Raw genomic sequence first — 57,290 nt, 5'->3', positions numbered from 1 at the left:
GGCAAGCGCATCGACAAGGTGCTGGCCTCTCGCGTACCGGCGGAGGACGGCCCCGAGCCCGACACCACCGGCTGATCGGCAATACTGATCGGCGATACCTGACCCGATCCGATCATTTCGATAGATCGATCAAAACGGACACTTCGGTGTCCGTTTTCTTTTGATCCAAACCAAGTGTGTTAATCGCTCGCCACTGCCGTGTTCAAGATACGCGACAGCCGGGCAATCCCGATATTGCTCAAGATCAACTTTCGCTGCGACGATATGCCTGTGCCAGCATCGTCGAATTACGATCTCGCAGGTTCCTGCCGTATTATCTGACCAGCCGTGCATAGGTAGTGCGGCCGCGCACACCCAATAGACCCTGCCGCACCACCGGAGCGCGCCGGGCAAGAGAACATCAGGACGGAACGCAGTCGCGGTATCGCCGGCGGCTATTGCCTAACATGAACTTGCTGCCAGCAAACGTATTCGATGGACTCTGAAGCCAAAGACGCGCCTTGGGGGGACGACCACGACCGCGAGCCTGCGCTGTCCGAGTCCCAACCCGCCGCCTTTCTGGCAGCGCTTGCCGGGCATCGCGCCGAGATTGGAACCGCACACCCGCTGGCGATCGTGATCGTCCGCCTGGACCGTTTTCAGTTTGCCTGCGAAACGATCGGCAGCCGGCGCACCCGCCTGCTGCGGGCTGAGGTCAAATCCCGCATAGCCGGTGTCGGCGTCATGCCCGCCGTGATGCACTGGCTAAGTCCGGCCGACCTTGGCATCGCCTGCCTGCTGCCGGCAACCACTGAAGAGATGGCCGAACTGAGCCAAAGCATTGCGACGGCGCTGCGGCTCCCCTACTCGGTCGACGGATTCGAATTATTCCTCTCGTGCAGCATCGGCACTGCCATCGATAGCCCGGAAAGCGCCACCGAACGCAATCTGCAGCAGGCGTTCGATGCGATGCTACAGATCAACCGACGTGGCGGTGGTGGCATTGCCAATGCCAGTCAGCCCGTTACCCCGCGCATGGTGACTCTGCTGGCGGCCCTGCCCGAGGCCGTTTCACGCGGCGAGTTCAGCCTGCAGTTGCAGCCTCGTGCGCTATTCGACACAGCGGAGATTGCCGCCTATACAGTGCGTTTACGCTGGCATCACCCAGTGCTTGGGCGTATTTCGCCGCAGGACTTCCTGCCAGCCGTCGAAGCGCTCGGCATGATGCGCGAGGTCGGCCACTGGCTGGTGCAGCAACTGCTGCAATTGATCCAGGAATCCAAACATGTGGCAAAGGTCCAGTTCACGCTGCTGGCGTCCAGCCCGCAGCTCCTGGCCGACGATGCGATCACCATGCTGCAGCGCGCTGTGGAAACATCCGGTATCTCCCCGGACCGTCTCTGCGTGGAGGTGCCGGTCCAGTGCATCGGGGCAGTTGCCGATGCCACGCAGAAAGCCGCACGACTGCATGACTGCGGCATCCAGATTTCCCTCTCCGATTTCACGGATGACCAGGTCAGCCGGCACGCGCTGGCATTGGTCGCACCCGACATGGTGATGCTCGATGCACGGCATCTGGGTAGTTCGGCGCAGGCGCGCGATGCTGCCTCGTTGTTGCGCGCGGCATGTGTGTTCGCCAGGTCGCGGGGCGTGGCAGTCCATGCCCGGGGTGTGGAAACTCGCGCTCAACTCGAGGCCGTACGCGATTGGGGTTGCGATGGCGTGCAAGGCTATCTGTTGGCGCAGCCCTTTCCCGCGCAATGGCTGGTGCAGACCCACGCTGCCGTGGCTGAACGCGCTCGCCAACTCCTTCGTCCAACCAATTTGGTCTAACCGGCACGATGGTACGGCGCAACGCGCGGATCACATCATTTGCAGTATTGATGGACTTACACTTTGGCACATATCCTGCATCGACAAGTATCGGCGCGGCGATAAAATGTGCCCGTTGATTACTATCCCTGAAAGGAGCCCCTCGTGAAGAAAGGATGGATCTGGTGCGTACTGGTCGCCACATTGCTGGCAGGCTGCAATACCATGGCGGGACTTGGCCAGGACATTCAGAAGGGCGGTCAAAAGCTTGAGAATTCGGCCGAGCGCAAGTAAGACGGCTGAGCGCTCAGGTAGTCCAACTGATGCATGAAAAAGGGGCGCTCGTGCGCCCCTTTTCTTTTTCCTGTTGCGGCTTGCCAGTGCCGCATCCTATCGACGACTGCCCTCAGGCTCAGACCTTCCGCAACTGAGCCGCCTCTTCGGCCAGCTTGCGGATTCGCCCCCAATCCTTCGCCGCAATCGCATCCTTCGGCACCACCCACGAACCGCCTACGCACACAACGTTGGGCAAGGCCAGATAATTGGGCGCTTTCGCCAGATCGATACCTCCAGTCGGGCAGAACTTGAGCTGAGAGAACGGTCCGTGCAGCGATTTCAGCATCTGCACGCCCCCGGCTGCCTCCGCCGGGAAGAACTTCAGGAACGAAAAGCCCGCTTCGAGCGCGAACATCGCCTCGCTCGCCGTCGCCACGCCCGGCAGCAGCGAAATACCTGCACCTTGAGCGCCATCGGCCAGCTTCTGCGTCAGCCCGGGCGACACCGCGAACTGCGCGCCAGCATCACGCACGGCCTGGAGTTGGTCAGTCGTCAGGACAGTTCCAGCGCCAACGACTGCTTGCGGCAGGGCCTTGGCGACGGCTTCCATCGCTTGTAATGCCACAGGTGTGCGCAACGTGATCTCAAGCAGCGGCAGGCCTCCGGCCACCAAGGCCTCGCTGATATGCAGCGCATCGTCGACAGAGTGGTATTCGAGCACCGGAATCACCGGCACGTTGGTCAGGCGTTCGAGCAGAGGGGAAGCTTGGATGGGCATGACGGTCCTTCGATAAATTGGTGCGTTGGTGCGAGGGGCCGAATTGTCGTGAAACGGGACAAGGCTGTTGCCGAATGCGTCAGGCAATCACGGTGACGCCCTGCTCCAGCCGGGCCCGCACGGTTTCGGCATGGGGGATGGGCGCCACGGCCCCGTAGCCCGTGGTCGACAACGCAGCGGCGATGTTGGCATAGCGTGCCGCATCGAACGGATCAGCGTCCGCAGCCAGCCGCGCGATGAAGCTGCCGCCGAAGCAGTCGCCCGCGCCAGTGGCATCGACCGGACGCACGGGGAACGGCGCCACCAGCGCGCGAGATTCCTGCGTGGCAATGTAACTGCCTTCCTCTCCGAGCTTCAGCGCAACCAGTTCCACACCGCAATCCAGCAGATAGTCGACGATCGCATCGCGGTCATCGAGCCCGGTCAGGATCGTGATGTCGTCCCAGCTCGGCAGGCAGATGTCGGTCAGGGAAAATGCCTCGCGCATGATGCCTCGCGCACGGGCCAGCGACCAGAGCCGCAATCGCAGATTCGTGTCGAGCGATACTTTCGCCCCGGCCTTGCGCGCATGTTCCATCGCCGCCAGTCCTGCATCACAGGCGCTGGTGCTGATTGCCAGGCTGATACCGGAGAGATGCAGAAAGCGCGCCTGCGCGATGGTCGCCAGCGGCAACTGCTCATGGTGATAGCGGCTGGCCGCGGAACGCTCGCGCAGATAGTCGAAGCGATGGCCGTGGTTGTCGTGGGAGACGAAATAGACCCCGGTGGGCGCAGAGGCATTGACCACCACATGTCGGGTATCGACACGTTCCCGCGTCCACAACGCCAGCAACCGCTCGCCGAAGCTGTCGGCGCCTACGGCGGTGATGTAGCCCGTGGTCGCGCCCTGGCGCGCGGCGGCAATGCAGAAATTGGAGGTATCGCCGCCAAAGCCCTGCAGGTAACGCGACGGATCGTCGGGCTGCTGGTTGAACTCGATCAGCGGTTCGCCATAGGCAAGGATATCGATACTCATCTCGGCTTCATCTCCTCTTCATTCCATTCGGTCTGGGCACGGGGACTGACACCGGGGTCAGAAGAACGTCTGAACAATGTCGATGACCTGGAACTGGCTGTCCAGCACAGGAATATGGCGCCACTTGTCGAAGGTCAGGCAAGGATGCGAGATATCGAAGGCAATCATATCGCCGACGCGGATGTCATCGCCAGCCTCGATTTCCAGATAGGCGTGCTGATCCATCATGCCCGTCACTTTCCAGCGCGCGGGCGTGGCAACAGGGCCGGCCGCACCCGGACGAAACATCTGCGCCGGTATCGGCATGCCCGCATCGAACGCGGCATCCCGCTTGCCCATGCCGATGATGGCGCGGTTTGGCTCGGGAATCGACTGCACATAGGCCCAGAGCTGCAGCGCGGGCAGCAGGCCCTCCCGCATCTTCTGCGCCACCGGATTGCTCGCCAGGATGCGTTCCTGCGCCGCTCGATAGACGCCGACGTCGTGCGTCAGGTAGCACCCGGGACGCAGCACAATATCGATCGGCATCCCGATATCGGTGCGAGCGAACTCTTCGGCCACCACGTCGTACCATGCCGAGCCCGCGCCGGACATCACCACCGGGCTGCGTCCGAACCGCCCCGCCTTGGCCAGTTCGCGCGTTACGGCCACCGTGCGCTGCAGAAGCTTGCGGATATCGGCTTCCTGTTGCAACACGCCTTCATAGATCTCGACGCCGGCCAGCTTCAGGGCGTTCGGCCAGCGTGCCAGCGCATCGAGCACGTCCGACTGCTGCGCGGCATCACGCACACCGGTCCGGCCGCCCTCCACGCCCAGTTCCAGCAGCACCTGCAGCGTCTGACCACGCGCGTGGAAGAATGCGCCAAGCTGGTCGACGAGCGCGGCCGAATCGACCAGCGAGAAGAACTCGAATGACGGGTCGGCAGCCAGCAGATCGGCAACGATCTCCATATTGCGCCGCCCCACTAGCTGATTGGCCATCAGCACGCGCTTGACGCCGTGCGCGGCTGCCGCCGCGGTCTGGTGCGCAGTGGCCAACGTGATGCCCCACGCGCCCTCGGCAAGCTGACGCGCGAACAGTTTCGGCGCCATCGTCGTCTTGCCATGCGGTGCCAGTTGCACGCCGTACGCGCCCATGAAATTGCGCATCCACTGCAGGTTGTGCGTCAGACGGTCTTCATAGAGCACTGCGGCCGGGAGACTGAGCTCTTCAGCCAGCAGACGCCAGCCCGGCTGCCCCGCCTCGGACGGCGTGAGTGGCGCGTCCAGACGCCCCATCGCCTTGTTCAGCGGATCGATCATACCGGTCTGGTACTTTGTTTCACGCATGACTGACATCACCCCGTCAAAATTCAATTGACGTAATGATAGCCTTGAAACTACGATATTTCATCCTTGTTAGAAAGTAACATGCTTCGTCGGCAGAGGTAACCGACGGGGCCCGCCCACCCACCGTACGCCATGACTGCGCCCTTCGATATCCTGACCCGCATCGCCGAGCGTGGCCCGTCATTGCGACTGGCCGAGCAGAAAGTGGCGCAGGTGATTCTTGAGGATCTTGCCGGGGCCGCGGCGGCCAGCATCAACGAACTGGCGCGCAAGGCGGCGGTCAGCGAGGCAAGTGTCACGCGCTTTGCAAAAGCCATCGGTTGCCGTGACGTCCGCGACCTGAAGCTGCGCCTGGCACAAGCCACGGCAGTGGGATCGCGTTTCCTGCAACCGGCGCCGGGCCCGGTCGATACCGACGCGCCGGCCGCCCTGGCCGAGCGCATCCACGGCGACGTTCTCACCACGCTCGAAGTCAACCGAAAGTTGATCGATCCCGAGCGGATCGACATTGCCGCGCGCCTGTTACTCAACGCACGCATGGTCTACGCTTTTGGCATGGGTGGAGGCTCGACCTTCATGGCCGACGAGGCGCGGTATCGGCTGGCGCGATTGGGGCACCCGGTGGCCACGTATCACGACGCACTGCTGCAGAAGATGGTCGCCGCAACGCTGACGCGCGATGACGTGGTACTGGCGTTCTCGGCCAGCGGCAGCGTGCCGGAGATACTCGCCAGTTGCGACATCGCGCGCGAGTATGGCGCGCGGCTGATTGCCGTGACCGCGCTTGGCTCGCCGCTGGCCGCGCGCGCCGACGTGCTCCTGCCCGTGCGGACGCTGGAAACGGATTTCATCTTCAAGCCGTCGGCCTCGCGCTACGCGATGCTGATGGTGCTGGACGTACTGGCCACCCGCTTTGCGCTGCTGCAACAGGAGCAAAGCAAGGAAAAGCTGCGCCGGCTGAAATACGTGCTGGATGCCCACCGTGGCGTCAGCCAGGATAGTGACGGGCCAGACAGCCGCCAGCCGCTCGGAGACTGACGATGCCACACCTGTTCGATACCCTGATCCGCTGCGTGCTGCTGCTCGATGGCTCGGGCGCCGCGGCGCGCCTGGCCGACGTGGCGATCCGCGATGGCCGCATCGCCCGCATCGACGAGCCTGGCGCGATCGACCCCGATTCCGCGTCGAACGTCGTGGAAGGTCACGGTCTGGTGCTTTCCCCCGGGTTTATCGATGTCCATACGCACGACGACACCAATGTCGTGCGTGAGCCGGCGATGACACCGAAGATCTCGCAAGGCGTGACCACCGTGGTCGTCGGCAACTGCGGCATCAGCGCCGCGCCTGTCACGCTGGCCGGTGATCCACCCGACCCGATGAACCTGCTGGGCCGCGCCGACGCCTTTCGCTACCCCGACTTCAAAACGTACGTGGCTGCCGTCAACGCCGCGCAACCAGCCGTGAACGTGGCCGCACTGGTCGGCCATACCGCGCTGCGCAGCAATCATATGGATCGGCTGGACAGGCCCGCGACCGAGGCCGAGACCGCCGCAATGCGCGACCAGCTTCAGGAAGCCCTGGATCATGGCGCGCTTGGGCTTTCCACCGGCCTGGCATATGCCAACGCATTCCACGCTCCCACCGATGAAGTGCTGGCGCTGGCCGAACCGCTGGCCAAGGCGGGCGCGATCTACGCCACCCACTTGCGCAGCGAGTTCGCGGAGATTCTGGACGCGATGGACGAAGCCTTCCGCATCGGCCGCCACGCGCGCGTGCCGGTGGTGATCTCGCACCTGAAATGCGCGGGCGTGTCGAACTGGGGCCGTAGCGGCGAGGTGCTCGCCGCGCTCGAAGGCGCGGAACGTTGGCAACCGGTCGGCTGCGACTGCTACCCCTACACCGCCAGTTCGTCGACACTCGATCTCAAGCAAGTCACCAGCGACTTCGACATCCAGGTCACCTGGTCCGAGCCGCATCCCACGATGGGCGGCCGGCTGCTGGCCGATATCGCCGCCGAATGGAACGTCGACCTGCTTGAAGCGGCACGCCGCCTGCAGCCCGCCGGCGCTGTCTATCACTGCATGGAGGATGCGGACGTCGATCGCATCCTGAGCCATCCGGCCACCGTAGTTGGATCCGACGGACTACCCAACGATCCGCTGCCGCATCCGCGCCTGTGGGGCGCATTTCCACGCGTGCTGGGCCACTACGCGCGCGATCGCGAACTGTTCCCGCTCACGGTGGCCGTCAACAAGATGACGGGCATGTCGGCCGAGCGCTTCGGCCTGACTGGTCGCGGCTTCGTGCGCGAAGGCTACTGGGCCGATCTCGTTCTGTTCGACGCCGCCACGATCCGCGACGCGGCGAGCTTCACCGATCCACAGCAACCGGCCGAAGGCATTGCGGCCGTCTGGGTCAACGGCGAACTGACCTGGCGGCAACGCGCCGCCACCGGCGTACGCGCCGGCCGCTTCCTGCCACGCGGCCCCCAGCAACAACACTGAAAACAGGAGTTTCCATGGATATCAAACGATTCGGCGTCGAAGGTGGCACCGGCCAGGGCGGCTCGCACATGCCGTTCGCACGGGCCGTGCAAGCGGATGGCTGGCTCTACGTGTCAGGCCAGGTACCGATGGTCAACGGCGAAGTCATCGACGGCGGCATCGTCGCGCAGAGCCACCAGGCCATCCAGAACGTCATGGCCATCCTGGCGGAAGCCGGCTACGGCCCGGAGCATGTGGTTCGCTGCGGCGTCTGGCTGGACGATGCCCGCGACTTCACGTCGTTCAACAAGATCTTCAAGGAATACTTCGGCGCCAATCCGCCGGCCCGGGCCTGCGTGCAATCGAGCATGGTGGTCGACTGCAAGGTCGAAGTGGACTGCATCGCTTACAAGAAACCGGCGGCCTGAACCCGGCCGGCGTGGGCGTGGTCGGCGAGCCAGCCGAGCCAGGGCCACAGCTTCATAGCTCTTAGCTTCTAAGCTTTTCTGCTTTTTCAGCTTTCTCAACCCGCCGCTACGCGACACAAGGCATAGCGGCTTTTTCACACGCGGAAGCGGACCGTCCGGACCGACGGCACCCGCAAAAAGGAGACGACATGGGTGCCGTTACCGGAACCACGCTCTTGGTCTATGCGCTGATCGCCGTGATCGCGCTGGTGATCCTGATCGCCAAATTCAAACTGAACCCATTCATCACGCTCGTGGTGGTCTCGGTGGCGCTGGGCTTCGCCGTGGGGATGCCGATGGGCGACATCATCAAGTCGTTCGAAGCGGGTGTGGGCGGCACGCTCGGGCATATCGCGCTCGTGATCGGGCTCGGCACGATGCTTGGCAAGATGATGGCCGAATCGGGCGGCGCCGAGCGCATCGCGCTGACGCTGATCGACTTCTTCGGCGAGAAGAACGTGCACTGGGCGATGGTGGTCATCGCCTTCATCGTCGGCCTGCCAGTGTTCTTCGAGGTGGGCTTCGTGCTTCTCGTGCCGATCGCCTTCAACGTGGCCAAGCGCACCAATACCTCGATGGTGCTGGTTGGCATCCCGATGGTCGCCGGCCTCTCGGTGGTGCACGGGCTGATTCCGCCGCACCCTGCCGCGCTGCTGGCTGTGCAGGCCTACGGCGCTGACATGGGCAAGACGATCATGTACGCGCTGATCGTCGGTGTCCCGACAGCCGCCATCGCTGGCCCGCTGTTCGCCAAGCTGATCGACCGCCACGTGAAACTGCCCGAGGTCAACCCGCTGGCCGCGCAGTTCACCGAAGAAGCCGAGAACATCAAGGGCACGCGCCAATTGCCGGGCTTCGGCATCACCATCTTCACGATCCTGCTGCCGGTGATTCTGATGCTGATTGGTAGCTGGGCGGACCTGATTGCCACGCCAAAGACCTTCGCCAACGACTTCCTCAAGCTGATCGGCAACTCGGTCATGGCACTGCTGATCGCCGCGCTGGTCAGCTTCTATACCTTCGGCAAGGCCCGCGGCTTCGGTCGCGATGCCATCCTGAAGTTCACCAACGAGTGCGTGGCGCCGACCGCCATCATCATCCTCGTGGTGGGTGCCGGCGGTGGCTTCGGCCGCATCCTGCGCGACTCCGGCATCTCCACCGCCATCGTCGACGTGGCCACCCACGCAAACGTCTCGGTGCTGGTATTGGGCTGGCTGGTGGCCGTGATGATCCGCATCGCCACCGGCTCGGCCACCGTGGCCATGACCACCGCCGCCGGCATCGTCGCCCCGATCGCCGCCAGCGTGCCGGGCACGCGCCCCGAACTGCTGGTGCTGACGACCGGCGCCGGTTCGCTGATCCTGTCGCACGTCAACGACGGCGGCTTCTGGCTGGTCAAGGAGTACTTCAACATGACAGTGACCCAGACCTTCAAGACCTGGTCGGTCGCCGAAACGATCATTTCGGTCGTGGCGTTGCTACTGACGCTGGGACTGGCGACGGTGACCTGAGGCTTCGCGGCGGTGTTTTCTCCCCTGTTCCGCCCGGCGGGCGGGGGAGAAAACCCGGGGTAGCACAAAGCCCCCACCCCTCCTACACTCCCTCTTCGATGCAGCCGTCCGATGCTGCACTTCCGGGAGACTCTCATGACGTTCAGTCCAATGCGGCGTGCCATCACGGCGTGCAGCACCTTCGCCGTCCTCACGTATCCCCTCCTCACCCTTGCGGCCGACCCTGTGAAGATCGGCCTGATCGCCCCGTTTTCTGGCAGCTTTGCCGACTACGGCAAGCAGATGGAAGGCGGCATCAAGGCCTGGCAGAAGCTGAACGGCGACGTCGTGGCGGGCCGCAAGATCGAGGTGATCATGAAGGACACCACGGGTCCGGTTCCCGAGGTCGCCAAGCGGCTGGCGCAAGAGCTGGTGGTGCGCGACAAGGTCGATATCCTGGCAGGTTTCGGCCTGACGCCCGAGGCACTGGCCGTTGCGCCGGTCGCCGAGCAGGCGAAGAAGCCGATGGTGATTTTCAATGCGGCGTCGTCGGTCATCACTACCAAGTCGAACTACATCACCCGCGTGTCGATGACGCTGCCGCAGATCTCGGCGCCGATGGCGACGTGGGCCGTTCGCAATAACATCCGCAAGGTCGTGACGCTGGTCGCAGACTACGCCCCTGGCATCGACGCCGAAACGGCCTTCAAGACCAACTTCCTGGGCGGTGGCGGCCAGATTGTCGAATCGATCCGCGTGCCGCTACGGAATCCCGAGTTCGCCCCATTCATCCAGCGCATCAAGGATGCCAAACCCGAGGCCGTGTTCCTGTTCCTGCCCGCAGGCGAACAGGGCGTGGCGTTCATGAAGGGCTTCCGCGAACGTGGGCTGGCCGATGCCGGTATCCGCGTCATCGCCACGGGCGACCTGACTGACGACCACGTGCTACCGGCCATGGGCGATGCCACGCTGGGCGTGATCACGTCGTTCCACTACTCGGCGGCGCATGATTCGAAGGAGAACAAGGCGTTCCTGAAGGCCTTTGCCGATGCCAACCCAGGGGCCGGACGCCCGAATTTCATGGCCGTGGCCGCATACGACGGCATGGCCGCCATCTACGATGCGCTGAAGAAGACCAACGGCGCGACGGACGGCGACAAGCTCGTTGGCGCGCTGAAGGGCATGAAACTGCAGAGCCCGCGCGGCGCCATCACGATTGACCCCGCCACCCGCGACGTGGTCCAGACGGTCTATATCCGGAAGGTAGAGAAGGTGAACGGCGAACTCTACAACGTCGAATTCGACAAGTTCGATGGCGTGAAGGACTCGGGAAAGTAGCCCCAGGGCGCTCGGCGTGGTTCCCGCGCCCGGGCCATCACGGCGCGGGTGGGGCAATCACCTTGGACATCTCCGAAGTCTGATTCCAGCCGCTCCGTTGATAGAGCGGTCGACCTGCCTCGGTAGCGTGGAGAATGGCAAACTCCACGCCGCGTCCCGCGAACTCCGCCTCGGCCAGCGCCATCAACTGCTGCGCCAGACCCCGGCGCCGGCGCGTCGGCTCCACATAGACGTTGAGGACATAGCCCCGGCGATCCTGCGTCGGATGCGCGGGATGCGGTGGCCAGTCGACCAGCATCAGGCCGATACCCGCTACAGGCTGCCCCACATCTATCAGCAGAAAGCCGAAGTAGCTGCCATCCGCCAGGCGTGGCCGCAGCCAGGCGCGAAAGTGGTCTGTCATCGTGCGCAACGTGCCCGGGGCAAAGCCTGCCTCCTGAAACATCGCCTCCCGATGCTGGCAAATCAAGTCGAGGTCATCGACACCGATGGTACGAACATCCATGGATAGAAATCCTCTTACCAACTGCAATCCAAGATCGGATCGGATGCGCTGACGGGCAGTGGCGGAGCAGATACCACAGATCGTGAATCCGCTCCGGCGCCAATCAATACGGCGACAGCTCTTCGAGCGCCCTGGCTGCCTCCTGCCTCAACATGCGCAGGATCAGCGCAGCCCCTTCATTCGAAAACTCCGGCGCGGCGGCGTGCTCGACTGCAACCGTCACCACACCCATTGCCCCTTCGACGCGCTGCAACTGCCGGAACGCCATCACATCCGGCGATGGAAAGCCCGCATTGGGTTGCCCTGGTGGCCCGGCCTGCCGCTTGCCGGCGGGCTTGCGCGAAGCGGCTCCGGGTACCGGCTTATCCATGCCCCGGCCTCCCCAGGGGGAGGGAGACCGGAACGGCAAGTAAGATGCAGACATCGTGGCGATGCATGGCGTGACTCCTTTCTTTCGACAAAGCGTTCAGGCGGGCGTGTGGCCCGCGTCGCCACCCTTGCAGCGACCCATGCATTGTCAAAGCCGGGAGACCACGCGGATATAAGACGATTCCGAAAACGTTCGGAATCGTCCGAGCGCTACTGCGAACGCCCCGCCCCTCGGCTATCGGACCGAAACCAGCCGATCCAGCAACGCCTTGTCGGCCAGCAGTGTGGCGCTATCCGACCGGTGCACCACTCGGCCCCGGTCCAGAACAATCGCCTGCCGGGTCATGCCCAAGGCCAACCGCGCGTGTTGCTCCACCACGATCACAGCCATCCCCGCATCTGCGATCAGCCCCGCGATCACGCGCTGCAACTCCTGCACGATGACCGGGGCCAGCCCTTCCATCGGCTCGTCCAGCAGCAACAAGGCGGGGTTGACCATCAGTGCCCGGCCAATGGCCAGCATCTGCTGCTCCCCGCCAGACAACTGGTTGCCGAGATTACGCCGGCGCTCACCCAACCTCGGAAAGGTCCGATACACACGCTGGACATCCCATGGCCCGGGCCGGGCCACCGCGCCGAGATGCTCCTCCACGGTCAGCGAGGGAAAGACCCAGCGCTCCTGCGGCACCCAACCGATGCCGCTCTGGGCACGGCGATGCGGCGGCACCCTGGCCAGATCCCGCCCTTGCCAGAGCAGCTTGCCCCCACGCAATCGCGTGAAGCCCATCAGCGTGGACAGCAACGTCGTCTTGCCCACACCGTTACGGCCCAGCAGCGCGAGGCTGTCGCCGGCGCCCAGCGCCAGATCAATCTGCTCGAGCACCGTCGCCTCGCCATACCCGGCGCTGACGGCCTCCAGCCGTAGCAGATCACTCATGGGCGGCCTCCCCAAGATAGACCTCACGCACTCTTGGGTCGGTGGAGACTTCAGCCGGCGTCCCTTCCATCAACACGCGCCCGGCCACCAGCACCGTGATGCGTTCTGCGAAGCGGAACACCAGATCCATATCGTGCTCGATGAAAACGATGGTGATGTCGCGGGGCAGCGCTGCAATCACCGCGAATAACTCGGCACTCTCACCGGTCGGAATGCCGGCGGCGGGCTCGTCGAGCAGCAGGATCGAAGGCCGCGTGGCCAGCGCGAGCGCCATCTCCAGCAGGCGCTGTTTGCCATAGGGCAATTGCCGGGTCTCGACATCGGCGTCGGCCTCGAGCCTGAGCATGGCCAGCACTGCCATCGCCTCGTCGACGAGTGCCGCCTGCGACGCCACCGTGCGCCTCCAGACGCGCCCCGCCCCCGTGCGTTCGGCGACCGCCAGCACTACCGATTCGAGCACCGTCAGCCCGGGGAACAGCGTGTTGATCTGGAATGTGCGCGTCATGCCCAGCTTCACGCGCGCGTGCTGCGGCAGCGTGGTGATGTCACGCTCGCCGAGCCAGATGCGTCCTGCCGACGGGGCCAGCGCCCCGGTCAGCAGGTTGACGAAGGTGGTCTTGCCCGCCCCATTGGGTCCGATCAGCGCATGGCGGGCACCCGGTTCGAACGTCAGCGCGATGTCGCTGTTCGCCGCGAACGGGCCCCACGATTTGCTCAGCCCTTCCGTGCGCAGGATCGCGGTCATGCGTCGGCCTCCTTTCGCGCAGGTACGGACGGATGCCTGCGCCGGCCTAGCGCCGACAGCGCCCCCATCACGCCACCTCTCGCGAACAGCACGACCACTACCAGCAGCAACCCGACCCAGAATTGCCAGTACACGGGGTTGATACCAGCCAGGACGTCTTGCGCGATCATGAACAATGCCGCGCCAACCAACGCGCCGTAAAGCCGCCCAGTGCCACCAAGCACCAGCATCACCAGCAATTCGGCCGAGCGCGGAAAGCCGAGCACATCCATGCCGACAAACTGCGTGGTCTGGGCCAGCAAGCCCCCCGCCACGCCGGCAATCGCCGCCGCCACCGTGAAGACCGCCCGAAGCCGTGCGGGCACGTCGGTCCCCAGCGCTGGCATACGCCGCGCACCCTCGCGAATGCCGCGCAGCGACAGACCGAATGGCGACGCCACCAGCCTTCGCACCAGCAGGAAGATCACGAACAGCACTGCCAGGCTGTAGACATAGGCGGTCTTGCCGAACAGGTCGAACTCGAACATGCCAAGCAACTTGTTCATCGTCACGCCTGACAGCCCGTCAACGCCACCGGTCAGAAATGCCGCCTTGTTCGCCGCCTCGAACAGCATCAGGCCGATGCCGAGCGTCACCATCAGCCGGGTCAGATCGCCGCCCCGGATCACGAGGAAACTGCACAGCCATCCGGCCAGCGCCGCCACCGCTGCCGCGGCTAGCAAGCCCGTGAGCGGCTCACCCCAGCCATGCGCACCAAGCAGACCGGCCACGTACGCGCCCAGGCCGAAGAACGCCGCATGGCCCAGCGACACGATGCCCGCATAGCCCAGGATCAGATCGAGCGATAGCGCGAAGAGTCCGACGATCAGGATCTGGCTCCCGAGGATCAGGTAGTCGGGCAACAAGAAAAACGCCACGACCGGCACCAGCCAGAACACGATCTCCGCCGGATGCCAGCGGCCGTCGGGCAAACGATGCACACGGGTCTTCATGCGCGCCTCCCGTAGAGACCTGCCGGAAACGCTACCAGCAGCAGCACCATCATCGCGTAGATCACGAACGCGCCGATCTCGGGCACGTAGTACTTGCCTGCCACGTCCGCCACGCCCAACACGATCGCAGCGACCAGCGAGCCATGGATACTCCCGGCACCGCCCACGGCGACCACGAGCAGGAAATACACCATGTACTTGAGTGGGAAGGTCGGATCGAGGCCCAGCACGTCGATGCCCAGCCCACCGCCAAGTCCGGCCAGACCCGATCCCAGCGCGAAGGTCAGGCTGAACACGCGTTCGACGTCGATGCCAAGCCCGCGCGCCGCCTGCTGATGATCGACTGCCGCGCGCACCTGCGCGCCGAAGCGGGTACGCGCAACAAGCCACCCAAGCGCCAGCGTGATGACGATCACCACCGCGATCAGGAACAGGCGGTAGGCGCCGAGGTCGACCCCGCCCACGCGAATCTGCCCGATCAGGAAATCCGGCAATACCACGGGCTGCTGGCCCGGCCCGAATAGCCACGTCGCGCCCGCCATCGCCATGAACGTCAGGCCGATCGAGAACAGCACCTGGTCCAGGTGGCTGGCACGGTACAGCCTGCGATAGAGCGTCCGCTCAAGCACCCAGCCGGCTGTCGCCGCGCCCAGAAACGCCAGCGGCAATGCTGCCAGGAACGGCACCCCGGCCCGGTTCATCAGCACCACCGCCACGTAGCCGCCAAGCATCGCGAACGCGCCATGCGCCAGGTTCACGAAGTTCATCAGCCCCATCGTCACGGACAGCCCGATGCTGATGAGGAACAGCAGGCTGCCGTATGCCACGCCATCGAACAGCACGCCAGGCAAGCTCGATATCACAATCCGGTCCTTTTTATGGATGACCGCGGGTTCGGGAAGGTTGGCGCCGATTGTTCAGGCCTCGCCGCATTTTTGCAATCGGGCGCGACCCGCGAAGCACCCGGTGCCGGTTTACTTCGCTCCCCACAAGCGCTAAGGTCGTTGCACCTGACAGCCGGGGACATCGCCATGTCGATTGACCGCCGTACCTTTCTGGGAGTCTCCGCCTCGCTGGCCGCGCTGCCAGCCGGCTTCACGCTCGGCAGTACCGCCAAGGCCGCAACCGTCGACGCGCCGATGCGCCGCAAGATTCCGGGCTCGACCGTGCAATTGCCCGTCATTGGCATGGGCACGGCCCGTACTTTCAACACCGGCAAGAGCAGCGAAGAACGCGCGCCCCTGACCGAAGTCATGTCCGTGCTGCTGCAACGCCTGCCAAGCGCCGTCGTCGATACCGCGCCGAGCTATGGCAGCGCCGAAGCGGTGACCGGCGACCTGCTACAAGCCGCCGACGCGCGGCGCCGCGTCTTCCTGGCCACCAAGATCTCAGCCAACGCAGCCAGTGCGCCAGCGCAGTTCGCCAGTTCGCTATCTGATCTGCATACGGATGCAGTCGATTTGCTGCAGGTGCACAACCTGATCGACTGGCGCGACAACCTGAAGCTGCTTCGGCAGTGGAAGGAACAGCGCAAGACGCGGTATATCGGCATCACCCACTATCGCGAAGACGCGCAGGATGCCGTCGCGCAGATCGTGCGGGCCGAGAGGCTCGACTTCGTCCAGATCAACTATTCACTGGGCGAACGTGGTGCCGAGCGCGTTTTGCTGCCGCTATGCCAGGAGCGCGGCGTGGCTGTGCTGATCAACCGCCCATTCCAGGACGGGCGCCTGTTTGCGGCCGTCAAGGGCAAGCCCGTGCCAGACTGGGCCGCCGAGGTTGACTGCGAGTCCTGGGGGCAACTCTTCCTGAAGTTCATCGTCAGTCATCCTGCCGTCACCGCCGCCATCCCGGCCACTTCCAATCCGCGCAATATGCTCGACAACGCTGGCGCCGCGTTCGGGCGGATGCCCGATACGCCCGAACGCGCCCGCATCGCAGCGGCGCTGGCCTGACTGCTGACCTGACTGCTGGCCTGACCGTCGGCCCTCGCCATGGACACTCCGGACCTGTCTCCCAATCCCGCCGGCCCCAGCGGACTGCTTGGCATTGATCGGAGCGAAACCCCGGCCGTGGTGGCGGCCTTCCTGTTCTTCTTCTGCCTGTTCGCGAGCTACTTCATGCTTCGGCCCGTGCGGGAGACGATGGGCATCGCTGGCGGCGTGCAGAATCTGCAGTGGCTGTTTACCGCGACGTTCGTGGTGATGCTCGTGGCCATTCCGTTCTACGGCGCATGTTGCAAGTGGCTGCCGCGCCGGCGCTTCGTGCCGTGGGTCTACGCATTCTTCATCGCCAACCTCGTGGCGTTCGCGCTGGTCACCCGCGCCCTGCCCGACAGCGTCTGGCTGGCCCGCGTGTTCTATGTCTGGATCTCGGTCTTCAACCTGTTTGTGGTATCGGTGGCGTGGAGCCTGATGGCCGATGTATTCCGGCCCGAACAGGCCAAGCGACTGTTCGCAATCATCGCGGCGGGTGCCAGCGCAGGCGGGCTCACCGGACCCGTGCTCGGCGGCTGGCTCGTGGGACACATCGGGTTGACTGGCCTGATGTTGCTGTCGGCCGCGTTGCTGGCCGCGACGCTGCCCGGGGTCGGCTACCTGTTCGCCTGGCGACGCAGGTATGGCGCGGGCGAGCCCGGCAGCGAGACGGCCTCGACGCCGGACCCCGCGCAACCGGTAGGCGGCGGACTTTGGGCGGGCCTGTCTCTGGTCCTCCGTTCCCGGTACCTCATCGGTATCAGCCTGTTCGTGATCCTGCTGGCCACATCGAGCACGTTCCTCTACTTCGAACAGGCACGACTGGTGGCGGCCACCTTCCACTCGCGCGCGCAGCAGACACAGGTATTCAGCGCGCTCGACGCCACCGTGCAGGCGCTGACGATCCTCGTGCAGATCTTCTTTTCAGGACGCGTGGCGCGGCGCTACGGCGTGACCGCCCTGCTGACCGCCGTGCCGCTGGCCGTGACCGGCGGCTTCCTGCTACTGGCGATGTGGCCCACGTTCGGCGTGCTGGCGGCCGCCATGATCGTGCGGCGCGTCGGGGAGTACGCGATGCTGCGCCCCGGCCGGGAGATGCTCTTTACGGTGGTCGACCCGGAAACGAAGTACAAGGCCAAGAATGTCATCGATACCGCGATCTATCGTGCCGGCGATGCCGTCAGCGCCTGGGTGAAAACGGCGATCGACGCCTTGTCCGGGCACCCCGCAGCCGTGGCGCTGGCGGGCGCGGTACTTGCCATCGTGTGGGGCTGGCTGGGCTGGTGGCTTGGCCGCCAGCACGAAGGTCAACTGACGGAACTGACGGTCGAGAAATCCTCACCGGCAGTCCTCGCCCGGGGCCAGACCGGCAGCCGATAATCGCCCGCCGGTCTGGCTCGTGTGCGCGGTTCGGCTTATAGTCGTGGCCTTGGTATTGGCCTGTCACGCGGACACGTGCCGCCTCAATTCATTCGCTCGGGAGTTGCTTCATGAAAACCAAAGCCGCCATCGCCTGGAAAGCCGGTGCACCACTCACCATCGAAGAGGTGAACCTCGACGGTCCGCGCGCGGGCGAAGTCCTCGTGGAGATCAAGGCCACCGGCATCTGCCATACGGACTACTACACGCTGTCCGGCGCGGACCCCGAAGGCATTTTCCCCGCCATCCTGGGTCATGAAGGCGCGGGCATCGTCACCGACGTCGGTCCGGGCGTCACGTCGCTCAAGCCGGGCGATCACGTGATTCCGCTCTACACGCCGGAATGCCGTCAGTGCAAGTTCTGCCTGTCGCGCAAGACCAACCTGTGCCAGGCCATCCGCGCCACGCAGGGCAAGGGCCTGATGCCGGATGGCACCTCGCGCTTCTCGATCGATGGCAAGCCGATCTTCCACTACATGGGCACGTCGACGTTCGCGAACCATATCGTGGTGCCGGAGATCGCGCTTGCCAAGATCCGCCCCGACGCACCGTTCGACAAGGTCTGCTACATCGGATGCGGCGTGACCACGGGCGTGGGCGCGGTGATCTTCACGGCCAAGGTGGAAGCCGGCGCGAACGTGGTGGTGTTCGGCCTGGGCGGCATCGGCCTGAACGTGATCCAGGGCGCAAAGATGGTGGGCGCCGACAAGATCATCGGCGTGGACCTCAATCCCGCCCGCGAGGCAATGGCGCGCAAGTTTGGCATGACCCACTTCGTGAATCCGAAGGATGTCGACAACGTGGTGGACCACATCGTCCAGCTGACCGACGGCGGCGCCGACTACTCGTTCGAGTGCATTGGCAACACGCAGGTCATGCGTCAGGCGCTGGAGTGCTGCCACAAGGGCTGGGGCAAGTCGATCATCATCGGCGTGGCCGAAGCGGGCGCTGAAATCTCCACCCGTCCGTTCCAGCTCGTCACGGGCCGCGAATGGAAGGGCTCGGCCTTCGGCGGCGCGCGCGGGCGCACCGATGTGCCCAAGATCGTCGACTGGTACATGGACGGCAAGCTCAACATCGACGACCTGATCACGCATACGCTGCCGCTCGACCGCATCAACGAAGGCTTCGACCTGATGAAGCGCGGCGAGTCGATCCGCTCGGTGGTCCTGTACTGAGGTCGCGATCCATGGAACTGCTGTCAGAACACGGCTGCCACGGCGGCGTCCAGCGCTTCTACCAGCACCAGTCGGTGGCCATCGGGCTGCCGATGCGGTTCTCGGTCTATCTCCCGCCGCAGGCGCTGCAACCTGGCGCGAAACCGCTGCCAGCGCTGTTCTATCTGGCCGGCCTGACCTGCACCGAGGAAACCTTCGCGATCAAGGCCGACGCGCAGCGCTTTGCCGCCGAGCACGGCCTGATCCTGGTCGGCCCGGACACGAGTCCGCGCGGCGCGCGCGTGCCCGGCGAGGCCGATGCGTGGGACTTCGGCGTGGGCGCCGGCTTCTACGTGGATGCGGTCGAAACGCCATGGCGCATGCACTGGCGCATGGAGAGCTACGTTGCGGATGAGCTGTTCCATCTGGTGACCCGCGAGCTTCCCGCCGATGCGGCACGGGTAGGGATCTTTGGGCATTCCATGGGCGGACATGGCGCGCTGGTGCTGGCCCAGCGCTACCCGCAGCGGTTCCGTTCGGTATCGGCGTTTGCGCCAATCGCCGCGCCGTCGGACTGCCCGTGGGGCGTGAAGGCATTCACCGGCTACCTTGGCGAAGATCGCAGCCGCTGGGCCCAGCACGATGCCAGCGCCCTGATGCGCGCGCAGTCGTCGGCACCCTTCCCGGCCGGCATCCTGATCGACCAGGGGCTCGCCGACAAATTCCTGGCCGAGCAACTGCATCCAGAAGTGTTCGAGGCCGCCTGCGAAAAGGCCGGGCAGCCGCTGACACTACGTCGGCACGACGGGTACGACCACGGGTACTACTTCATCTCGACGTTCATTGCCGACCACGTGCGGCATCACGCAGAGCGGCTTTAAGCACTCACCTCCCGCCATGACTTCCTACCGCCCCCACCCCATCGTCATGCTGTCTGCCCGACAGCTTTCCGAGGCCATTCACAAGAAGGAGGTGTCGAGCCGGGAAGTCATGACGGCCTATCTGGCGCATATCGCCCGAGTCAACCCGGGCAGCAACGCCATCGTCGCCATGCAGGACGAGGAAGCGCTGATGCGCGAGGCATCGGCGGCCGACGAAGCACTGGCGGCGGGCAAGTCTTCCGGCTGGATGCATGGCTTCCCGCAGGCGCCGAAGGATCTGGCGATGACGCGCGGCATTCGCACAACGTACGGATCGCCGATCTTTCGCGACAATATCCCCGCCAGTGATTCGGTCATCGTGGAGCGTATGCGACGTGCCGGCTCGATCCTGATCGGCAAGACCAACACGCCTGAGTTCGGGCTGGGGTCGCACACGTTCAACCCCGTCTATGGCGCCACGCTGAATCCCTACGATCCCACGCGGTCGGCTGGCGGCTCCAGTGGTGGTGCAGCCGCCGCGCTGGCGCTGCGTATGCTACCGGTTGCCGACGGCAGCGACTTTGGCGGATCGCTGCGCAATCCCGCTGCGTTCTGCAATGTCTATGGGTTCCGGCCTTCAGCGGGACGCGTGCCTTACGGCCCGACGCCGGAGTTGTTTCTGCCCCAACTGGGCAGCGAAGGGCCGATGGCACGCAATGTCGAGGATCTCGCGCTGCTGCTGGCCACGCAATCCGGCCCCGACGCGCGCACGCCGCAGGCGCTGCCACACGATCCGATGCTGGCTTCGCTGACACCGGCAAACGTCGCGGACATACTGAAAACGGATCTCACCGGCAAGCGTGTTGCATGGCTGGGCGACTGGGGTGGTTACCTGCCGATGGAAGACGGCATCCTGTCGCTCTGCGAGCAGGCGCTGCGTTTCTTCCCGGATTTCGGCGTGGACGTCGAGGCCATCAAAGCACCCTACCCGCCCGAGAAAATCTGGCAAACCTGGCTCGTCTATCGCCACTTCCTGACCGGCAATTCGCGTCTGGGGCTGTACACCAATCCGTCCACGCGTGCGCAGCTCAAGTCCGAGGCGATCTGGGAAATCGAAGGCTCGCTGGACCTCAAGGCCAGCGATCTGTACGCCGCCAGCACCGATCGCAGTGCGTGGTACCAGGCGCTGCAACGGACGTTCACCCAGTTCGACTACATCGCCGTGCCCACCGCACAGGTGTTTCCGTTCGACGTCACGCAACACTGGCCGAAGCAAATCGCCGACAGGCAGATGGACACGTACCATCGCTGGATGGAAGTGGTGGTCGCATGGACGCTATCGGGATGCCCGGTGATCAGCGTGCCGGTGGGATTCAGCGCGGACGGATTGCCAATGGGGATGCAACTGATCGGCAGGCCGCGCGACGATCTGGGTGTGCTGCAACTGGCAGCGGCCTATGAGAAGGTGCGCGACTGGGTCAATGATCGCCTGCCGCCGGCTATCGAAGGCTGAGGGTCCTGCTCCCCTCTCACGTCGTGCAGGGAGGGGAGAAAGCAATACAGTACTTCAGGCCACCCGCCGCAACTGCCTCGCTGCATTGGCAAACAACGGCGCGGCACGTTCGACCGCGAGGGTGATCCTGTCGGCCAGCGACTTGCTGCCCACCTGATACCCATCGAAATCCGCCGTGGACGCGTACACACCGATTGGCAACGTCAGCGCCTGCAGGAAGCTGAACAGCGGACGCAGTTGGTGCTCGAGCACCAGTGCATGACGGTCACTGCCACCGGTGGCTGCCAGCAGTACCGGCTTGCCTGCCAGCGCATCCATGCCCACCAGGTCAAACAGATGCTTGAAGTGGCCGGGGAACGAGCCGCGATACACCGGCGCCGCGGCAATCACGAGATCAGCCGATTCGATCGCGGCCAGTTGTGCCTCGATGTCGGGCGGCAGTTCGTCGCGGGTCAGCGACGCGCCGAGCGGTCGGGCGATCTCGCTGAGGTCGACAATCTGCGTATCCAGCACGAGCCGTTGATCCAGTTCGGCCAGCAGTGCCTGCACCAGTACCAGGGTGCGGGACGGTTGATGAGCACTGCCATTGACGGCAACGACTTTGAGCGGGGTTGACACGGTAAGTCTCCGGGGCGGGAATCGGTCCCCTACCTTAGCGCCCCGTCCGTGCGGTGCGAACGAAGCAATTCGACTATGGATAGATGCAAAAACGGCGACCATTGGCCGCCGTTCCGCATCAAGCCAAGGTAATGGGACCTTGCTGCTTGGAAGCTGCTTCAAATGAAGCGAAGCGGTTCTGGCTAGGGTGAAGCAGGGGTTTCGGCTCGCATGCGAGCCGCCTGCGGAACGGCATGTGCCTGCAAGCACATGCGCGCCCTGCAAGGGCGGGGCCGCAGACAGTACAAGTAGTACGGCAAGGCCCCGCAACGACGCCAGAATCTTTTTGAAGCGGCTTCTTAGAAGGACGGCACCATGGCGCCCTTGTACTGGGCCTTCATGAACTGGCGTACTTCTTCCGACTGATAGGCGGCCACGAGCTTCTTCACCCACGGCTTGTCCTTGTCCTGCGTGCGCACGACGATGATGTTGGCGTAGGGGCTGTGGATGTCTTCCAGCGCGATCGCGTCCTTCGTCGGCTGCAGGCCGGCGGCCAGTGCGTAGTTGGTATTGATCACGGCGGCGGCCACGTCAGGCAGCGCGCGGGCAAGCTGGGCAGCGTCGAGTTCCACGATTTTCAGTTTCTTCGGGTTCTCGGCCACGTCGAGCGGCGTGGCGTTGACGCCATTCGTGCCCACACCCGGCTTGAGCTTGATCGCGCCCTGGGCGGCCAGCAGCAGCAATGCGCGGTTCTCGTTCGACGGGTCGTTCGGCACGGCCACCTTGGCGCCCTGCGGCAGATCCTTCGACGATTTCAGGTTCTTCGAATAGATGCCCAGCGGCGAGATATAGGTGTAGCCGACGCTGGTCATCTTGTAGCCACGCTGCTTGATCTGGCTGTCCAGATACGGCTGGTGCTGGAAGCTGTTGGCGTCGAGGTCGCCCGCGTCGAGCGCGGCGTTCGGCTGCACGTAGTCGTTGAATTCGACCACCTTCACGTTCAGGCCGTTCTTCTTGGCCACCTTCTGTACCACTTGCCAGACTTCGGCGTCGGGGCCACTGACGGTGCCCACGCGGATCGTCTGTTCCTGAGCCGCCGCGTTGCCTGCGGCTACGATACCCAGCGCCACGGTTGCGGCAGCCAGGGTCTTTGAAATCGAGAGCATTTTCATAGGTCTTGTTTTCCTGGGAATCGAGGAGCCGCCAAGAGCAGATGTCATGGCGGTCGGGCCTCGCCGGGTAAGCGGCGCTATCAAACTGAAGCGAAGCGGCTCTGGCTTGGCGCCTGGCCGCAGCCAGAGCAAATCGTGCGGCGAAGCCGCGCAACGACGCCGGAATCAGTTCGATAGTGCAGCCAAGGCGTGGCCGAGGCCGAAGCTTACCTTATTGTTCCTCAGCGCTCCTCAGTGCTCCTCGGTGTGTTCCGTGGCCTGTCCGGGCTCCTTGCCCACCGGATGGCTGGCAATGGCCGGCGCATTCTGCCATCCACCACCAAGCGCCAGGAACAGGTTGATCTGATCCATCGCAACCTGCGCATCGGATGCGGCCAGCGCGGCATCGGTATTGGCCAGCGTGCGGTCGGCATCCAGGCTCTGCAGATACGGCGATCGGCCTGCCTGCCACAGCAGCCGGTTCTGGCGAGCTGCCTCATTGGCCTTGTCGCGCGCCGAGCGCAGCGACGCGTTCCGGTCCAGTTCGTGTGTATAGGCCGACAGCGCCGTCTGCGTCTCGCGCAGCGCCTTCAGCACCACACCGTCGAAATGAGCCAGCGCCCCTTCGGCCCCGTACTCCATGTTGTGGATGCGCGCGCGCGTGCCGCTGGTCGGGATCGTCCACGAAATCGCGGGGCCCCAGCCCCAGTGCGCGGTCGGCGCCTGACCAAGGTGGTCGAGAATACCGGTGAAACCGGCCGATGCACCGATGCGAATCTGCGGGAACAGGTCCGCGGTAGCCACGCCGATCTTGGCCGTTGCCGATGCCAGCTCGCGCTCGGCCTGGCGAACGTCCGGTCGGCGCTTGAGCAACGCCATGCCATCGCCAACGGGCAGCGCCTGCTTCAACGCCGGTACGTGCTCGCACGCCACGCTGCTGACATCGAGCGCAGTCGGCGGCTTGCCCAGCATTACCGCCAGGCGGTATGCCGCGCCTTCCTGCTCCGCACGATACTTCGGCAGTGCCGAACGCAGGGTGTCGGCTTGCGCCTCGGCGCGCAGCAGATCGGTCGGCTGACCTCGGCCAGCATCGACCAGTTTCTGCGCCAGCTTCACGCCGCGTTCCTGCAGGTCGAGCTGATGCGCGGCCACATGTAGTTCGTGCGTGGCTGTGCATCCTTGCACATACGCACGCACGGTCTCCGCCACCACGCCCACGCGGGCTTGGTCCAGCGCCGCATGGCTGGCCTGCGCCGATGCCAAGGCGGCTTCGTCGGCACGCTTGAGCTTGCCCCAGAAGTCAATCAGGTACGAAACATTGAGACCAATGTCGCCGAAGTTCATCACCGGAATCTTCTCTTCGTGCAGCAGCGGTTCGCCAGCGATCTGGCCACGCTCCGCACTGGCTCGGAACTTCGTTTCCGGCAGATTCTCGGCTTCCACCTCGTGATACACGGCGATCGAGCGCTTCAGATTGGCGGCGGCTACGCGCAGGTCGGTGTTGGCCACCAGTGCCTGCTGCACCAGCTCGTCGATGCGAGGATCGTCGTACAGACGCCACCAGTCGTTCGGGACGTCGCCGATCGACACCGCATCGCTGTCGGTGCCGGCAAACGGTCCATTGGCGGCCGATGACTTCACGACCGCATCGTCGGGCACCTTGTGATCAGGGCCGACGGTCATGCAAGCGGCCAGCGCAAGCGGCAACATCGCCGCCAGCGAGGCACGGGCAAAGCGTTTCACTGCACTGCTCCGGTTGAGGGCGCGCGCTTGCCGGCCAGCGCAACCTTGTCCTGCGAGGCACTACGGCCGGCCGCCGGCGCGGTCGGCTTGTCTTCCGTTTCCCCGATGTTCTTCTCGTCATCGGCCTTCACCGACACGGTGGCCGTGCGGCCGGCCACCAGGCGCACATCCTCGGGCATCTGGTCGAACTGGATGCGCACCGGCACGCGCTGCGCCAGACGCACCCAGTTGAACGTCGGGTTCACGTTCGGCAGCAGGTTCGAACCATTGGTGCGATCACGGTCTTCGATACCGGCTGCGATGCTCTGCACATGGCCGTGCAGCACGCGCTTCTCGCCCATGACGCGGATATCGACGGGGCTGCCGATATGGATACCCTTCAGCTTGGTTTCCTCGAAGTAGCCTTCCACATGGAACGAGTTCGAATCGACCATCGACAGCACCGGCTTGCCGGTCACGACGTAATCCCCGAGACGCGGCAGGCGGTCGTTGACGTAGCCTTCCACCGGGCTCACCACGTGGGTGCGCTCCAGATTCAGCTTCGCCACGCCGATCGCGGCCTCGGCCTGTGCCAGCTGGGCCTCGCCCTGCTGCACCTTGGCCAGCCCCTCTTCGACGATTTCCTTCGAGACCACCTCGGAAAGCGTCTGGCTGCGCTTCGCCTCGCGGCGTGCCTGGGCCAGATTGGCGCGCACCGCCGCCGCCGTGGCTTCCGCCTGACGCAGCGCCAGCGCATAGCGTTCGTGGTCGATCTCGAACAGGACGTCGCCGGCCTTCACATGCTGGTTGTCCTTGACCGCGATCCGCGTGACCAGCCCGGAGACATCAGGCGCCACCTGCACCACCTCGGCGCGGATGTGGCCGTCGCGCGTCCACGGCGCCACGGTGTAGTAGTCCCACAGGTGTTTGACGACGACCGCGCCAACGGCGGTGACGGCCAGCGTCAGCACGACTGGCCCGAGCGAGGAGAGTCTCAGTTTCATGATTGCAGCGAGGGCACCAACGCAACCACCCCACCGAGGACGATCGCATACAGCGCCAGATTGAAGAGGGAACGGTGCCATACGAGCTTGTAAAAGCCGACACGCGTCAGCACCGCCCGCGCGGCGCTCGTAATGACGAAGGCGGCAAGCATCCACACCAGCAAGCTGGGGATGTACACGCCATAGATACTGATTTCACCGGGCATCATGCATTTCCGGAAACGGTTGCCGGCACCAGGACCGGCGGATACAGGGCAACCTGAAGGTCCACGAGAGCCGCCAGCGCGATACGCGAACGCACCTTCTGCTGAGCCTTGCCCAGCCGCGTCAGCAATGCCGGCGGCGGCGCATCGATGGCACCATTCAAACGTGACTGGTAATAGCCGGACACGCTGCGCAGCACGCGATTCACGGCATGTTGCTCATCGGCTTCCAGCCCGGCCATCTCGCGTTGCAGCGCCAGCGTGCAGAGTTCCACACGCACTTCGCTGAAGCCATCGGCAGACACTTCGCTTTCGCTGGCAGCCAGCCGGGGAACGAGTTGCGCCAGACGATCGAGCATCCGCGCGCGCAGCGTCGAATGAGACTCCGGACGCGTACTCACGGCGTTTTCGGCGATGTCGCTCCAGCCGGAGCGCACCAGCCGGCGTGTTGCGGCTCGCGTGCCGAAAGGCCGCACCGCGAGCGTCCAGACCAGGGCGAACGCAATCCCGGCGATACCTGCCAGGTTGCTGTTGAAGAAACTCTGGAAATTCGCGCTGTAGGCGCCCGAGATACCGATGTCGTTTGCCGTGACCACGGCCAGCGGCATGCCGATCATCGCCAGGCGCGGCTGCGCCACCAGCAGGCCAATGATCAGGTACGGCACCGCGAACATCAGCACCAGCATCTCGAAGTCGTGCGCGACCGGCAGGACCGCGAACAGCATCACCATCGAGATCAGCAGGCAGACCACGTTCCAGTTGAAGAACGACTGGATCATCGGCGCGGGCTCGTCGAGCGCGGCGAAGAAACAGCACGAGATTGCGCCAAGCGCCACAGCACCGGCGCCATCGGCCCAGCCTGTCTGAATCCAGATCATGCCCATCGCGAAGATGGCCAGCGCCACCGTCACGGTCGAGAACAGCAGCATGCCGTGGTCGTAGTGGCGGGCGCGGCCGACATCCCAGCGCAGGAATTCTGGCAGCCATTCGCCTTCGATGTGCTTTTCACCAAGGCGCCGACACAGCGAGACGCAGTCGTGCCACAAGGCCGCCATCTGTTGCAGACGGTCTTCGGCCGCTGCGACCAAGGCGGCGTCCCAGCCCGCCTGAACGGGCGTGGACGTCAGTTCGGGACGCTCCCCTTCCGCGGCGCCAGCCTGAATCCAGGCCTTCACCGCCCGCATCTGCGCGGCCAGGGGTTCCGGCACGCCGCCGGAAGACTGCAACGATTCGACGACGGTCGCCAGCGACGACATCACGGGCAGCAGCATCGTCATGCGGCCACGCAGTTCACGTGCGGCACGCACGCGCTGGGCGCTTTCGGCGTCGTAGCTCAGTTGGCTGATGAGTTGGTCCAGCGCCAGGATATCGGCGGCCAGACGATGGCGACTATGGTGGCGCGACACCTGCTTGCCGGGGCTTGCCGACAACATGTCGCTCGCCCACAGCGTGGCATCGGCCATCCATTGGCGAGACTTGTCGCGCAGCACATTGGCTACGCTAGCCGGAAACACGACCGCGCCAACCACGCTGGCGCACAGGATGCCCAGGCAGATTTCCTCGGACCGCGCGACGGCAAGATCGAAGATACCGGCAGGATTGTCGACCGAAGGCAGCGCGACGAGCGGCAGCGTATAGGCCGCCAACATGAAGACATAGCTGCGCGGCGTGCGATGCAGCAGCGCCACGTACAAGAGACAGGCGGTCCAGATCGCCACAGCGCCCATCAGCAGAGGCGGCGCGTTGACCAGTGGCGGGACCATCAGAATGCCAGCGGCGGCGCCCAGCAGCGTGCCCAGCACTCGATACAGCGCCTTGGAACGCGTGGCGCCGGTCAGCGGATGCGCCACGATATAGACAGAGCCCATCGCCCAGTAGGGGCGCGGCAGGCCGAGATACATCGCAATCCACAATGCCAGCATCGCTGCGACGAAGGCCTTGATGGAAAAGACCCAATCTCTCGCGGACGGCCAACTACCCATGTTGCTCAGGACTCCTGCTTGCCCGATGTAGATGCGGCCGCGCGCGCCAGAGCGTCGAACACGCGCAACGTGGCCGCCATGTCCGATTCGCTGATATCGGCGAACACCTCGGTCCGCAATTGTTTCAGCGCCACCTCGATCAACTCCGCCATGCGCTCGCCCTCTTCCGTCAGGGACAGCACATTGGCCCGGCGATCACTCGAATCCACCTCGCGACGCACCAGCCCAGCGGCGCTGAGCTGGTCGACCAGACGCACCAGCGTCGCGCCTTCCACGCCCACGTAGTCGGCCAGGGTCACCTGGCGCACACCACCGCCCAGGCGGCGAATGAACAGCAGCGGCGCGGCGGCCGCGGCGGAAATCCCGTGCGCGGTCACTGCGGCCTGGCTGATCTGCCGCCACTGGCGCCCGGCCAGCATCAACTGGCCGGTGAAGGCGAAAAGAAGGGCATCGATCTTTGGCATGGGCAGAATGATAGATGTGAATCTATTAGGATGCAAATGATTTCTTTGCGAACTAGTTCATGTGCTTTATGAGGAATCCCATGCCGCGCGGAAATGTAGAGATGGGACGCAATCGTCGCCTCGGCACCGCTGCAATCGCCTCAGGAATATCTGAAACCATCCACCAGCAGCAACCTTACGGGCACTTCCGCAGATCGGCGATATCCGCCTCAACTTCATGGAAATACAGTCCCTCAATCAGGCCGGCATGGCCTGCCCACGAGGACCGTCGATGACAATCACCATGGCGACCGCCCGGCGCCGAGCAAGGTTCACGCTGGCGACGCTGCTCGCAGCGCTGATCGGGATTGGGCTGATAGCACTGATGGCGCTGATGGCAACCCACCTCACCGCAGAGGCAGAACCCTCCCAGGAAGTGGCGCTGCGTTACAACCTGCAGGCAATGCGAGAGGCGATCGCCCGATTCCACATAGACCATGGCCACTATCCGCAGTCCCTCGACATCCTCGTGCAACGCGCCTATTTGCACAGGATTCCGCGGGACCCAATCACCCATACTGCGGACAACTGGGAAATCGTACCGCCACCAATCGACCCACAATCACCATCGATGCTGGAAGACCGCGCGATTGCGGGCGTGTTCGATGTCCGCAGCGGAGCGCTCGGCGTAACGCATGAAGGCACACCGTATCGCGAGCTTTAGGCTCTTCAAACTCCGCGAGGACCCGTCCCATCCAGAGATCGCAAGCAGCACCGGGCAACCGGGCTGGACTTTCCCCGGGCAATATGGCATAAGACCCATTGCCCCATAACGCCTGACGCCGGCTGACTACCAGTCGAGCGCCCCCGATTAGAAAGCCAATGCCCCGCTTCCAGCGCCTCGCCGCAGTTTCCCGCCGTGCTCCGCATGGCAGGACTGCGTGCGCCCGCGGAATGCAGGCTGGCATTGCCGCCACACACCTGACCGCCCCGGTCCCGCGCGCCGTGCTTTTCCTGGCCGTGCGGGCAACTCGGGACACCGGCATCCGGACCTGAGCTTTCCCGCACGGCACTTTGCATTTGGACGCCATCCCTGGCGCTGCAATTCATTGTGCATCCTGGAGAAAGCCATGACCCCCATCTACCAAAAGACCATCTGCGCCATCGTGGCCGTCGCCGCGCTCTACGTCCTGATCAATAGCTGACGGAAGAGGCGCCTCATGACACTCACGCTTGCAATGCCCTCCTGGGGGCAGGTACTGGCACGCATACTCGAGCTGCGCATCGACGTCAGTCTGTCGCCCGGCGAAGTGGAGCGCGAACTCGACACGCTGCACGACCGCATCCGCCAGCCCGGTGACAAGCTGCACGATATGCCTGTGGTGCCAACCGCTCTGCCGGGCTTGCGCCTGCGTTATCGCGAAGCCGATGGCGAGTATTACGTGTATGTCGAAGACACGCGATATGGACGCATCGCCGGCTATACGGTGTTCAATCGTCTGATCGAGGTCAGCCGACGCACGGACCGAGTGGTACGCGCGCCCCACACGAAGCTCGGTCCGGCCTATCAGCGCTGCGGCCTGGCCACGTCCATCTACGGCTGGGCGCTGGACGGCGGTCTTTGCCTGATCAGCGGCGCGCGGCAGTCTGCCGGCGCCAATGCCTTGTGGGGGACGCTGGCCAGGCGTCACACCCGCGGCTACGTGGATCTACGCGACAAGTCGATGACCTATCTCGGCGAGTCCGTCAGCGAGACCGTGCAAGCCGATCTGCACACTCGCATGATCCTGCTGGGTCAGGGCTGGACACTCTCATCGTTCGCCGACGCCACCGGTATGCATTGATCCCTGCGACGGCGGCTTCAGACCGCCGTCGCTACCGGAGCTACCGGAGCCGGCTCGACGGCGAGGCTCTTGCGCAGATTGTCGAGCATATCGTCGACCATCTCCTGCAGGCCGAACCGTGGCTGCCAGCCCCAGTCCGCACGCGCCGCGCTGTCGTCGATCGAATCAGGCCAGCCCTGTGCAATCGCCTGACGGTAGTCTGGCGCGTAGCGGACTTCAAATTCAGGCACGCGTAGCCGGATCGCCGCCGCAATCTCGGCCGGTGTGAAACTCACGGCGGCCAGGTTGTAGCTGCCACGTTCGCGCACCTGTTCGCGCGGGGCCTCCATCAGTTCCAGCGTGGCCCGGATGGCATCAGGCATGTACATCATCGGTAGCCGCTCGTCTTCCTCCAGGAAGCAGGTGTAGGGCTCGCCGCGCACCGCATGGTGGAAGATGTCGACGGCATAGTCGGTCGTGCCGCCGCCCGGCGGGGTCTTGTGCGAGATCAGCCCGGGATAGCGCACGCTGCGAACGTCGACGCCATGGTTCTCGAAGTACCAGCGACACCAGCCCTCGCCGGCCTGTTTCGAGATGCCGTACACGGTGGTCGGCTCCATGACCGTCTTTTGCGGCGTGTCGATGCTCGGCGTGGTGGGCCCAAACGCGGCAATCGAACTGGGCCAGAACACCCGCTCGATGCCATGATGCCGCGCGGCTTCCAGCACGTTCAGCAGACCTGTCATATTCAGGTTCCAGGCCCATTGGGGCGCCTTCTCCCCCGTCGCCGACAGCGCGGCCGCCAGCAGATAGATCTGCGTGATGCCGTGCCGCTCGATCACAGTCGTCAGTTCACCGCGATCCGTCACGTTAAGCATCTCGTGCGCGATATGGACGTGGCGGCCGGTCGGCACCACGTCCGACGTCACCACCTGCTCACGCCCATGACGTTCCGCCAATGCCAGAGCCAGCTCCGATCCAAGTTGCCCGTTTGCGCCGATGATCAGGATTTTCGGCACGGCTGTTGCGGTGGCTGCTGTCATGGAATCAGCCCCAATTCACGGCCCGCCTGGCCGAAGGCATCGAGAGCGGACTGCAGCGTCACCGCATCGTGCACGGCGCTCATTTGCACGCGGATACGCGCCTGCCCCTTCGGGACCACGGGATAGAAGAAACCAACGACGTACACACCGAGTTCCAGCAGTCTGTCAGCCAGCTTCTGCGCCTTTTCGGCGTCATAGACCATAATCGGCACGATCGGATGATCGCCGGGCTTGATGTCGAAGCCAAGCTTCGCGATGCCCTCGCGGAAGAACCGCGTGTTCTGCTCCAGCCGGTCCCGCAGCTCGGTACTGCCTTCCAGGATATCGAGCACGGCAATGCTGCCGCCAACAATGGCCGGCGCCACGGTGTTCGAAAAAAGATAAGGTCGGGAACGCTGGCGCAAGAGCTCGACGACTTCCTTGCGCCCGGAAGTAAAGCCGCCCGACGCGCCACCGAGCGCCTTGCCCAGCGTGCCCGTGATGATGTCGATCTTGCCGAACACCCCACGCGCCTCATGCGTGCCTCGCCCGCGTGCGCCCATGAAGCCCGTGGCGTGGCATTCGTCAATGCCGAGCAGCGCGCCATGCTCGTCGCAAATCTTCCGGATCTCGTCCAGCCGCGCAACGGTGCCGTCCATCGAGAACACGCCATCGCTAAAGACAAGCTTGAAGCGTGCGCCATCCGCATCGGCCTGCCGCAATTGGGCGCGCAGGTCGTCCAGATCGTTGTGCCGATAGCGAAGGCGCCGTGCCTTGGACAGGCGGATGCCGTCGATGATCGACGCGTGGTTCAGTTCATCGCTGATCACGGCGTCTTCGGGGCCGAGGATGGTCTCGAACAGCCCCCCGTTCGCATCGAAGGCCGAGCCATAGAGGATGGTGTCCTCGGTGCCCAGGAACCGGGCCAGACGCCCTTCCAGCTCCTTGTGCAGATCCTGCGTGCCGCAGATAAAGCGTACCGACGACAGTCCGTAGCCATGCGTGCGCAGCGCCTCGTGCGCGGCTTCGATAACCTTGGGGTGCGACGACAGCCCAAGGTAGTTGTTGGCGCACAGGTTGATCACCTCGCGACCGTCCGCTGTGCGGATCCTGGCGCCCTGCGGCGTGGCGATGACGCGCTCGCGCTTGTACAGGCCCGCGGCGCGGATCGAATCCAGCTCCGCGCGGATGGATGCATAAAAGGCCTCGGCACTCGACATAGCCAGACTCCCGGTGGTAGTGTCTCGGAACGCTCAATTCGATAAATCGAACGTGTTCTGTATAACGAACGTGTCGTGCACTATAACGAACAGATGACGATGTCGCAACCCTCCCCCGCCAAAACGCCGATGACGGCCGAGGGGCCGCCAGCCGTAGGCAGCGCGCTGCAGGCGCTTCGGCAGAGCCAGCAACTGTCCCTGGACGAGCTGTCGCGCCGCGCCGGTGTCTCCAAGTCTATGCTTTCGCAGATCGAACGAAACCTGGCGAACCCGACCGTGGCGGTGCTGTGGCGGCTGGCCAACGCACTCGGCGTCAGCCTGACGGACTTCCTGGCACAAGGGACTGCTGCGCCACAGGCGCCCGCCATCACAGTGGTGCCACCCCATGCCACACCGGCGCTCAAGAGCCCCGATACCCGCTGCGAACTGCGCATCCTCGGTCCGATCGACATGGCGGGGCGCTTCGAATGGTATGAGCTGTCGATCCAGCCGGGCGGCGTGCTGGCGTCGGAGCCACATGAAGCAGGCACGCAGGAGCATCTGTCGGTGCTGACCGGGTCGATGACCGTCCGGTCAGGTGGCGACGAGAAGAAGCTGAAGCACGGCGATACCGCACGCTACGGCGCGGATGTGGCGCATGCCATCGGCAATCCGGGTAAAAGCGTGGCAACGGCCTTGCTGGTCGTGGTCCACCCGGGGACCTGATCCGGACATCGCGCTCGCCGCGTATGTCCCTGCGCCGGCTGAGGTTTTTTGATCGGCCGTATGATCATCCGCATGCGACGGATACGCGCCTGATGGGCACTCAACAAGCGCGTATCACATGAGTACCCGCTGAAACGTTTTGACATGTATCTGTCGTGTATCGGCCGGAACCCGTAGCGGGCGGTCCCGTCCAACCCCTTGACTGTCGACCGGCCATCACGATGCGATGCAGCGTGAACGGTTCGTGAAGATGGCTCAACATCCCGCCGAGGGCGTGCACTACAGATGCGTCCCCGAGTCCCCAGCAACCGCTCCCCTCTCGCCAAGGAGATGACTGTGCTGAGTCCACATGAGTTGGCCACGCTGATGCTGATCGGCAATGGCCCCCACACCCGCGACGACACCGCCGCGACCCACGCACGGGAAATCGATCCCGTGGATCTTGACGCCCTGATCACCCAACGGCTCGTCGTGCTGGAGTCCATCCAGGACGATAGCGGGCAGATGGCCTGCCCGCAAATCACCGCGCACGGCATGTCGATGCTCAAAGCCGTAGGACGTCTGAACTAACGCTTCAACCGCAGCCCCCGGGTACCTGGGCCGGCATCATCGCACCGACGCTGCTGCCGGCACCTTGTATCCATCCGTCAACGTGTTCAGGAACGCGATCACGTCGCGCATTTCCCCTTCAGTCATCAAGGGCTTGTCGCCAGGCTTGCCGCCGAACGGGGCTTCCATGTTGACGTTGGCCTGATACGGCTCGGGCAGGTCATCGAACTTCCACACCTTGCCGTCCTTGCCGCGCGGGTACCACTTCTGCGGCTTCACATCGCGTTCGGCGTAGAAGTGCAGCACTTCGTCCAGAGAGTGGAAGACGCCATTGTGAAAAAACGCATGACGCAGTGCAACGTTCCGCAGTGACGGCGTCCGGAACAGGCCGCAGTAGTCGGCACGATCCTTGAGATCGGTGCGATCCGGGCCGCAGAGCCCCAAATCGTGGAATTCTGGATCGGCGTTGCCTGCAAGCTTGCGATTGCGTGGCGCACCCACGGCGATGAATCCGAAATCCGAGAAAGCCGGGAATGCGCCCTCGCGAATATCGCCCGGATGGCACGCGGCGCAGTTGCCCTTGTTCGGATCGTTGAAGACGCGCAGGCCGCGTGCCTCCTGGGGAGTCAGCTTTGCCTGCCCGCGCAGCACGGCGTCGTACTTGCTGGTATAGGGATAGAACTCCGACGGCGTCTCCTGGAATACCTCCAGGGCCATCAGCACTGCATTGAACGCGGTATCGTCGTCATCCAGCACATCCTGCCCCAGCACCTTGCGGAAGGTTTCCCCATGGGGCCCCTTCCGGATCTTCTCGACCACCACGCGCGGCTCGCCATTGGCCATCTCGTGCGGCGACAGCAACGGGATGCGCGCCTGCTCGTGTGCGGAATTCGCGCGACCATCCCAGTTGTGCCCACCGGTCGGACCCTGATCCTCGGCGTCGTTGCCGTCGTTCTCGTGATAGTGGTCGGTATAGGCCGGCACGTTCTGCACGTACCGCAGCGACGGCGCGGCACGCACGCCCGTGCGGCTCATATCGACGCCGCCGAGCTGCACGGACAGATCATTCGGCGGCCCGTAGGCGTGATCGGGGCTATGGCAACTCGCGCACGACTGCTTGCCTGACGCCGAGAGCGCCGGATCGAAGAAGAGCGTCTTGCCGAGGGCCGTCAGGGCCGGAATGTTGGGCCGACGCTCGGCCATCATCGCGTAGAACGGCTTCGGACTAGCGGGCTTCGGCGCGCGAGCCGCGCTGACAACTGCCACCGGTTGCGCTGCGGCGGCCGGCGTGCCCGCGGCCGCCTCCTGCTTGCCACAGCCCGAGGCCAGGCTGACCAGAAGCGCGATCAACAGACCGCCGGCGGCGCGCAGCCACGTGATCGGCGAGGGAAACGCGGCATTCCAAAGCAGCGGCGGCAGGGTCATGACGGAACGATGACGGCAAGGATGAGGATTGAATGGCGCAGCGAGGCTACGCCAAATCCGTGACACACACGTGTCAGGTCATCGAAATGACATCGCGCCACACCACTCACGTCGGCCGCCACCGTCCGTTTCCGCCTCATCATCAACTTGACACATGCCGCATACACACTCGCGGCGCACCCAGTAGTACCCCTCTGCTTTCCAAGCATTGAATACCCACACATAAGAAAGAGGAAAACCATGAGCCGTCTCACTCGTCTGTGGCCATTGGCCGCAATCGCCGCCGCATCGCTGACCGCCTGCGGTGGCAGCGATTCCGGCAACGCCGACAGCACCGCCAACACCCCCGCCGCCACCACCTCCGGCGTTGTGACTGGCAGCTACTTCGAGCACGCGAAAGTCTGTATCGACGCCAACGCCAATGCCCAGTGCGATAGCGGCGAAGCATCGACCTATACCGATGCCAAGGGCGCTTTCACGCTGACGGGCCAGGGCGCCGTGGTGGCCGAGATCGGCACGGATGCCTTCCGCAACGACGACACAGGCGCCCACAACGCCGTGACGCGCAAGCTCGTGTTCCGCGCCCCGGCCGGCGCCAATGCCGTGGTGAGCGCGATCTCGACCGAACTGGCCGCGCTGATGGACAGCAACGGCGGCAAGCTCGACGACGCACGCAATCAACTGGCCACCCGCCTGGGCGTCGCCGCCGACAAGCTGCTGGAAGACCACAACAAGGAAACCGACAGCAACATCAAGGCCACTCTGCAGGCCGAGATCGAGCAGGCGATCGACCTGATCGCCACGGCCGTGGCATCGGGCGGCGACATCGGCGCCGCGATCCGTGATGGCGTGACCAAGCGCATCGCGCTGCAGAACATCAAGAACGTCGTGGTGATCTACGCCGAGAACCGCGGCTTCGACAACCTCTACGGCCTGTTCCCGGGCGCCAACGGCATCCCGGGCGTGAACCCGACGGCCGTGGGTTCCGTGGAACCGCAGAAGGACTTTGACGGCTCGGCGCTGGCCTCGCTGCCCCCGACCTGGGGCGGCTTCACCGCCAGCGGCCAGACCGTCACGCTCCCGCAGGCCAGCACCGTGGGCTGGGCCAACAAGCCGTTCCGCATCGACGACCCGGCCGGCGTGAACGGCACGGGCGTGGTGGTAGGCCAGAACGTGATCACACGTGACCTGGTGCACCGCTTCTATAACAACCAGATGCAGATCAACGGCGGCAAGAACGACAAGTTCACGGCGTTCTCCGACGCCGGCGGCCTGGTCATGGGCTACTACGACGGCAGCGCCATGTCGATGTGGAAGCTCGCCCAGCAGTACACGCTGGCCGACAACTTCTTCATGGGCGCGTTCGGCGGCTCGTTCCTGAACCACCAGTACCTGGTCTGCGCCTGCGCACCGGTCTACCCGAACGCCGAAACGTCGGTCGCATCGGGTTCGATCTCGGTCGTCGACACGGACGCCAATGGCAACTTCAAGAGCCTGTCGCTCAAGCCGACGAGCCCCGCCAGCATCCAGACCGGCACCGCCCAGTACGTGAACGACAGCACGCTGACCGCCAAGGACGGCACCGGCGTCTACTACGCGGTCAACACGATGCAGCCGCCGTACCAGCCGAGCGGCAACGCACCTGCGTCGACGGACTCGACCAAGCTGCTGGCCGACCCGACCAAGGCCACCACGCTGCCTGCCCAGACCCAGGACACGATCGCCTCGCTGCTGGACCGCCGCGGCATCAGCTGGGCCTGGTACTCGGGCGCATGGAGCGCAGTGACCGCCAACAGCGCGCTGATCTACAACAACACCACGCCGAACTTTCAGCCGCACCACCAGCCGTTCAACTACTACTCGGCCTTCAGCCCGGTCGATCACGCCGACTACCGCACGGCTCACCTGAAGGACTTCGACTCGTCGTTCCTGGCTGATGCGGCAGCGGGCAAGCTGCCGGCCGTCTCGTTCTACAAGCCGCAAGGCAACCTGAACCAGCACGCCGGCTATGCCAACGTGACCGACGGCGATGCCCACATCGCCAACGTGATCGCCCAGCTCCAGAAGAGCCCGCAGTGGAACAACATGCTGATCGTGGTGACGTACGACGAGAACGGTGGCTTCTATGACCACGCACCGGTGCCGAAGGCCGACCGCTGGGGCCCGGGTACCCGTATCCCTGCCATCGTGATCTCGCCGTTCGCCAAGCGCGGCTTCGTCGATCACACGCAGTACGACACCGCTTCGGTGCTGCGCTTCATCACGCACCGCTTCGCGCTGCCGACGCTGCCTGGCCTGAAGCTGCGCGACGACTCGCTGATCGCCAACGGCAAGCCGGCGATGGGCGACCTGAGCAACGCGCTGACCTTCCCGGCGCAGTAAGCAGGGCCCGAAGGCATTGCCTTCGCGCTGACAAGGGGGCGGCTCCGCGAGGGGCCGCCCCCTTGTCTATTGGATGGTCGAAAGTCCGGTCGCGCCCCTTTTTCCGATCGCAGGAACCTGCCCGGCAGGAAGAGGATCCGCACGCAAGGCACTATAGTGTGCAAGACACCCCCGGAAAGGAGCCCTCCATCCCCGGCCGGCAATCCGACATTCCCGCACGCCTCGATCGCCTGCCATGGTCCGCCTGGCACTGGCGCGTCGCGATCGCCTTGGGCATCGCCTGGGTGCTGGACGGCCTGGAAGTCACGCTGGTCGGCTCGGTCGGCGCGGTGCTCGAGAGGCCGGACACACTTGCGCTCACTGCCACGCAGGTCGGCTGGTCCGGTTCGCTTTACGTGCTCGGCGCCGTGGTCGGCGCGCTTGCCTTCGGCCGCATGGCTGACAGGCTCGGCCGCAAGAAGCTGTTCCTGGCCACGCTGTTCGTCTACATGGCGGCGACGCTGGCAACCGCGTTCTCCCCCAACTTCGCGTTCTTCGCGGCCTGCCGCTTCCTGACCGGGCTTGGCATCGGCGGCGAGTACGCAGCCATTAATTCGGCGATCGACGAACTGATTCCTGCCCGCGTGCGCGGCAGGGTCAATCTGGCGATCAACGGCAGCTTCTGGCTGGGTGCGGCACTCGGTGCCGGCCTGAGTCTGCTTCTGCTGGATCCACGGGTGCTGGGCCCCGCATGGGGCTGGCGCGCATGCTTCGCGCTGGGCGCGCTGCTGGCAGTGGCGATCGTGTTGATCCGGCGCCATGTACCGGAAAGCCCGCGCTGGCTGGCCACGCACGGCCGCCATGCCGAAGCCGAGCAGGTGATCGCAGGTATCGAGGCAGCGATCACCCGACGGCACGGTCCGCTGCCCCCGGTCCATGACGCGGCGCTGGTCTACTACGGGGGCAAACCCGTGCCTCCCCTGCGCGACGTCGTGCGGTTGCTGGTCCGTCGCTACCGGACACGCAGCGCCGTCACCTTCGCCCTGATGGTGGCGCAGGCCTTCTTCTACAACGCGATCTTCTTTACCTACGCCCTGGTGCTGACACGCTTCCTGGGCGTGCCGGAGGAACGCGTCGCGCTCTATATTTTTCCGTTCGCGATCGGCAACGCCCTGGGGCCGCTGTTGCTCGGCCCGCTGTTCGACCGCATCGGCCGCCGCAAGATGATTGCGCTGACCTATGTGCTCTCCGGCATCGGGCTGGCCGCCACCGGATGGGCATTCATGTCCGGCTGGCTAGACGCCAGATCGCAAGCGCTGTGCTGGTCCGCAGTGTTCTTCCTGGCCTCGGCCGCAGCCAGTTCGGCCTACCTGACCGCCAGCGAAGTGTTCCCGCTCGAAATGCGGGCGCTGGCGATCTCCGTGTTCTACGCGGTGGGCACGGGCGTCGGCGGGTTCATCGCGCCCGTGCTGTTCGGAGCGTTGATCGAAACGGGTAGCCGGGGCGCCGTGGCGGTGGGCTATGCCATCGGCGCAACCCTGGTCATCGTGGCGGGGGCGATGGCCCTGAAGTACGGGGTGGATGCCGAGCGAAAGCCGCTGGAGGAAGTCGCACCGCCATTGGGGACCGATGACGAGTGAGCGCGGCGGCAGAGCATGGCGTGGGCGGGCATTTTGAGAACCGTCCCATATCGCGCAGGTTTCGCAGGCTCCAGACTGGAGAAGCCATGCAATTGGGCATGGGGATTACTGGAGCTACGCAATGAGATATTCCGGCCAGAACATACTTGAAACTGAAACCCCAGGACCGGTCATTGAGCGCGACGAAAGCTTGCTCGACAACGTCAAGGACATCTTTGACATGGCCGGTTGGTTTATCAATCCCACCAATGTTCCACTGACCATTGAGCGTATGAACGAGATCATCGCGGAAGCCGGAACATCTGCTCGATGATCGGACTCGACACGAATGTGCTGGTTCGATTCTTCGCTCAGGAAATTAGTGCTGAAGGACAGCTGGCACATGCGCTACTCCGTCAACTGACGCCAGAACACCCGGGCTTTGTTTCGCTGGTTGCGATTACGGAACTCGCCTGGGTACTGGCTCGCTCTTACCACGCCACGCGCCGGGAGATCCAGCGCGTGGTCGAATCCCTCCTCGGTTGGCCAGCTCTGCTGATAGAGGCACATGACATCGTGCAACGCGCGGCGCACCGGTTCGCGAAGGCTTCGTGCGATTTTGCCGACTGCCTGATTGAACGTGCGGGCAACGAATTCGGCTGCAGCGTCACTCTGACCTTTGACAAGGTGGCCGCCCGAGATCAAGGGTTCGTGTTGCTATCAGCAAGATAAAGGGAAGTCCGAACTGCTCTATCCTGATCGATCATTGAGAGCGATGCCTTTGGCTAAGAAGCAGTTTCAGAATGAAGCGAGGCGGTTATGGCTAGGCGGGGGCAGCAGACAGCACAAGTAGTAAGGCAAGGCCCCGCAGCGACGCCAGAATCTTTTTGAAACGGCTTCTAACTGCCCTATTCCCAGTGAAATCGTCCGAGACCCAGATCAACTCAACCCATCCAGCACCATATGCTGCCCATGAACCGCTTCTGCCGCGTCAGAGGCCAGGAACGCCACTGCCCGTGCCGCGGCGCCGGTCGATACCCAACGCGTATGGTCCGCCGAAGGCATGGCCTGACGATTGGCCGGGGTATCGAGGATACTCGGGGCCACGCTGTTGACGTTGATGCCTGCCCCCCTTACCTCATGCGACAGGCTTTCCACGAGCCGTTGCAGCGCGCTCTTCGATGCCGCATAGGCCGCCATCGTCGCCACCCCGGCCATGGCACCACGCGCCGACACCGCAACGACCTTGCCGTGCCTCTGGAACAGCATGGCCGGAATGAAGTGACTGGTGACCGCAACGAAGGACCACGCATTCAGGTCCATCATCCGCATCCACGATTCCCGGCTCATGGCGTGAGTGGCCTCGCCCATTTCAAAGCCGCCGGCCACGTGCACCAGGACGTCCACCGTGCCGAAGGCGTCGAGGATTGCCGCCGCAACCGGTGCCATGGCGGTGTCCGACGTGACATCGGCCGCGTGAAGCAGCGTGCCGCCATGATCGGGCTCAGGATGAGCGAATACGCTTTGCAGGTGCTGCAGGTCCCGGTCGATCAGCGCCAATCTGGCGCCCTCGGCGGCAAAGCGGCTGGCCACTGCACGGCCTAGCGCGCCGGCGGCCCCGGTGATGACGACATGACGACGGGCAGCGGTTGAGTCCATGAAAGGCTCCAAGGTAAGGGTTCTTCAACGATAGCCCTCCGCCGGCCGTCTCGCAAAAATGCTGCGCCGCAGAAAAAACTGTACAGCGCATCCAACCGTCATCTGTGTATGGCACCCGACGTAGCGCTCAGGCATGATGCCGCACCGCCCCAATTGGGGACTGATTCCCCGGACAAGAATTGCCTCTCTCGCGCATAAAACAAAGCGACAGCCTGCTGGCCGTGCTGGCCCTGATCGGCTCCATGGCGTCGCTCTGCATCGGCACATCATTTGCCAAAAGCCTGTTTGCGTCGATCGGCGCACAGGGCACCACCGCGCTGCGGGTGAGCTTTGCGGCGGTGATCCTGATCTGCGTCTGGCGCCCCTGGCGTTTTCCGCTCTCCGGCAAGAATGCCCGCGCCATCGCCCTTTATGGCGCCGCGCTGGGCGGGACCAACCTGCTGTTCTACATGTCGCTGCGGACGATCCCGCTCGGGTTGGCGATTGCCATCGAATTCACCGGTCCATTGGCGGTTGCCGTGCTTTCGTCACGCCGCGCGATCGACTTTCTGTGGATTGGCTGCGCGGTCACCGGACTGATACTGCTGCTGCCGCTTGGCGAAGCCGCCGCGCACCTCGATCCCGTAGGCATTGGCTTCGCGCTCGCCGCAGGGGTAGGCTGGGCGCTGTACATCGTGTTCGGACAGATGGCGGGCAACGCCCATGGCGGCCAGGCGACGTCCCTGGGAATGACCATGGCGGCATTGGTGGCCCTGCCATTCGGACTCGGCCACGCCGGCTTGGAGATGTTCAGTCCGGCTCTTCTGCTTTCCGGCCTGGCGGTCGGCATTCTTTCCAGCGCGATCCCGTATTCGCTGGAAATGGTAGCCCTCAAGCGGCTCCCCCGGCGCACATTCGGCATCTTGTTGAGTCTGGAGCCAGCCATGGGCGCCCTGGCGGGCCTGGCATTCCTGAACGAACAACTGACGCCGATTCAGTGGGTAGCGATTGCCGCAATCATCGTCGCGTCGATTGGTTGTACGGCTACGTCGAGAAGCAAACGTTAATGGGCGGCGAACCAGTCGCGCGGCATCCGGTGATCGCGCGCTGACGCCCTCGTCTCTGCAAGGGTCAGGCTGACCTCATGCAGAAAGTTGTCCTCAGGGTTGCGGCGCGCCGAGAATCCGCAGTCCCGCATGATCGCCAACATCCGGCGGTTCTCGCTGAGAACGTCACCCCGCATTCCACGCAGTTGCCCCGATCTCGCCAGCTGCTGGAGCCGCTGTATCAACCGGCGACCCAGTCCCTGGCCCTGCCACGCATCGGCAACCACAACGGCCAGTTCGGCAACATCCTCTTCGTTCACCACATATTCGGCATTGGCGACGATGGTTTCGGCGCCATCCGCTTCGCGATACGTCACCACGAGTGCCACGTCCTCGGCTTTCCGATGGCTCACGAAGCCTTGAACGATCTCGTCGGTCACGCGCCCACCAGTCAGGAAGCGGAAGTAGCGGCTTTCGCGTGACAAGCTGTCGACAAACATCCGCAGCCCGGCCTGATCCGCCCCGCGCGCGGGCCGAAGCGTCAACCGAGCGCCGCTGCGGCCGGTCCAGTTTTCTTCACTGATCGGTGTCGCCACCTGATTGGCGTCTTCGACACGGCCCATGGTCCGCTCCTGACTACGTTTTGTATAGTCAGGACTATAGTCGAAACCCTAACTTTTGCAAATGAAGTTAGGGTGCTATTCTCAAAGCATGACCACGCCACCGCCCGTCGACCTCACGAACTGCTCGATAGCCGCCACGCTCTCGTTGATTGGCGAGAAGTGGACGATTCTTATCTTGCGCGATGTGTTCTCCGGGGTACGCCGCTTCGATGACTTCCTCGAGCGCCTGCAATGCTCGCCGGCCGTACTGTCGGCGCGGCTCAAGACGTTGACCGAGGCGGGATTGCTGCGCAAGGTCAGCTACAAGGAGCCTGGCGAGCGGGAACGCTTTGCCTACCATCCGACGCGGGCTGCGGTCGATCTGCTTCCCGTCCTGGTCGGACTGATGCAATGGGGAGACGCCCATATGGCCGCCGACGGTGGCGGCCCGGCCGAAGTCCGCTCCAAGCTCTCCGGACTCAAGGTGCGTGCCGCGTTGATCGACGAGGCTGGGGAAGCTGTCTCACCTTCGGACATGCAACTGCTGGCCGTCCCCGCCTCCACCGACGCGGCCGCCTGAGCCAACGCACCGCTTGCACACATTGCACCGCACCATTCCCGTGCGAACGCCCAATACTGGCGCTGCACCATGTCGCGTCAATGTGCGCGCTCTTCCACCCGATGATCGGGCCACGCCCCGATAAACCTCCAAAGCGGCATTCGCGCACGCTGGCACGACGCTTGCGTTACTAAGCGCGGGCCGGTCAACGGCGATCCGCCCACCCCACACAGCCGCGGCTCCCTTTGAGAGCCGCAGGCAGGACAACGGCGTCCCCAGAACTGGCCCATCGGGTCGGACTCTCGGGACGCCTTTTGTTTTTGGAGCAAGAGGATGAACGGCAAAGCCACCCGGATCGATCTGCTGAGTTTCAGGACGCCGCAGATGCGCGCCTTCCACCTGACCTGGATGGCCTTCTTCGTCTGTTTCTTTGCGTGGTTTGCCTGCGCGCCGCTCATGCCGGTGCTCAAAGGCGAATTCGGCCTGACGCCAAATCAGATCGCCAATATCAATATCGCCGCCGTCGCCGTGACCATCCTGGTGCGACTGGTGATCGGCCCCCTGTGCGACCGCTTTGGCCCGCGCAAGACCTACACCGGCCTGCTGGCGATTGGCGCCCTGCCCGTGCTCGGCGTGGCCTTCGCCCAGAACTACGAGACCTTCCTGTTCTTTCGCCTGCTGATCGGCGCGGTCGGCGCCAGCTTCGTGATCACGCAGTACCACACGTCGGTGATGTTCGCGCCGAACGTGGTGGGCACCGCCAATGCGGCGTCCGCTGGCTGGGGCAACGCAGGTGGCGGCGCCGCCCAAGGCCTGATGCCACTGCTGCTGGCCGCGATCCTGTTTCTCGGCGTCGATCACACCATGGGCTGGCGCGTGGCGCTGCTGGTCCCTGGCATCCTGATGCTGGTCATGGCCGTCGTCTACTGGCGCTTCACGCAGGACTGCCCCGAAGGCAACTTCTCCGACCTGCGTGCCCGTGGCATCGCCATTAGCGGTGGCAAAGACGGTGGCAAGGGCGGTGGCGGCTGGGCCAGCTTCCGCGCCGCCAGCGCCAACTACCGCGTCTGGATGCTGTTCATCACCTACGGCGCCTGCTTCGGCGTGGAAATCTTCATTCACAACGTGGCCGCCACGTTCTACGTCGATCGCTTCGGCCTGTCGCTTTCGGCCGCCGGCATGGCCGCCGCGAGCTTCGGTCTGCTGGCCCTGTTTGCCCGCGCGCTGGGCGGCTACGTATCGGACAAGCTGGCCATGCGTCGCGGCCTCGACGCCCGCTCGCTGATCCTGTTTGTCTTCATCCTCGGCGAGGGTCTGGGCCTGCTCGGTTTCGCTCACGCCTCCACGGCCACCACTGCGGTCGCAGCGATGCTGGTTTTCGGGCTGTTCACGCACATGGCCTGCGGTGCGACGTACGCGCTGGTGCCGTTCATCGACCGCAAGGCACTTGGCGGCGTGGCCGGCATCATCGGCGCCGGCGGCAATGTGGGCGCAGTGGCGGCGGGCTTCCTGATGAAGGGCCTCGGCGACCTGCAGCAGACCCTGACGTGGCTCGGCGTGGCCGCCACACTGGCCGCCCTGTGCGCGATCGCGGTGCGCTTCAGCGCCGAGCACAAGGCCCAGGAGCAGGCGCTCTACGACAGCGCGCTCGCCAACTGAATTCCACAAGACATTCCCTTCGGACAAGGAAAGCATCATGAAGATCATCATCGTCGGGCATGGCATGGTCGGCCACAAGTTCCTGGAATGCCTCGCGGATGCCGGCGCGCAGGACCTCGAGGTGACGGTGCTTTGCGAGGAGCCCCGCCCCGCCTACGATCGCGTCCACCTGTCCGAGTTCTTCGCCGGCAAGTCCGCCGAGGATCTGTCGCTGGTGCCTGAAGGCTTCTTCGCCCAGCACAACAACATGCTGCTGCGCCTGAACGCGAAGGCCACGGCCATCGACACAGCCGCGAAGACCGTCACCACCTCCACCGGCGAGACGCTCGGCTACGACAAGCTCGTGCTCGCCACCGGCTCCTATCCGTTTGTGCCCCCGCTGCCCGGCAAGGATCGCAAGGACACTTTCGTCTACCGCACGATCGAGGACCTCGAGGCGATGCTCGAATGCGGCCAGCGCGCGACGTCGGGCGTGGTGATCGGCGGCGGCCTGCTTGGCCTGGAGTGCGCCAAGGCGCTGCGCGACATGGGTCTGCAGACCCACGTTGTGGAGTTCGCCCCGCGCCTGATGGCGGTGCAGGTCGATGATGGCGGTGGCCGGATGCTGCGCCAGAAGATCGAGGAACTGGGCGTGACGGCGCACACCGGCAAGAACACGCTGGAGATCGTCGATGGCACCGAAGGCACGCATCGCATGAACTTCGCCGATGGCACGCACCTGGACACTGACATGATCGTGTTCTCGGCCGGCATCCGCCCGCGCGACGAGCTGGCACGCGCCAGCGGCCTGACGATCGGCGCGCGCGGCGGCATCGTGATCGACAACAACTGCCTGACGTCGGATCCGCACGTCTACGCCATCGGCGAGTGCGCGCTGTGGGACGGCAAGATCTATGGCCTGGTGGCCCCGGGCTACGACATGGCCCGCGTAGCCGCCCGGCATCTGCGCGGCGAAGCCTCGGAGTTCGCTGGCGCCGACATGAGCACCAAGCTCAAGCTGATGGGCGTGGACGTGGCCAGCATCGGTGACCCGCACGGCAACGAACCGGGTAGCCGTTCCTACCAGTTCACCGACGAACGCAAGCAGATCTACAAGAAGCTGGTGGTATCCGAGTGCGGCAAGTTCCTGCTCGGCGGCGTGCTGGTTGGCGATGCCGCCGAGTACGGCACGCTGCTGCAGATGATGTTGAACCGGATCGAACTGCCGGAATCTCCGGAGTTCCTGATCCTTCCTGCCTCCGATGGAAAGGCCCGGCCTGCGCTCGGCGCCGACGCGCTGCCGGATACCGCCCAGATCTGCTCGTGCAACAACGTCAGCAAGGGCGAGATCTGCGGCGCCGTGTGCGATGGCGCCACCACCATCGGCGCGCTGAAATCGTGCACCAAGGCCGGCACCGCGTGCGGTGGCTGCGTGCCGCTGGTCACGCAGATCATGAAGGCGGAAATGAAGAAGCAAGGCATGGCCGTGAACAACCATGTCTGCGAGCACTTTCCGTACTCGCGTCAGGAGCTCTACCACCTGGTGCGCGTCGGCAAGTTCAAGTCCTTCGATGACCTGCTGGCCGCGCACGGCTCCGGGCTGGGCTGCGACATCTGCAAGCCGACCGTTGGCAGCATCCTGGCGTCGTGCTGGAACGAATTCGTGCTCAAGGAAGAGCACGCCAGCCTGCAGGATTCGAACGACTACTTCCTTGCCAACATCCAGAAGGACGGCACCTACTCAGTGGTCCCGCGCATGCCCGGCGGCGAAGTCACGCCCGATGGCCTGATCGCGGTTGGCCAGATCGCGAAGAAGTACGGCCTCTACACCAAGATCACCGGCGGCGCGCGGGTCGACATGTTCGGCGCGCGACTGGAGGAACTGCCGCTGATCTGGGAAGAACTGATCGCGGCCGGCTTCGAATCGGGCCATGCCTACGGCAAATCGTTGCGCACGGTGAAATCGTGCGTGGGCTCCACGTGGTGCCGCTATGGCGTGGACGACTCCGTCGGCCTGGCCATCGACATCGAGAACCGCTACAAGGGCCTGCGCGCGCCGCACAAGATCAAGTTCGGCGTCTCGGGCTGCACGCGCGAATGCGCCGAGGCGCAAGGCAAGGACGTCGGCATCATCGCCACGGAGCGCGGCTGGAACCTCTACGTGTGCGGCAACGGCGGCATGAAGCCTCGCCACGCGGAACTGCTGGCGGGCGATCTGGACCGCGAAACGCTGATCCGTTACGTCGACCGCTTCCTGATGTTCTACGTGCGCACGGCGGACCGCCTGCAACGCACCAGCACGTGGCGCGACAACCTCGAAGACGGCCTGGATTACCTGAAGTCCGTGATCATCGACGACAAGCTCGGCATCGGCGCCGAACTCGAAACCGAGATGCAGCACGTGGTGGATACGTACGAAGATGAATGGAAGCGCGCCGTCACCGACCCCGAGACGCGCAAGCGCTTCCGCCACTTCGTCAACAGCGACCTGCGCGACGACAACCTCATGTTCCTGGAGGAGCGCGGCCAGGTTCGCCCAGCCACGCAGGAGGAACGAAACTTGCAACGTTCCCGCCTGAGCCACATCCCCGTGGTTGCCGTGCCCGCAAAAGCAGCGTGAAGCCCCCGATTTCAAGGAGAACGTGATGAGCCAAGCCCACCACCCCGAGACCTGGACCGCGATTTGCACCTTGCGCGATATCGTGCCCAATACTGGTGTCTGCGCCCTGGTCGACAGAAAGCAGGTCGCCGTCTTCCGCATCGGCCGCGGCGAGGAGGTCTACGCGCTGGCCAACTTCGACCCGAACGCACAGGCGAACGTGCTGTCGCGGGGTCTGGTCGGCAACCTTGGCCCGCGCACCGTGGTGGCATCGCCGATCTACAAGCACCACTTCGATCTGCGCACCGGCGAATGCCTCGAAGCGCCCGAGCACTCGGTGGATGCTTACACCGCGCGGGTCTACGACGGCAAGGTCTGGGTGGCCACCGCGGCCATGGCCCGCGAGGTGGACGTAGAGGTAGAGGCGGAGGCCGAGGAAGAGCTGGCCGCCTGACCCTCGATCGACACCCCCTCGCCCACGCCAACAGCCAGAATCAGGAAGACGCTCATGACGCCCCCCGTCTCGTCCCACGCCAAGCCGCGACTGGTCGTCGTCGGCAATGGCATGGCCGGAATGCGCACGGTCGAGGAACTGCTGAAGCTGGCGCCGGACCTGTATGACATCACAGTGTTCGGCGCCGAGCCGCACGGCAACTACAACCGCATTCTGCTGTCCCCGGTGCTCGCCGGCGAGAAGACCGTCGACGACATCATGCTGAATACCCGCGCCTGGTATGGCCAGCATGGCATCGAGTTGCTGGCCGGCGATCCGGTCGTTGCAATCGACCGGCCGCGCCGGCTGGTGCGTTCCGCGTCCGGCAAGGAAGTCCGCTATGACCGCCTGCTGCTGGCCACCGGCTCCAAGCCGTTCATCATCCCCGTCCCCGGCCACACGCTCGACGGCGTGATCGCTTTCCGCGATATCCAGGACGTGGAAACAATGCTCCACGCCGCTCGCAATCATCGCCATGCGGTGGTGATCGGCGGCGGCCTGCTTGGCCTCGAAGCGGCCAACGGGCTGATGCGTCAGGGCATGGACGTCACCGTGGTGCACCTGGCCGACAGCCTGATGGAACGCCAGCTCGACAAACCTGCCGCCGAGCTGCTCAAGGCAGCGCTGGAACGCAAGGGTCTGCGCTTCCTGCTCAGCGCGCAGACCGCCGCCGTGCTCGGCAGCGAGCGGGTCACGGGCGTGCTGTTCAAGGACGGCACCCAGATCCCGGCGGACCTTGTAGTGATGACCGCCGGGGTGCGCCCCAACATCGAACTGGCCGCCAGTGCGGGGCTGCGCTGCGAGCGCGCGATCGTCGTCGACGACACGCTGCAGACCTTCGACCCCCGCATCTACGCCGTGGGCGAATGCGTGCAGCACCGACAGGCCACGTTCGGGCTGGTGGCGCCGATCTGGGATCAGGCACGGGTGTGCGCCGCCCACCTGGCAGGTGCCGGCCACCGCCGCTATGTCCAGCAAGCCACTGCTACCAAGCTCAAGGTCACGGGCGTGGACCTGTATTCTGCCGGTGACTTCATCGGCGGCGACAACAGCGAAGACCTCGTGCTGCGCGATCCGCGCCGAGGCATCTACAAGCGTCTGGTGCTGCAGGGTGGCCGGCTTGTCGGTGCCGTGCTCTATGGCGACGTCCAGGACGGCCCGTGGTATTTCGACCTGATCCAGACCGGTCAGCCGGTAGCCGCATTGCGTCAGCGCCTGCTGTTCGGCAAGGCGCAATGCGAGGCCCTTGCGGCATAGCTTTTCCGGGACATCGACGTGAACCTGTCAGATATCGCGGTGGTCGCCACCACCCCCACCAAGACAATCTCCACGACCTGCCCCTACTGCGGCGTAGGCTGCGGCGTGCGCGCCACCGTGCGTGCCGATGGCCTGGTCGACATTGCCGGCGATGCCGATCATGCTTCCAACGCCGGGCGGCTCTGCGTCAAGGGCTCCGCGCTGGGCGAAACGCTCGACCTGAACGGGCGGCTGCTGCATCCGCAAGTGCGCGATGCCGATGGCTCGCTGCGCCGCGTGGACTGGGACGAAGCCCTCGACAAGGTCGCCCGTGGCTTCACGGAGATCATCGCCAGGCACGGTCCCGACGCCGTCGCGCTCTACGTGTCGGGCCAGCTGCTGACCGAGGACTACTACGTCGCCAACAAGCTCATGAAGGGCTTCATCGGCACGGCGAACATCGACACCAACTCGCGCCTGTGCATGTCGTCGGCGGTAGCCGGCCACAAGCGCGCGTTTGGCGAGGACCTTGTTCCGTGCAGCTACGAGGACCTCGAACTGGCCGATCTCGTAATCCTGGTGGGCTCCAATACCGCGTGGTGCCACCCGATCCTGTTCCAGCGCCTGACCCGCGCCAAGGAAGCGCGGCCCGAGATGAAAATCGTCGCGATCGACCCGCGTCGAACCGCCACCTGCGAACTGGCCGACCTGCACCTGCCGCTGCGCGCCGGTACCGATGTGCGGCTGTTCAATGGGTTGTTGAGCTACCTCGCGCGTCACGGTCATGGCGATGACGTCTTCGTGGCGGACCATACCGCTGGCCTTGACGATGCGCTGGCCGTGGCCGACGCCGACGGTGCCGATATCGCCGCCGTGGCACGCGCGTGCAAACTCGCGCCGCAGGATGTGCAGGCGTTCTACGAACTGTTCGCCGCCACGACGAAGGTCGTCACCGCGTTCTCGATGGGCGTGAACCAGTCGTCAGCCGGCACGGACAAGGTCAACAGCATTATCAATTGCCACCTGCTGACCGGCCGGATCGGCCGTCCCGGCATGGGTCCTTTCTCGCTCACGGGCCAGCCCAACGCCATGGGCGGACGCGAAGTCGGCGGACTGGCGAATATGCTCGCGGCTCACATGGAACTGGGCGACCCGCGCCATCGCGACATCGTGCAGGACTTCTGGCACTCGCCTGCCATGGCGGACAAGCCCGGCCTGAAGGCGGTGGACCTGTTCCAGGCCATCGAACAAGGCAAGGTCAAGGCCGTGTGGGTGATCGCCACCAATCCGGTGGTCAGCCTGCCGGACGCCGATCAGGCCCGGCGCGCGCTGGCCCGCTGCGAACTCGTGGTGACGTCGGACATCGTCACGCGCACGGACACCAACGACACCGCGCATATCCTGCTGCCCGCGCTGGGCTGGGGCGAGAAAGACGGCACGGTCACCAACTCCGAGCGGCGCATCTCGCGCCAGCGTGCGTTCCTGCCCGCTCCCGGCGAAGCCCGCGCGGACTGGGACATCCTCTGCGACGTGGCGCGCCGCATGGGATTCGCCGGCTTCGACTACGCCGGCCAGCATGAGATCTTCGACGAGCACGCGCGTCTCAGCGCCTGGCGCAATGGCAGCGGTGGCGGCGATGAAGCGGCGCACGCACCGCGCATGTTCGATATCGGCGGCCTCGCCGGCATGGACCAGTTCGCATACGACACCATGCTGCCCGTGCAATGGCCGCTGCCCGCCATGGCTTCGTCAGGCAAGCAACGCCTGTTCGAGAATGCCCGCTTTGCCTTCGCCGATGGCCGGGCACGCTTCGTCGCCACAGCGGCGCGCGCGCCCGTCCATGCCACCGACGATGAGTTTCCGCTGATCCTGAACACCGGCCGCGTGCGCGATCAATGGCACACGATGACCCGGACGGGCAAAGCCGCCCGCCTGTCGGACCACCTGCCCGAGCCATTCGTCGACATGCATCCGCAGGACGCGCTGCTCTGCGGTGTGGGCGAAGGCAAGCTCGCACGCGTAACCAGCCGTTGGGGCGTGATGATCGGCCGAGTCCGTTTTGGCGGTGGCATTCCGCGCGGCAGCGTCTTCGTGCCAATCCACTGGAACGACCAGTTCAGTTCCGACGCGCGCGTTGGCGCGGTGGTCAATCCGGCCGTCGATCCGGTGTCGGGCGAGCCCGAGTTCAAGCACACGCCCGTACGGGTGGAGGAATTCCGCGTGTCGTGGCACGGCTTCGTGCTGAGCCGCAAGGTGCTTCCCGCTGACGCGCTGACCTGGTGGACACGCATCCAGGGCAAGCATTTCCATCGCTACGAGTTCGCAGGCCGCGATGTCATCACGGATCGCGCCGCGTGGGCACGTGAGCGACTGGGAGCGCAGGCGCCCGACGCGGACTGGCTCGAATTCGAGGATCGCGCCGCGGGCGTCTATCACGCTGGCTACGTCGTCGATGACCGGCTTGAGGCTTGCGTCTATCTCTCGACCCGCCCCGACCTGCCGTCGCGGGCGTGGCTGTCTCAGCTTTTCGGTCAGGCACGCCTGGAAGACAGCGATCGCATCGGCCTGCTACTGGGCCAGCCACTCGAAAAGACAGCCGATGCGGGCCCCACGGTCTGCTCGTGCTTCGGCGTGGGCCGCAACACGATCTGCGACGCGGTACGCCAGCACGACCTCAAGACACCGGCAGAAATCACGGCTTGCGTGAAGGCCGGCGGCAATTGCGGGTCCTGCGTGCCGGAGTTGCGCAAGCTGCTGGTGGAAATCCGGGTGGTGGAAGCGGCTTAACCGATACGCCGACGACAAAGGCGCGGCGGGCCATGTGCCCTCCGCGCCTTTCTTTCGTCCACTTCTTGACATTTATTCCATCTCTATACAAACTGTCCAGAATCATGGCTTCACACACCGAGACCGCCTGACATGGTCAAACGCACCGCCGAGCAGCGTGTCCTGCTCGACCAGATCAAGCAGATTGCCGATGGCCTCGGCCAGACGCTCGCGCCGTTTTGCGAGGTCGTGGTTCATGACCTGCTGGAGCCCGAGCAGTCGATCCTGGCCATCCACAACAACCTGTCCGGCCGCGCCGTTGGCGATCCGACCACCGAGCTTGGTCAGGCACGCATCACCGATCCCGACTACCCGCAGGTTCTGGCCAATTACGCGAACCAGTTCGCGGACGGTCGTCAGGCAAAAAGCACGTCGATCGGCATCAAGGACGCCAGCGGCAACTACATCGCCGCGCTGTGCATGAATGTCGACCTGACGCTGTTCCGCAGCCTGCAGATGGCCATGGGCCAGTTCGTCCAGACCGCCACGGACGGTCCGAAGGAAACACTCGATCCTGCGGGCACCGGTGCGCTGCGCGACCGCATCGACGCCTTCGCCGCGCGGCTGGCCACCACGCCGCGCGCCTTGAAAACCGAGGAACGGCGTGCGCTGCTGGGTGAACTGAAGGCATCGGGGCTGCTCGATGTCCGACGCGCCATGGAAACCGTCGCAGCCCATCTGGGTGTATCGCGCGCAGCCGCCTACAGCTATGTCCGCTAATCAACGATCCGCAGAACTGCTTCTGCTCGACAAGCACGCCGTCGAAGCGGCGCTGCTACCCAACGACGTGCTGGCCGCCGTGCGCGAGGCATTCGTGCTGCACAGCCAGCGTGAGGGACGCGTCTTCCCCGTGGTGCGGGAAAAGCTGGCGACAGGCGGGGTGTTCGGCATCAAGGCCGGCGACGTGGGCAGCCAGAACCTGCTTGGCTTCAAGGCTGCCGGGTTCTGGCCCGGCAACCGCCAGTTGGGCGGAGACACCCACCAGGCCACGATCGTCCTGATCGACCCCGGCACGGGGCGGCCCCTTTGCATCGTCGACGGCAACGCCATTACCACGGCACGCACCGGCGCCGCCGGCGGCATCGGCCTGCAACAACTGGCCCGGCCCGACAGCACGCGCCTCTGCGTCTTTGGCACCGGCGTCCAGGCCCGCGTTCAGCTCGACTTTGCCTTGCGCCTGATGCCCACCTTGCAAACGGTGCGCTATGTTTCGAGCAGTGGCCAGCGCCACGCGGAGCTTGAGGCGGCCTTCCAGGACCGGTGTGAAATCCGGCTGGCGACGGACCGCGATGACGCCGTGGCCAACAGCGACGTGGTAATCACCGCCACCCCGGGCGGCGGCGCCTTGTTCGATGCCCAGGCCGTGCGGCCGGGCACGCACCTGACCTGCGTCGGCGCCGATACCACCGGCAAGCGCGAACTGCCTGCGGGCGTGCTGGAACGCGCGCGCATCGTCGTGGATGACAGCGAACAGGCGCGCCGCATCGGCGAATGCCAATGGGCACCCGATCTCCCATGCATCGAGATTGGCGACCTGCTGACCGGCAAGGCCACGATCACGCGCGAGCCCGCCGATATCACCGTATTCGACATGACCGGACTGGCCCTGCAGGACCTGACGGTCGCCCGCTTCCTGGACCAACGCGCCCGGGCCGATGGCACCGGCACGCGCCTGGCCTGGCCCTGGTAACAACTCTCCTCTCCCTGCCCATCATGACGACCCTGCAACTGCCCACCTACGCCGACGTCGAAGCCGCCGCCAAACGGATCGAAGGCTTTGCCAACCGCACGCCGGTCAACACGTCGCGCACGCTCAACGAAATGCTCGGCGCGGAAGTCTTCTTCAAGTGCGAGAACTTCCAGCGCATGGGCGCGTTCAAGTTCCGTGGCGCGTTCAACGCGCTGGCGAAATTCACCGCCGAACAACGCCGTGGCGGCGTGGTCGCCTTCTCGTCCGGCAATCACGCGCAGGGCATCGCGCTTTCCGCGAAGCTGCTGAACATGCCCGCCACGATCGTGATGCCCCACGACGCTCCGGCCTTGAAGGTAGCGGCGACGCGGGGGTATGGCGCGACCGTGGTGAGCTACGACCGCTACAAGGAAGACCGTGAAGCCATCGGCCGCGACCTGGCCGAAAAGCACGGCATGACGCTGATCCCGCCGTATGACCATCCGGATGTGCTGACGGGCCAGGGCACCGCCGCCAAGGAACTGTTCGAGGAAGTGGGCGCGCTCGACGCCATCTTCACCCCGCTGGGCGGCGGCGGACTGCTCTCCGGCACCGCATTGACCACGCGCGCGCTGGCGCCACAGTGCCAGATCTACGGCGTGGAGCCGGAGGCAGGCAACGACGGCCAGCAATCGTTCCGCAGCGGCTCGATCGTCCATATCGACACCCCGCAGACCATCGCCGACGGCGCCCAGACGCAGCACCTGGGGCACTACACGTTCAGCATCATCAAGCGTGACGTGACTGACATCCTGACCGCGACTGACGCGCAACTGGTCGAGGCCATGCGCTTCTATGCCGAACGGATGAAGATGATCGTCGAACCGACCGGCTGCCTGGGCCTGGCAGCGGTCATGCAGATGAAGGACGCGCTCAAGGGCAAGCGCGTGGGCGTGGTGATCAGCGGCGGCAACGTCGATCTGGAGCGTTTCTGCTCGCTGCTGTCGGCCTGATCCTTCCGCGCATCAAACCAAACCTCAGGCCGGGAATCGCATCCCCGGCCTGCTTCAAACCTCCCCACCCTGCTTCACGTCTTCCCTGGCCTTGTGCCGCTCCGCCTTCTCGGGCGAAAGCTGCATGAAGATCCACGCCGATGCCGACGTAATCAGCCCGACGCAGACGAACGTCGCGTGAAACGCCGGCAGGACGTCGAGGTGATGCTCGCCGATACCCTCCTAGAACGTCGCCAGCAATGCGCCGGCGGATGTCACCGCCAGACTCATCGACAACATCTGCACCATCGACAACATGCTGTTGCCGCTGCTCGCCCGGGTACCACTCAGATCCTTGAGCGTCACGGTGTTCATCGCGGTGAACTGGATCGAATTGACCGCGCCAAAAATCGCCAGTAGCACCACGATGAGCGCCAATGGGCGCGTCGGCGTGATCAGCGCGAACGACGCCATGACAAGTCCCACCACGAATGTGTTCGTCACCAGCACGCGGCGATAGCCATGCCGTTCGATCAGCCACGTGGCCAGACGCTTCGACGCCATGCCGGCGGCCGTGACAGGCAGCATCATCAGGCCGGCATCGAACGGGGAATAGCCGAGGCTGACCTGCAGGGTCAGTGGAATCAGGAACGGCATGGCGCCATTGCCGATACGCGCGAACAGGTTGCCGAGCAGGCCCACGCTGAACGAATGAATCCGGAACAACCTCAGCGGAAACAGCGGCTGCTTGCGCTTGTTGGCGTGGAGCACGTACGCGCTGAGCGCGGCCATGCTGGCGATCAGCAGCATCAGCACCGTGGCGTGCTGGAAGCCCATCTCCGCGAGTCCATCGAGCGAGAACGACAGCGTCACCATGGCAATTGCCAGGAACGCATAGCCAACCGCATCGAACGTGCCGATGCCGGGCAGGCGCGAGTTCGGCATATAGCGGATGGTGGCCAGCACGCCCAGCAGGCCGACCGGCACATTGATCAGGAAGATCCAGTGCCAGGAGAACGTCTGGGTAATCCATCCACCCAGCGTCGGGCCGATCAGCGGACCGATCATGCCCGGGATGGCCACGAAACTCAGCGCCTGCAGATACTGTTCGCGCGGAAACGTACGCAGTACGGAGAGTCGCCCCACGGGCAGCAGCATCGCGCCGCCCGCCCCCTGCACCACGCGGGCGGCGGTCAGGAACGGCAGCGAAGGCGCCGCGGCGCAAAGCAGCGATCCGGCCACGAACAACACGATCGCGATCTGGAAGATGGTTCTTGTGCCGAATTTGTCCGCCAGCCAGCCCGAAGCGGGAATGATGACCGCCATGGTCAGCGAGTAGGCGATGATCACCGACTGCATCCGCAGCGGGCTCTCGCCAAGGCTGTGCGCCATCGAAGGTAAGGCGGTGTTGACGATCGTCGAGTCGAGCGTCTGCATGAAGAAGCCCACCGCCACCACCCACAGCATGAAGCGCAGGCGGCGGTCGATGGGCATCGTGGACGGGTGGTCGGCAGGCGTGGCTGTGGACATGGGCTGGAGGCGGTGCGTGCGCCCTACTGCGCACGGGACGAACCGCAACCATAGGCTCGCACGGCCGCGCTGGCAAGTCCACAAGCCGTGCGGGCGGCGCCGCCATCCTGAAAACCGGGGGCCGGGAGCCATCTTCGATGGCCTGCCGCGCCCCGTCCGGGGTGACGCTCAGTTGTCGGCGTCGACCAGCGTGCGTGCCTCGACCACCTTGTCGCGATACGCCTCGAAGATCCGGCGCAGCGCCTGCTCCATCGACACCTCCGGCTTCCAGCCCAGTTCCGCGATTGTGTTGTCGATCTTCGGCACGCGGTGCTGCACGTCCTGGTAGCCCTTGCCGTAGAAGTCGCCCGACGACGTCTCAACGATCTTCGTCTTGCGCGCTTCCTCGGCGTACTCCGGATACTCGGCCGCCATCTTCAGCATCATCTCGGCCAGCTCGCGCACCGAGTGGATGTTGCCCGGGTTGCCGATGTTGAAGATCTTGCCGTTGGCCACCCCGTCCTTGTTCTCGATGATGCGCATCAGCGCCGAGATGCCGTCCGAAATATCGGCGAACGCACGCTGCTGCGCGCCACCGTCCACCAGCTTGATCGGCTCGCCACGCACGATATGGCCCAGGAACTGCGTGACCACCCGCGACGAACCTTCCTTCGATTCGAAAATCGAGTCCAGCCCTGCGCCGATCCAGTTGAACGGACGGAACAGCGTGTAGTTCAGCCCTTCCTGCATCCCGTAGGCGTGGATCACGCGGTCCATCAGCTGCTTGGAGCAGGCGTAGATCCAGCGCGGCTTGTTGATCGGGCCGTAGATCAGCGGCGAGGCTTCCGGGTCGAACTCTTCGTCGGCGCACATGCCGTACACCTCCGAGGTCGACGGGAACACCAGGTGCTTGCCGTACTTCACCGCGGCGCGCACGATCGGCAGGTTGGCCTCGAAGTCCAGTTCGAACACGCGCAGCGGCTCGCGCACGTACGTGGCCGGCGTGGCGATGGCCACCAGCGGCAGCACCACATCGCACTTGCGGATGTTGTACTCAATCCACTCCTTGTTGATGGTGATGTCACCCTCGAAGAAGTGCATGCGCGGGTGGTTCACCAGATCGCCCAGGCGGTCCGACGACATATCCATGCCGTAGACCTCCCATTGCGTCGTTTCCAGGATGCGGCGCGTCAAATGGTGGCCGATGAAGCCGTTGA

General features: G+C 64.6%; 53 protein-coding genes and 1 pseudogene (1 of these 54 running past the window's edge). 31 read left to right on the top strand and 23 right to left on the bottom strand.

From position 1 onward, the window contains the following. The 3 genes from D769_RS26355 to D769_RS26345 form a co-directional block, all read left to right on the top strand. Positions 1-75 carry the 3' end of a hemolysin family protein gene (locus D769_RS26355; protein WP_008651237.1) on the top strand. 1,239 nt of this gene lie to the left of the window's left edge, so the window shows 75 of its 1,314 coding nt (coding positions 1,240-1,314); its start codon lies beyond the left edge, outside the window; it ends in the stop codon at positions 73-75. A gap of 399 nt (positions 76-474) precedes the next feature. Then, the gene (locus D769_RS26350) at positions 475-1,812 is read left to right on the top strand and encodes an EAL domain-containing protein (protein ID WP_008651236.1); all 1,338 of its coding nucleotides are present in this window, start codon (positions 475-477) and stop codon (positions 1,810-1,812) included. Between the two features lie 159 nt (positions 1,813-1,971). Continuing rightward, positions 1,972-2,085 (top strand): entericidin A/B family lipoprotein, encoded by a 114-nt coding sequence (locus tag D769_RS26345; protein WP_223277463.1) that lies wholly within the window; start codon positions 1,972-1,974, stop codon positions 2,083-2,085. A gap of 118 nt (positions 2,086-2,203) precedes the next feature. Here D769_RS26345 and D769_RS26340 read toward each other — a convergent pair whose 3' ends face one another. The 3 genes from D769_RS26340 to D769_RS26330 all read right to left on the bottom strand — a co-directional run bounded on the left by D769_RS26340 (position 2,204) and on the right by D769_RS26330 (position 5,189). Further along, a complete protein-coding gene (locus D769_RS26340) occupies positions 2,204-2,845 on the bottom strand; it encodes a bifunctional 4-hydroxy-2-oxoglutarate aldolase/2-dehydro-3-deoxy-phosphogluconate aldolase (RefSeq protein WP_008651234.1) in 642 nt (213 codons plus the stop codon). A 79-nt stretch (positions 2,846-2,924) separates the two neighbouring features. After that, a complete protein-coding gene (locus D769_RS26335) occupies positions 2,925-3,860 on the bottom strand; it encodes a sugar kinase (protein WP_008651232.1) in 936 nt (311 codons plus the stop codon). A gap of 57 nt (positions 3,861-3,917) precedes the next feature. Beyond that, positions 3,918-5,189 (bottom strand): amino acid deaminase, encoded by a 1,272-nt coding sequence (locus D769_RS26330; RefSeq protein ID WP_008651231.1) that lies wholly within the window; start codon positions 5,187-5,189, stop codon positions 3,918-3,920. Positions 5,190-5,321: 132 nt separating this feature from the next. Between D769_RS26330 and D769_RS26325 the strand changes: the two genes are divergently transcribed. The 5 genes from D769_RS26325 to D769_RS26305 all read left to right on the top strand — a co-directional run bounded on the left by D769_RS26325 (position 5,322) and on the right by D769_RS26305 (position 10,967). Continuing rightward, a complete protein-coding gene (locus tag D769_RS26325) occupies positions 5,322-6,227 on the top strand; it encodes a MurR/RpiR family transcriptional regulator (protein WP_008651229.1) in 906 nt (301 codons plus the stop codon). Between the two features lie 2 nt (positions 6,228-6,229). Beyond that, entirely contained in the window at positions 6,230-7,693 is a 1,464-nt protein-coding gene (locus D769_RS26320; RefSeq protein WP_008651228.1) for a D-aminoacylase, read from the top strand. Positions 7,694-7,707: 14 nt separating this feature from the next. Continuing rightward, positions 7,708-8,100, top strand: coding sequence for a RidA family protein (locus D769_RS26315; protein ID WP_008651227.1), 393 nt, complete (start codon positions 7,708-7,710; stop codon positions 8,098-8,100). 188 nt (positions 8,101-8,288) lie between these two features. Beyond that, on the top strand, positions 8,289-9,650 hold the full coding sequence (locus D769_RS26310; RefSeq protein WP_008651225.1) for a GntP family permease: 1,362 nt from the start codon (positions 8,289-8,291) through the stop codon (positions 9,648-9,650). 135 nt (positions 9,651-9,785) lie between these two features. Then, positions 9,786-10,967 (top strand): ABC transporter substrate-binding protein, encoded by a 1,182-nt coding sequence (locus D769_RS26305; RefSeq protein ID WP_008651224.1) that lies wholly within the window; start codon positions 9,786-9,788, stop codon positions 10,965-10,967. A 37-nt stretch (positions 10,968-11,004) separates the two neighbouring features. Here the strand turns inward: D769_RS26305 and D769_RS26300 are convergent, their stop codons facing one another. From D769_RS26300 to D769_RS26275, 6 genes are all read right to left on the bottom strand, one after another. Next, positions 11,005-11,472 carry a GNAT family N-acetyltransferase gene (locus tag D769_RS26300; RefSeq protein WP_008651223.1) on the bottom strand — a complete coding sequence of 156 codons (468 nt, stop codon included), beginning with the start codon at positions 11,470-11,472 and terminating at the stop codon, positions 11,005-11,007. Positions 11,473-11,575: 103 nt separating this feature from the next. Further along, entirely contained in the window at positions 11,576-11,842 is a 267-nt protein-coding gene (locus tag D769_RS26295; protein ID WP_008651222.1) for a hypothetical protein, read from the bottom strand. A 234-nt stretch (positions 11,843-12,076) separates the two neighbouring features. Then, complete coding sequence (locus tag D769_RS26290) at positions 12,077-12,778, bottom strand: ABC transporter ATP-binding protein (protein ID WP_008651221.1); 702 nt, start codon at positions 12,776-12,778, stop codon at positions 12,077-12,079. Continuing rightward, positions 12,771-13,523: an ABC transporter ATP-binding protein gene (locus D769_RS26285; protein ID WP_008651213.1), complete on the bottom strand. Its 753-nt coding sequence runs from the start codon at positions 13,521-13,523 to the stop codon at positions 12,771-12,773. Before D769_RS26285 ends, D769_RS26290 begins: the two co-directional genes overlap by 8 nt. Next, positions 13,520-14,515 carry a branched-chain amino acid ABC transporter permease gene (locus tag D769_RS26280; protein WP_008651211.1) on the bottom strand — a complete coding sequence of 332 codons (996 nt, stop codon included), beginning with the start codon at positions 14,513-14,515 and terminating at the stop codon, positions 13,520-13,522. The genes D769_RS26285 and D769_RS26280 overlap by 4 nt, the downstream gene beginning before the upstream one ends. Next, positions 14,512-15,378, bottom strand: a complete 867-nt coding sequence (locus tag D769_RS26275; protein ID WP_035883689.1) for a branched-chain amino acid ABC transporter permease — start codon at positions 15,376-15,378, stop codon at positions 14,512-14,514. Before D769_RS26275 ends, D769_RS26280 begins: the two co-directional genes overlap by 4 nt. Before the next feature lie 168 nt (positions 15,379-15,546). Between D769_RS26275 and D769_RS26270 the strand changes: the two genes are divergently transcribed. From D769_RS26270 to D769_RS26250, 5 genes are all read left to right on the top strand, one after another. Further along, complete coding sequence (locus tag D769_RS26270; protein WP_008651208.1) at positions 15,547-16,470, top strand: aldo/keto reductase; 924 nt, start codon at positions 15,547-15,549, stop codon at positions 16,468-16,470. A 39-nt stretch (positions 16,471-16,509) separates the two neighbouring features. Next, on the top strand, positions 16,510-17,871 hold the full coding sequence (locus tag D769_RS26265) for an MFS transporter (RefSeq protein ID WP_008651207.1): 1,362 nt from the start codon (positions 16,510-16,512) through the stop codon (positions 17,869-17,871). 110 nt (positions 17,872-17,981) lie between these two features. Further along, positions 17,982-19,088 (top strand): S-(hydroxymethyl)glutathione dehydrogenase/class III alcohol dehydrogenase, encoded by a 1,107-nt coding sequence (locus tag D769_RS26260; protein WP_008651206.1) that lies wholly within the window; start codon positions 17,982-17,984, stop codon positions 19,086-19,088. An 11-nt stretch (positions 19,089-19,099) separates the two neighbouring features. Beyond that, entirely contained in the window at positions 19,100-19,948 is an 849-nt protein-coding gene (gene fghA / locus D769_RS26255) for an S-formylglutathione hydrolase (RefSeq protein ID WP_008651205.1), read from the top strand. A 16-nt stretch (positions 19,949-19,964) separates the two neighbouring features. After that, positions 19,965-21,440: an amidase gene (locus D769_RS26250; RefSeq protein ID WP_040011272.1), complete on the top strand. Its 1,476-nt coding sequence runs from the start codon at positions 19,965-19,967 to the stop codon at positions 21,438-21,440. Between the two features lie 54 nt (positions 21,441-21,494). On the opposite strand, the gene msuE is transcribed toward D769_RS26250, so the two are convergent. The 7 genes from msuE to D769_RS26215 form a co-directional block, all read right to left on the bottom strand. Continuing rightward, on the bottom strand, positions 21,495-22,058 hold the full coding sequence (msuE, locus tag D769_RS26245) for an FMN reductase (RefSeq protein WP_008651203.1): 564 nt from the start codon (positions 22,056-22,058) through the stop codon (positions 21,495-21,497). Positions 22,059-22,396: 338 nt separating this feature from the next. Beyond that, on the bottom strand, positions 22,397-23,209 hold the full coding sequence (locus D769_RS26240; protein WP_008651202.1) for a MetQ/NlpA family ABC transporter substrate-binding protein: 813 nt from the start codon (positions 23,207-23,209) through the stop codon (positions 22,397-22,399). 231 nt (positions 23,210-23,440) lie between these two features. Then, a complete protein-coding gene (locus D769_RS26235) occupies positions 23,441-24,931 on the bottom strand; it encodes a TolC family protein (RefSeq protein ID WP_008651201.1) in 1,491 nt (496 codons plus the stop codon). Beyond that, positions 24,928-25,914, bottom strand: coding sequence for an HlyD family secretion protein (locus D769_RS26230; RefSeq protein WP_024569413.1), 987 nt, complete (start codon positions 25,912-25,914; stop codon positions 24,928-24,930). Before D769_RS26230 ends, D769_RS26235 begins: the two co-directional genes overlap by 4 nt. Beyond that, positions 25,911-26,120 (bottom strand): DUF1656 domain-containing protein, encoded by a 210-nt coding sequence (locus D769_RS26225; protein WP_008651199.1) that lies wholly within the window; start codon positions 26,118-26,120, stop codon positions 25,911-25,913. The genes D769_RS26230 and D769_RS26225 overlap by 4 nt, the downstream gene beginning before the upstream one ends. Then, entirely contained in the window at positions 26,120-28,099 is a 1,980-nt protein-coding gene (locus D769_RS26220) for an FUSC family protein (RefSeq protein ID WP_008651198.1), read from the bottom strand. Before D769_RS26220 ends, D769_RS26225 begins: the two co-directional genes overlap by 1 nt. Before the next feature lie 5 nt (positions 28,100-28,104). Then, the gene (locus tag D769_RS26215; protein WP_008651197.1) at positions 28,105-28,563 is read right to left on the bottom strand and encodes a MarR family transcriptional regulator; all 459 of its coding nucleotides are present in this window, start codon (positions 28,561-28,563) and stop codon (positions 28,105-28,107) included. A gap of 271 nt (positions 28,564-28,834) precedes the next feature. Between D769_RS26215 and D769_RS26210 the strand changes: the two genes are divergently transcribed. Both D769_RS26210 and D769_RS26205 read left to right on the top strand, forming a co-directional pair. After that, complete coding sequence (locus D769_RS26210; protein ID WP_008651189.1) at positions 28,835-29,266, top strand: general (type II) secretion pathway protein; 432 nt, start codon at positions 28,835-28,837, stop codon at positions 29,264-29,266. A gap of 496 nt (positions 29,267-29,762) precedes the next feature. After that, a complete protein-coding gene (locus D769_RS26205) occupies positions 29,763-30,386 on the top strand; it encodes a hypothetical protein (RefSeq protein WP_008651187.1) in 624 nt (207 codons plus the stop codon). Positions 30,387-30,403: 17 nt separating this feature from the next. Here D769_RS26205 and D769_RS26200 read toward each other — a convergent pair whose 3' ends face one another. Both D769_RS26200 and kbl read right to left on the bottom strand, forming a co-directional pair. Then, positions 30,404-31,408 carry an NAD-dependent epimerase/dehydratase family protein gene (locus tag D769_RS26200; protein ID WP_008651186.1) on the bottom strand — a complete coding sequence of 335 codons (1,005 nt, stop codon included), beginning with the start codon at positions 31,406-31,408 and terminating at the stop codon, positions 30,404-30,406. Further along, positions 31,405-32,607, bottom strand: a complete 1,203-nt coding sequence (gene kbl, locus D769_RS26195) for a glycine C-acetyltransferase (RefSeq protein WP_008651185.1) — start codon at positions 32,605-32,607, stop codon at positions 31,405-31,407. The genes D769_RS26200 and kbl overlap by 4 nt, the downstream gene beginning before the upstream one ends. 99 nt (positions 32,608-32,706) lie before the next feature. Between kbl and D769_RS26190 the strand changes: the two genes are divergently transcribed. Further along, a complete protein-coding gene (locus tag D769_RS26190; protein WP_029306362.1) occupies positions 32,707-33,312 on the top strand; it encodes an XRE family transcriptional regulator in 606 nt (201 codons plus the stop codon). 330 nt (positions 33,313-33,642) lie between these two features. Beyond that, positions 33,643-33,882, top strand: a complete 240-nt coding sequence (locus D769_RS26185) for a hypothetical protein (RefSeq protein ID WP_241227907.1) — start codon at positions 33,643-33,645, stop codon at positions 33,880-33,882. A gap of 36 nt (positions 33,883-33,918) precedes the next feature. Here D769_RS26185 and D769_RS26180 read toward each other — a convergent pair whose 3' ends face one another. Beyond that, positions 33,919-35,286, bottom strand: coding sequence for a cytochrome-c peroxidase (locus D769_RS26180; protein ID WP_008651182.1), 1,368 nt, complete (start codon positions 35,284-35,286; stop codon positions 33,919-33,921). Positions 35,287-35,526: 240 nt separating this feature from the next. Between D769_RS26180 and acpA the strand changes: the two genes are divergently transcribed. From acpA to D769_RS26160, 4 genes are all read left to right on the top strand, one after another. After that, a complete protein-coding gene (acpA, locus tag D769_RS26175) occupies positions 35,527-37,668 on the top strand; it encodes an acid phosphatase (protein ID WP_008651181.1) in 2,142 nt (713 codons plus the stop codon). A 188-nt stretch (positions 37,669-37,856) separates the two neighbouring features. After that, entirely contained in the window at positions 37,857-39,287 is a 1,431-nt protein-coding gene (locus tag D769_RS26170; RefSeq protein WP_040011276.1) for an MFS transporter, read from the top strand. Between the two features lie 121 nt (positions 39,288-39,408). Then, positions 39,409-39,600 (top strand): hypothetical protein, encoded by a 192-nt coding sequence (locus D769_RS26165; protein WP_008651177.1) that lies wholly within the window; start codon positions 39,409-39,411, stop codon positions 39,598-39,600. Beyond that, a complete protein-coding gene (locus D769_RS26160) occupies positions 39,597-39,998 on the top strand; it encodes a type II toxin-antitoxin system VapC family toxin (RefSeq protein ID WP_008651176.1) in 402 nt (133 codons plus the stop codon). Before D769_RS26165 ends, D769_RS26160 begins: the two co-directional genes overlap by 4 nt. 207 nt (positions 39,999-40,205) lie before the next feature. On the opposite strand, the gene D769_RS26155 is transcribed toward D769_RS26160, so the two are convergent. Then, positions 40,206-40,925 carry an SDR family NAD(P)-dependent oxidoreductase gene (locus D769_RS26155; protein WP_008651175.1) on the bottom strand — a complete coding sequence of 240 codons (720 nt, stop codon included), beginning with the start codon at positions 40,923-40,925 and terminating at the stop codon, positions 40,206-40,208. Positions 40,926-41,167: 242 nt separating this feature from the next. Between D769_RS26155 and D769_RS26150 the strand changes: the two genes are divergently transcribed. Beyond that, positions 41,168-41,971, top strand: a complete 804-nt coding sequence (locus D769_RS26150) for a DMT family transporter (protein WP_241227908.1) — start codon at positions 41,168-41,170, stop codon at positions 41,969-41,971. Here D769_RS26150 and D769_RS26145 read toward each other — a convergent pair. Beyond that, a complete protein-coding gene (locus D769_RS26145; RefSeq protein WP_008651173.1) occupies positions 41,968-42,573 on the bottom strand; it encodes a GNAT family N-acetyltransferase in 606 nt (201 codons plus the stop codon). The genes D769_RS26150 and D769_RS26145 overlap by 4 nt on opposite strands. 88 nt (positions 42,574-42,661) lie before the next feature. On the opposite strand from D769_RS26145, the gene D769_RS26140 reads away from it, so the two are divergent. The 9 genes from D769_RS26140 (at position 42,662) to D769_RS26100 (ending at position 54,585) form a co-directional block, all read left to right on the top strand. After that, entirely contained in the window at positions 42,662-43,132 is a 471-nt protein-coding gene (locus D769_RS26140) for a helix-turn-helix domain-containing protein (protein ID WP_008651171.1), read from the top strand. Positions 43,133-43,444: 312 nt separating this feature from the next. Next, positions 43,445-44,770 (top strand): MFS transporter, encoded by a 1,326-nt coding sequence (locus D769_RS26135; RefSeq protein ID WP_008651168.1) that lies wholly within the window; start codon positions 43,445-43,447, stop codon positions 44,768-44,770. A 37-nt stretch (positions 44,771-44,807) separates the two neighbouring features. Further along, complete coding sequence (gene nirB, locus D769_RS26130; protein WP_008651166.1) at positions 44,808-47,369, top strand: nitrite reductase large subunit NirB; 2,562 nt, start codon at positions 44,808-44,810, stop codon at positions 47,367-47,369. Positions 47,370-47,394: 25 nt separating this feature from the next. Further along, positions 47,395-47,802, top strand: coding sequence for a nitrite reductase small subunit NirD (gene nirD, locus D769_RS26125; RefSeq protein ID WP_008651162.1), 408 nt, complete (start codon positions 47,395-47,397; stop codon positions 47,800-47,802). Between the two features lie 54 nt (positions 47,803-47,856). After that, positions 47,857-49,098, top strand: coding sequence for an FAD-dependent oxidoreductase (locus tag D769_RS26120; protein WP_008651159.1), 1,242 nt, complete (start codon positions 47,857-47,859; stop codon positions 49,096-49,098). 18 nt (positions 49,099-49,116) lie between these two features. Then, positions 49,117-51,864, top strand: a complete 2,748-nt coding sequence (locus D769_RS26115) for a nitrate reductase (protein WP_008651155.1) — start codon at positions 49,117-49,119, stop codon at positions 51,862-51,864. A 132-nt stretch (positions 51,865-51,996) separates the two neighbouring features. After that, entirely contained in the window at positions 51,997-52,623 is a 627-nt protein-coding gene (locus D769_RS26110; protein ID WP_008651153.1) for a PAS domain-containing protein, read from the top strand. After that, the gene (locus D769_RS26105; RefSeq protein ID WP_008651151.1) at positions 52,613-53,593 is read left to right on the top strand and encodes an ornithine cyclodeaminase family protein; all 981 of its coding nucleotides are present in this window, start codon (positions 52,613-52,615) and stop codon (positions 53,591-53,593) included. The genes D769_RS26110 and D769_RS26105 overlap by 11 nt, the downstream gene beginning before the upstream one ends. A 23-nt stretch (positions 53,594-53,616) precedes the next feature. Beyond that, the gene (locus D769_RS26100) at positions 53,617-54,585 is read left to right on the top strand and encodes a threo-3-hydroxy-L-aspartate ammonia-lyase (protein WP_008651148.1); all 969 of its coding nucleotides are present in this window, start codon (positions 53,617-53,619) and stop codon (positions 54,583-54,585) included. A gap of 54 nt (positions 54,586-54,639) precedes the next feature. Here the strand turns inward: D769_RS26100 and mdtD are convergent. Further along, a pseudogene (mdtD, locus tag D769_RS26095) lies at positions 54,640-56,058 on the bottom strand (multidrug transporter subunit MdtD). Between the two features lie 204 nt (positions 56,059-56,262). Beyond that, a partial coding sequence (locus D769_RS26090) for a bifunctional UDP-4-keto-pentose/UDP-xylose synthase (RefSeq protein ID WP_008651145.1) occupies positions 56,263-57,290 on the bottom strand: 1,028 nt, incomplete at its 5' end.

This window comes from Cupriavidus sp. HMR-1 (assembly GCF_000319775.1).
Taxonomy (GTDB): domain Bacteria; phylum Pseudomonadota; class Gammaproteobacteria; order Burkholderiales; family Burkholderiaceae; genus Cupriavidus; species Cupriavidus metallidurans.
This window is presented reverse-complemented; position numbering and strand designations above follow the sequence as displayed.

Excerpts from the sequence above, each read along its gene's own strand:
- D769_RS26185 (WP_241227907.1), top strand. The coding sequence starts at position 33,643 with ATGACTGTGCTGAGTCCACATGAGTTGGCCACGCTGATGCTGATCGGC.
- D769_RS26325 (WP_008651229.1), top strand. The coding sequence starts at position 5,322 with ATGACTGCGCCCTTCGATATCCTGACCCGCATCGCCGAGCGTGGCCCG.
- D769_RS26215 (WP_008651197.1), bottom strand. The coding sequence starts at position 28,563 with ATGCCAAAGATCGATGCCCTTCTTTTCGCCTTCACCGGCCAGTTGATG.
- D769_RS26340 (WP_008651234.1), bottom strand. The coding sequence starts at position 2,845 with ATGCCCATCCAAGCTTCCCCTCTGCTCGAACGCCTGACCAACGTGCCG.
- kbl (WP_008651185.1), bottom strand. The coding sequence starts at position 32,607 with ATGTCGAGTGCCGAGGCCTTTTATGCATCCATCCGCGCGGAGCTGGAT.
- D769_RS26155 (WP_008651175.1), bottom strand. The coding sequence starts at position 40,925 with ATGGACTCAACCGCTGCCCGTCGTCATGTCGTCATCACCGGGGCCGCC.
- D769_RS26350 (WP_008651236.1), top strand. The coding sequence starts at position 475 with ATGGACTCTGAAGCCAAAGACGCGCCTTGGGGGGACGACCACGACCGC.
- nirB (WP_008651166.1), top strand. The coding sequence starts at position 44,808 with ATGAAGATCATCATCGTCGGGCATGGCATGGTCGGCCACAAGTTCCTG.
- D769_RS26210 (WP_008651189.1), top strand. The coding sequence starts at position 28,835 with ATGACAATCACCATGGCGACCGCCCGGCGCCGAGCAAGGTTCACGCTG.
- D769_RS26230 (WP_024569413.1), bottom strand. The coding sequence starts at position 25,914 with ATGAAACTGAGACTCTCCTCGCTCGGGCCAGTCGTGCTGACGCTGGCC.
- D769_RS26180 (WP_008651182.1), bottom strand. The coding sequence starts at position 35,286 with ATGACCCTGCCGCCGCTGCTTTGGAATGCCGCGTTTCCCTCGCCGATC.
- D769_RS26190 (WP_029306362.1), top strand. The coding sequence starts at position 32,707 with ATGTCGCAACCCTCCCCCGCCAAAACGCCGATGACGGCCGAGGGGCCG.
- D769_RS26330 (WP_008651231.1), bottom strand. The coding sequence starts at position 5,189 with ATGCGTGAAACAAAGTACCAGACCGGTATGATCGATCCGCTGAACAAG.
- D769_RS26315 (WP_008651227.1), top strand. The coding sequence starts at position 7,708 with ATGGATATCAAACGATTCGGCGTCGAAGGTGGCACCGGCCAGGGCGGC.
- nirD (WP_008651162.1), top strand. The coding sequence starts at position 47,395 with ATGAGCCAAGCCCACCACCCCGAGACCTGGACCGCGATTTGCACCTTG.
- D769_RS26270 (WP_008651208.1), top strand. The coding sequence starts at position 15,547 with ATGTCGATTGACCGCCGTACCTTTCTGGGAGTCTCCGCCTCGCTGGCC.
- D769_RS26110 (WP_008651153.1), top strand. The coding sequence starts at position 51,997 with ATGGTCAAACGCACCGCCGAGCAGCGTGTCCTGCTCGACCAGATCAAG.
- D769_RS26120 (WP_008651159.1), top strand. The coding sequence starts at position 47,857 with ATGACGCCCCCCGTCTCGTCCCACGCCAAGCCGCGACTGGTCGTCGTC.
- D769_RS26310 (WP_008651225.1), top strand. The coding sequence starts at position 8,289 with ATGGGTGCCGTTACCGGAACCACGCTCTTGGTCTATGCGCTGATCGCC.
- D769_RS26160 (WP_008651176.1), top strand. The coding sequence starts at position 39,597 with ATGATCGGACTCGACACGAATGTGCTGGTTCGATTCTTCGCTCAGGAA.
- D769_RS26200 (WP_008651186.1), bottom strand. The coding sequence starts at position 31,408 with ATGACAGCAGCCACCGCAACAGCCGTGCCGAAAATCCTGATCATCGGC.
- D769_RS26260 (WP_008651206.1), top strand. The coding sequence starts at position 17,982 with ATGAAAACCAAAGCCGCCATCGCCTGGAAAGCCGGTGCACCACTCACC.
- D769_RS26320 (WP_008651228.1), top strand. The coding sequence starts at position 6,230 with ATGCCACACCTGTTCGATACCCTGATCCGCTGCGTGCTGCTGCTCGAT.
- D769_RS26335 (WP_008651232.1), bottom strand. The coding sequence starts at position 3,860 with ATGAGTATCGATATCCTTGCCTATGGCGAACCGCTGATCGAGTTCAAC.
- D769_RS26295 (WP_008651222.1), bottom strand. The coding sequence starts at position 11,842 with ATGGATAAGCCGGTACCCGGAGCCGCTTCGCGCAAGCCCGCCGGCAAG.
- D769_RS26135 (WP_008651168.1), top strand. The coding sequence starts at position 43,445 with ATGAACGGCAAAGCCACCCGGATCGATCTGCTGAGTTTCAGGACGCCG.
- fghA (WP_008651205.1), top strand. The coding sequence starts at position 19,100 with ATGGAACTGCTGTCAGAACACGGCTGCCACGGCGGCGTCCAGCGCTTC.
- D769_RS26280 (WP_008651211.1), bottom strand. The coding sequence starts at position 14,515 with ATGAAGACCCGTGTGCATCGTTTGCCCGACGGCCGCTGGCATCCGGCG.
- D769_RS26285 (WP_008651213.1), bottom strand. The coding sequence starts at position 13,523 with ATGACCGCGATCCTGCGCACGGAAGGGCTGAGCAAATCGTGGGGCCCG.
- D769_RS26290 (WP_008651221.1), bottom strand. The coding sequence starts at position 12,778 with ATGAGTGATCTGCTACGGCTGGAGGCCGTCAGCGCCGGGTATGGCGAG.
- D769_RS26250 (WP_040011272.1), top strand. The coding sequence starts at position 19,965 with ATGACTTCCTACCGCCCCCACCCCATCGTCATGCTGTCTGCCCGACAG.
- D769_RS26165 (WP_008651177.1), top strand. The coding sequence starts at position 39,409 with ATGAGATATTCCGGCCAGAACATACTTGAAACTGAAACCCCAGGACCG.
- D769_RS26225 (WP_008651199.1), bottom strand. The coding sequence starts at position 26,120 with ATGCCCGGTGAAATCAGTATCTATGGCGTGTACATCCCCAGCTTGCTG.
- D769_RS26100 (WP_008651148.1), top strand. The coding sequence starts at position 53,617 with ATGACGACCCTGCAACTGCCCACCTACGCCGACGTCGAAGCCGCCGCC.
- D769_RS26140 (WP_008651171.1), top strand. The coding sequence starts at position 42,662 with ATGACCACGCCACCGCCCGTCGACCTCACGAACTGCTCGATAGCCGCC.
- D769_RS26205 (WP_008651187.1), top strand. The coding sequence starts at position 29,763 with ATGACACTCACGCTTGCAATGCCCTCCTGGGGGCAGGTACTGGCACGC.
- D769_RS26220 (WP_008651198.1), bottom strand. The coding sequence starts at position 28,099 with ATGGGTAGTTGGCCGTCCGCGAGAGATTGGGTCTTTTCCATCAAGGCC.
- D769_RS26150 (WP_241227908.1), top strand. The coding sequence starts at position 41,168 with ATGGCGTCGCTCTGCATCGGCACATCATTTGCCAAAAGCCTGTTTGCG.
- D769_RS26105 (WP_008651151.1), top strand. The coding sequence starts at position 52,613 with ATGTCCGCTAATCAACGATCCGCAGAACTGCTTCTGCTCGACAAGCAC.
- acpA (WP_008651181.1), top strand. The coding sequence starts at position 35,527 with ATGAGCCGTCTCACTCGTCTGTGGCCATTGGCCGCAATCGCCGCCGCA.
- D769_RS26145 (WP_008651173.1), bottom strand. The coding sequence starts at position 42,573 with ATGGGCCGTGTCGAAGACGCCAATCAGGTGGCGACACCGATCAGTGAA.
- D769_RS26305 (WP_008651224.1), top strand. The coding sequence starts at position 9,786 with ATGACGTTCAGTCCAATGCGGCGTGCCATCACGGCGTGCAGCACCTTC.
- D769_RS26300 (WP_008651223.1), bottom strand. The coding sequence starts at position 11,472 with ATGGATGTTCGTACCATCGGTGTCGATGACCTCGACTTGATTTGCCAG.
- D769_RS26265 (WP_008651207.1), top strand. The coding sequence starts at position 16,510 with ATGGACACTCCGGACCTGTCTCCCAATCCCGCCGGCCCCAGCGGACTG.
- D769_RS26240 (WP_008651202.1), bottom strand. The coding sequence starts at position 23,209 with ATGAAAATGCTCTCGATTTCAAAGACCCTGGCTGCCGCAACCGTGGCG.